The sequence below is a fragment of the Xanthocytophaga flava genome (assembly GCF_030068545.1).
GTDB lineage: Bacteria > Bacteroidota > Bacteroidia > Cytophagales > 172606-1 > Xanthocytophaga > Xanthocytophaga flava.
This window is the reverse complement of sequence record NZ_JASJOR010000018.1, coordinates 57672-115342: the sequence shown is the minus strand read 5'-3', so window position 1 is coordinate 115342 and position 57671 is coordinate 57672. Positions and strand designations below refer to the sequence as shown.

General features: G+C 39.3%; 46 protein-coding genes (2 of these 46 cut by a window edge). 19 read left to right on the top strand and 27 right to left on the bottom strand.

What is annotated here, in order from left to right:
• Positions 1-575, top strand: partial view of a phosphoenolpyruvate carboxylase gene (locus QNI15_RS24085; RefSeq protein WP_314034056.1) — the final stretch only. The gene continues 1978 nt to the left of window position 1, outside the view; only the last 575 of its 2553 coding nucleotides appear in the window; the start codon falls outside the window, past its left edge; the stop codon is at positions 573-575.
• Between the two features lie 88 nt (positions 576-663).
• Here QNI15_RS24085 and QNI15_RS24080 read toward each other — a convergent pair whose 3' ends face one another.
• The 3 genes from QNI15_RS24080 to QNI15_RS24070 are packed head-to-tail and all read right to left on the bottom strand — an operon-like array spanning position 664 to position 2244.
• Positions 664-1428: a geranylgeranylglyceryl/heptaprenylglyceryl phosphate synthase gene (locus QNI15_RS24080; protein ID WP_314004388.1), complete on the bottom strand. Its 765-nt coding sequence runs from the start codon at positions 1426-1428 to the stop codon at positions 664-666.
• The gene (locus QNI15_RS24075; protein WP_314004389.1) at positions 1409-1783 is read right to left on the bottom strand and encodes a hypothetical protein; all 375 of its coding nucleotides are present in this window, start codon (positions 1781-1783) and stop codon (positions 1409-1411) included. The genes QNI15_RS24080 and QNI15_RS24075 overlap by 20 nt, the downstream gene beginning before the upstream one ends.
• A 53-nt stretch (positions 1784-1836) precedes the next feature.
• Positions 1837-2244 (bottom strand): phage holin family protein, encoded by a 408-nt coding sequence (locus QNI15_RS24070; protein ID WP_314034054.1) that lies wholly within the window; start codon positions 2242-2244, stop codon positions 1837-1839.
• Between the two features lie 396 nt (positions 2245-2640).
• Here QNI15_RS24070 and QNI15_RS24065 point away from each other — a divergent pair, with 396 nt between their 5' ends.
• The 3 genes from QNI15_RS24065 (at position 2641) to QNI15_RS24055 (ending at position 5859) form a co-directional block, all read left to right on the top strand.
• Positions 2641-3030: a TraR/DksA family transcriptional regulator gene (locus tag QNI15_RS24065; protein WP_314004391.1), complete on the top strand. Its 390-nt coding sequence runs from the start codon at positions 2641-2643 to the stop codon at positions 3028-3030.
• Positions 3031-3159: 129 nt separating this feature from the next.
• Positions 3160-3765 (top strand): SMC-Scp complex subunit ScpB, encoded by a 606-nt coding sequence (gene scpB / locus QNI15_RS24060; protein ID WP_313984750.1) that lies wholly within the window; start codon positions 3160-3162, stop codon positions 3763-3765.
• Between the two features lie 243 nt (positions 3766-4008).
• Entirely contained in the window at positions 4009-5859 is a 1851-nt protein-coding gene (locus tag QNI15_RS24055; protein WP_314034052.1) for a pseudouridine synthase, read from the top strand.
• A gap of 70 nt (positions 5860-5929) precedes the next feature.
• On the opposite strand, the gene QNI15_RS24050 is transcribed toward QNI15_RS24055, so the two are convergent.
• Complete coding sequence (locus tag QNI15_RS24050) at positions 5930-7072, bottom strand: tetratricopeptide repeat protein (protein WP_314034049.1); 1143 nt, start codon at positions 7070-7072, stop codon at positions 5930-5932.
• 433 nt (positions 7073-7505) lie between these two features.
• On the opposite strand from QNI15_RS24050, the gene QNI15_RS24045 reads away from it, so the two are divergent.
• The 3 genes from QNI15_RS24045 to QNI15_RS24035 all read left to right on the top strand — a co-directional run bounded on the left by QNI15_RS24045 (position 7506) and on the right by QNI15_RS24035 (position 13365).
• Positions 7506-9416, top strand: a complete 1911-nt coding sequence (locus QNI15_RS24045; protein ID WP_314004399.1) for a DNA topoisomerase IV subunit B — start codon at positions 7506-7508, stop codon at positions 9414-9416.
• Positions 9417-9487: 71 nt separating this feature from the next.
• Positions 9488-10582, top strand: a complete 1095-nt coding sequence (gene pheA, locus QNI15_RS24040) for a prephenate dehydratase (protein ID WP_314034047.1) — start codon at positions 9488-9490, stop codon at positions 10580-10582.
• 53 nt (positions 10583-10635) lie between these two features.
• Positions 10636-13365 (top strand): DNA gyrase/topoisomerase IV subunit A, encoded by a 2730-nt coding sequence (locus QNI15_RS24035; protein WP_314034045.1) that lies wholly within the window; start codon positions 10636-10638, stop codon positions 13363-13365.
• A gap of 54 nt (positions 13366-13419) precedes the next feature.
• Here QNI15_RS24035 and QNI15_RS24030 read toward each other — a convergent pair whose 3' ends face one another.
• The 5 genes from QNI15_RS24030 to xylA all read right to left on the bottom strand — a co-directional run bounded on the left by QNI15_RS24030 (position 13420) and on the right by xylA (position 19766).
• Entirely contained in the window at positions 13420-14940 is a 1521-nt protein-coding gene (locus QNI15_RS24030) for a 2OG-Fe(II) oxygenase (RefSeq protein WP_314034043.1), read from the bottom strand.
• A gap of 28 nt (positions 14941-14968) precedes the next feature.
• Positions 14969-15370 (bottom strand): tellurite resistance TerB family protein, encoded by a 402-nt coding sequence (locus tag QNI15_RS24025; RefSeq protein ID WP_313984765.1) that lies wholly within the window; start codon positions 15368-15370, stop codon positions 14969-14971.
• 124 nt (positions 15371-15494) lie between these two features.
• Complete coding sequence (locus QNI15_RS24020; RefSeq protein ID WP_314034041.1) at positions 15495-17189, bottom strand: AMP-binding protein; 1695 nt, start codon at positions 17187-17189, stop codon at positions 15495-15497.
• Between the two features lie 168 nt (positions 17190-17357).
• Positions 17358-18272 (bottom strand): mechanosensitive ion channel family protein, encoded by a 915-nt coding sequence (locus QNI15_RS24015; protein ID WP_314034039.1) that lies wholly within the window; start codon positions 18270-18272, stop codon positions 17358-17360.
• Positions 18273-18431: 159 nt separating this feature from the next.
• Entirely contained in the window at positions 18432-19766 is a 1335-nt protein-coding gene (gene xylA / locus QNI15_RS24010; RefSeq protein WP_314004406.1) for a xylose isomerase, read from the bottom strand.
• A 414-nt stretch (positions 19767-20180) separates the two neighbouring features.
• On the opposite strand from xylA, the gene QNI15_RS24005 reads away from it, so the two are divergent.
• Both QNI15_RS24005 and QNI15_RS24000 read left to right on the top strand, forming a co-directional pair.
• A complete protein-coding gene (locus QNI15_RS24005; RefSeq protein ID WP_314034037.1) occupies positions 20181-22574 on the top strand; it encodes a TonB-dependent receptor in 2394 nt (797 codons plus the stop codon).
• Between the two features lie 11 nt (positions 22575-22585).
• Positions 22586-23785: a PepSY-associated TM helix domain-containing protein gene (locus QNI15_RS24000; protein ID WP_314004410.1), complete on the top strand. Its 1200-nt coding sequence runs from the start codon at positions 22586-22588 to the stop codon at positions 23783-23785.
• Between the two features lie 346 nt (positions 23786-24131).
• On the opposite strand, the gene QNI15_RS23995 is transcribed toward QNI15_RS24000, so the two are convergent.
• Positions 24132-24359 (bottom strand): hypothetical protein, encoded by a 228-nt coding sequence (locus QNI15_RS23995; RefSeq protein WP_313984778.1) that lies wholly within the window; start codon positions 24357-24359, stop codon positions 24132-24134.
• A 148-nt stretch (positions 24360-24507) separates the two neighbouring features.
• On the opposite strand from QNI15_RS23995, the gene QNI15_RS23990 reads away from it, so the two are divergent.
• Positions 24508-25782 carry a hypothetical protein gene (locus QNI15_RS23990; RefSeq protein ID WP_314034035.1) on the top strand — a complete coding sequence of 425 codons (1275 nt, stop codon included), beginning with the start codon at positions 24508-24510 and terminating at the stop codon, positions 25780-25782.
• An 83-nt stretch (positions 25783-25865) separates the two neighbouring features.
• Positions 25866-26411, top strand: a complete 546-nt coding sequence (locus QNI15_RS23985) for a hypothetical protein (RefSeq protein ID WP_314034033.1) — start codon at positions 25866-25868, stop codon at positions 26409-26411.
• Positions 26412-26498: 87 nt separating this feature from the next.
• Here QNI15_RS23985 and QNI15_RS23980 read toward each other — a convergent pair whose 3' ends face one another.
• The 5 genes from QNI15_RS23980 to QNI15_RS23960 form a co-directional block, all read right to left on the bottom strand.
• Positions 26499-26969, bottom strand: coding sequence for a gamma-glutamylcyclotransferase family protein (locus QNI15_RS23980; RefSeq protein WP_314034031.1), 471 nt, complete (start codon positions 26967-26969; stop codon positions 26499-26501).
• A gap of 81 nt (positions 26970-27050) precedes the next feature.
• The gene (locus QNI15_RS23975) at positions 27051-29150 is read right to left on the bottom strand and encodes a S9 family peptidase (protein ID WP_314034117.1); all 2100 of its coding nucleotides are present in this window, start codon (positions 29148-29150) and stop codon (positions 27051-27053) included.
• Positions 29151-29310: 160 nt separating this feature from the next.
• Complete coding sequence (locus QNI15_RS23970) at positions 29311-29811, bottom strand: hypothetical protein (protein ID WP_314004419.1); 501 nt, start codon at positions 29809-29811, stop codon at positions 29311-29313.
• On the bottom strand, positions 29789-30292 hold the full coding sequence (locus QNI15_RS23965) for a Panacea domain-containing protein (protein ID WP_314004421.1): 504 nt from the start codon (positions 30290-30292) through the stop codon (positions 29789-29791). The genes QNI15_RS23970 and QNI15_RS23965 overlap by 23 nt, the downstream gene beginning before the upstream one ends.
• A 147-nt stretch (positions 30293-30439) precedes the next feature.
• On the bottom strand, positions 30440-33172 hold the full coding sequence (locus QNI15_RS23960; protein WP_314034029.1) for a valine--tRNA ligase: 2733 nt from the start codon (positions 33170-33172) through the stop codon (positions 30440-30442).
• 458 nt (positions 33173-33630) lie between these two features.
• Here QNI15_RS23960 and QNI15_RS23955 point away from each other — a divergent pair, with 458 nt between their 5' ends.
• Complete coding sequence (locus QNI15_RS23955) at positions 33631-33972, top strand: hypothetical protein (protein ID WP_313984804.1); 342 nt, start codon at positions 33631-33633, stop codon at positions 33970-33972.
• Between the two features lie 18 nt (positions 33973-33990).
• Here QNI15_RS23955 and QNI15_RS23950 read toward each other — a convergent pair whose 3' ends face one another.
• Positions 33991-34698: an SDR family oxidoreductase gene (locus QNI15_RS23950; RefSeq protein ID WP_313984806.1), complete on the bottom strand. Its 708-nt coding sequence runs from the start codon at positions 34696-34698 to the stop codon at positions 33991-33993.
• Positions 34699-35047: 349 nt separating this feature from the next.
• Between QNI15_RS23950 and QNI15_RS23945 the strand changes: the two genes are divergently transcribed.
• On the top strand, positions 35048-36163 hold the full coding sequence (locus tag QNI15_RS23945; RefSeq protein WP_314004425.1) for an AI-2E family transporter: 1116 nt from the start codon (positions 35048-35050) through the stop codon (positions 36161-36163).
• A gap of 308 nt (positions 36164-36471) precedes the next feature.
• Positions 36472-37233, top strand: a complete 762-nt coding sequence (locus QNI15_RS23940) for a hypothetical protein (RefSeq protein WP_314034027.1) — start codon at positions 36472-36474, stop codon at positions 37231-37233.
• Positions 37234-37367: 134 nt separating this feature from the next.
• Here the strand turns inward: QNI15_RS23940 and QNI15_RS23935 are convergent, their stop codons facing one another.
• Positions 37368-38174 (bottom strand): hypothetical protein, encoded by an 807-nt coding sequence (locus tag QNI15_RS23935; RefSeq protein WP_314034025.1) that lies wholly within the window; start codon positions 38172-38174, stop codon positions 37368-37370.
• A gap of 339 nt (positions 38175-38513) precedes the next feature.
• Here QNI15_RS23935 and QNI15_RS23930 point away from each other — a divergent pair, with 339 nt between their 5' ends.
• A complete protein-coding gene (locus QNI15_RS23930; protein WP_314034023.1) occupies positions 38514-40511 on the top strand; it encodes a glycoside hydrolase family 97 protein in 1998 nt (665 codons plus the stop codon).
• A gap of 4 nt (positions 40512-40515) precedes the next feature.
• On the opposite strand, the gene QNI15_RS23925 is transcribed toward QNI15_RS23930, so the two are convergent.
• From QNI15_RS23925 to QNI15_RS23910, 4 genes are all read right to left on the bottom strand, one after another.
• Positions 40516-40776 (bottom strand): hypothetical protein, encoded by a 261-nt coding sequence (locus QNI15_RS23925; RefSeq protein ID WP_314034021.1) that lies wholly within the window; start codon positions 40774-40776, stop codon positions 40516-40518.
• 186 nt (positions 40777-40962) lie between these two features.
• Complete coding sequence (locus QNI15_RS23920) at positions 40963-41856, bottom strand: AraC family transcriptional regulator (protein ID WP_314034019.1); 894 nt, start codon at positions 41854-41856, stop codon at positions 40963-40965.
• Between the two features lie 160 nt (positions 41857-42016).
• Positions 42017-44386 (bottom strand): FtsX-like permease family protein, encoded by a 2370-nt coding sequence (locus QNI15_RS23915; RefSeq protein WP_314034017.1) that lies wholly within the window; start codon positions 44384-44386, stop codon positions 42017-42019.
• Positions 44383-45072 carry an ABC transporter ATP-binding protein gene (locus QNI15_RS23910; protein ID WP_314034015.1) on the bottom strand — a complete coding sequence of 230 codons (690 nt, stop codon included), beginning with the start codon at positions 45070-45072 and terminating at the stop codon, positions 44383-44385. The genes QNI15_RS23915 and QNI15_RS23910 overlap by 4 nt, the downstream gene beginning before the upstream one ends.
• Before the next feature lie 270 nt (positions 45073-45342).
• On the opposite strand from QNI15_RS23910, the gene QNI15_RS23905 reads away from it, so the two are divergent.
• Positions 45343-46617, top strand: coding sequence for a Na+/H+ antiporter (locus tag QNI15_RS23905; RefSeq protein ID WP_314034013.1), 1275 nt, complete (start codon positions 45343-45345; stop codon positions 46615-46617).
• 121 nt (positions 46618-46738) lie between these two features.
• Here the strand turns inward: QNI15_RS23905 and QNI15_RS23900 are convergent, their stop codons facing one another.
• The 3 genes from QNI15_RS23900 to QNI15_RS23890 form a co-directional block, all read right to left on the bottom strand.
• Positions 46739-48937: an amylo-alpha-1,6-glucosidase gene (locus QNI15_RS23900; protein WP_314034011.1), complete on the bottom strand. Its 2199-nt coding sequence runs from the start codon at positions 48935-48937 to the stop codon at positions 46739-46741.
• A gap of 26 nt (positions 48938-48963) precedes the next feature.
• A complete protein-coding gene (locus tag QNI15_RS23895) occupies positions 48964-50061 on the bottom strand; it encodes a glycosyltransferase family 4 protein (protein ID WP_314000499.1) in 1098 nt (365 codons plus the stop codon).
• A 259-nt stretch (positions 50062-50320) separates the two neighbouring features.
• Positions 50321-50767 carry a DUF2188 domain-containing protein gene (locus QNI15_RS23890; RefSeq protein WP_314000501.1) on the bottom strand — a complete coding sequence of 149 codons (447 nt, stop codon included), beginning with the start codon at positions 50765-50767 and terminating at the stop codon, positions 50321-50323.
• Positions 50768-51360: 593 nt separating this feature from the next.
• Here QNI15_RS23890 and QNI15_RS23885 point away from each other — a divergent pair.
• The 3 genes from QNI15_RS23885 (at position 51361) to QNI15_RS23875 (ending at position 55304) form a co-directional block, all read left to right on the top strand.
• Positions 51361-53136 carry a carbamoyltransferase family protein gene (locus QNI15_RS23885; RefSeq protein ID WP_314000503.1) on the top strand — a complete coding sequence of 592 codons (1776 nt, stop codon included), beginning with the start codon at positions 51361-51363 and terminating at the stop codon, positions 53134-53136.
• Positions 53137-53275: 139 nt separating this feature from the next.
• On the top strand, positions 53276-54241 hold the full coding sequence (locus QNI15_RS23880; protein ID WP_314034010.1) for a glycosyltransferase: 966 nt from the start codon (positions 53276-53278) through the stop codon (positions 54239-54241).
• A gap of 64 nt (positions 54242-54305) precedes the next feature.
• A complete protein-coding gene (locus QNI15_RS23875; protein ID WP_314034007.1) occupies positions 54306-55304 on the top strand; it encodes a glycosyltransferase family 9 protein in 999 nt (332 codons plus the stop codon).
• 63 nt (positions 55305-55367) lie between these two features.
• Here QNI15_RS23875 and QNI15_RS23870 read toward each other — a convergent pair whose 3' ends face one another.
• The 3 genes in view from QNI15_RS23870 to QNI15_RS23860 are tightly spaced (at most 53 nt apart) and all read right to left on the bottom strand, a layout consistent with a single transcriptional unit that may run on beyond the window.
• Positions 55368-56537: a glycosyltransferase family 9 protein gene (locus QNI15_RS23870; protein WP_314034005.1), complete on the bottom strand. Its 1170-nt coding sequence runs from the start codon at positions 56535-56537 to the stop codon at positions 55368-55370.
• A 53-nt stretch (positions 56538-56590) separates the two neighbouring features.
• Complete coding sequence (locus QNI15_RS23865; protein WP_314034003.1) at positions 56591-57154, bottom strand: D-glycero-alpha-D-manno-heptose-1,7-bisphosphate 7-phosphatase; 564 nt, start codon at positions 57152-57154, stop codon at positions 56591-56593.
• Between the two features lie 6 nt (positions 57155-57160).
• A protein-coding gene (locus QNI15_RS23860) for a glycosyltransferase family 4 protein (protein ID WP_314034001.1) crosses the window boundary here: on the bottom strand, positions 57161-57671 show its final stretch. 806 nt of this gene lie beyond the right edge of the window; only the last 511 of its 1317 coding nucleotides appear in the window; its start codon lies off the right edge, out of view; the stop codon is at positions 57161-57163.

Genomic DNA, 57671 nt, shown 5'->3' with positions numbered 1-57671 from the left:
GCCAAACCAATATAGGAAGTCGTCCAACCAAACGAGGTCAGGGAGATGCCTTACGTTTTGAAGATCTGAGAGCTATTCCGTTTGTAGGTTCCTGGGCACAAATGAAACAAAACGTACCAGGATTCTATGGGTTTGGAACAGCAATAGAGAAACTGAAGAAAGAAGGTAAGACAGAGGCGATGTTAAAACTCTATGAGCACTCTCTGTTTTTCAGAACGCTGATAGAAAACTCAATGCAGTCCTTGTCAAAATCTAATTATGCGGTAACTAAATACATGGCAGATGATCCTACCTATGGAGAACTCTGGCATAAGATGGAGGAAGAGTTTCAACGTACCCACAACCTGTTGTTAGAAATATCACAGTCTTCGACCTTGCTGGAAAGCAACCCCATTACCAGACAATCCATTACAGTTAGGGAACGGGTTGTATTGCCTTTGATTATTATACAACAATATGCATTACAAATGCTCAATACAGATACAACTAAAAGTACAGAACAGACAGAAGCATACAATAAGCTGATTATACGTGCAATGTTTGGTATCATTAATGCGGCCAGAAACTCAGCATAAAATAATCCATCCAAAACAAAAATGTCCTTTCTATATAGAAAGGACATTTTTGTTTCTAGTACTCAACAAAATATCTTTTAAAAACCGATTATTCAACGATGGCAGCTTGATTCAAAGCCTGCACCTGAGCAGCTATTTCAGGAAGCAAATCAGGATTTCTTTCGATACCATTGCCAACCACAATCAGATCAGCCCCTGCCTGCAAACTTTCAACAGCCTGAGCAGCAGACGTAATACCCCCTCCTACTATGATAGGTACATCCACCGAACGCCGAACTGTAGCAATCATCTGAGGGGAAGCTGTTTTTTGTGCGCCACTTCCAGAGTCAAGGTAGATTAATTTCATTCCCAGCATTTCTCCCGCCATAGCTGTGCATGCAGCCACATCCGGCTTGTCATAGGGAATAGGTGTCGTATTACTAATATAAGAGACTGTCGTTTGTTTTCCACTATCAATTAGCATATACCCGGTAGACAATATCTCCAGCTGACTTTTTTTCAGAATTGGAGCAGCAATTACATGTTGTCCAATCAGGTAATCAGGATTTCGTCCGGATATCAAAGATAGAAACAAAATAGCATCTGCTGACGGGTCAATATGTAGATTACTTCCGGGAAACAATACAACAGGAATAGAAGAATGTTCCTTTATACTTCGAATGAGTAGATTCATTCCTCCACCTACAATTAAGCTCCCCCCTATGAAGAAGAAATCCACACGATTTTCAATTGCACGCCGGATAAGACCATGGCAATGCACAGTATCTGTTTTATCCGGATCAATCAAAACTGCGAATGCTTTCTTGTTTGTCTTCCTGTTACGAATGAGTTTTTCAAGTACGCTGGGTATCATTTTTTCTTAGTTGCTCGATTACCTGAAGAAGTTTCTCTTTCGCAATCGCGATCAAAAATAGCGCAATTTGTTGTTTGATCAAACTTACAATGGCAGATTCACGTTTTACAGGTGCAGCAGGGAGATTACGTTCTTCTTTTTCAAATGATAATTTTGTAGTTTTATCCTTCCCTACAAGCATCCTTACAATCAGATAACCAGCCACTAATGTACCTCCGATAATTAAGGCATTTTTTCCTATCTTTCCTGCATTAGCCTTTAAATCACCTACCTGGTTTTCTATTGCTTTTTTATATTTTTCTGTAGCCCGATTTAAAGAAGCTTTTCGGTCAGCGATACTTGATTTTGTAGTCATAACACCCAATAATAAAAAGTTTTAAAATGGTTAATCCATTATATGTGAAAGTTCTATATCTCAGAGTTATTTCTGTATACATCATTTTCCACCATCGCTTCGGTATTTTCCTCCGTATCTATCTTTTTCTTCTGCTTATCAAACATTCCAGATACTTTTCCTTCAATCTGTTGTTTTAGTTTCTCTTCACCGGATCTGGAAAGAACAGCTAACATTAAAATCAGATAGATCCCTCCTACTAGAAAATACCCCACAAATGTACTATTTAACCAGACATTTAATGCATTTGCCACACCCCAACTAAAAAATAATAACACAAATACACCTAATATACCGATTATCAATCCCTGAATCAATCTGACTAAAGCAATTGAAACAGACTCTTCTATTTCAAGCTTAAATAACTCAAAACGAGACTCAATATATCGAAGTACGTTTTCCAGAATTTTGTCAATTGCCATCTTTAAAGCATAATAAGATTACACACGTTTTACCCTTCGCTCCAAGATATTCTTTCTATTGACGTTTACCTTATATAGAAAAAGCGTATCAATGTAAGAATTGCGCCAAAAATGCAACAATTCTTATTCAAATCCAATCCACTAATATGAAGTGTGATGGGACTATAATTGGGATTTGAAAAAAATTATACATAAAAACAGTTATTCCCCAAGCTGCCATTATAAAAATGCTTATTCAGAGTATCTGATGCGCAAAATGTATTGTGCTTGTAAGAAAAAAAACAATTTTATTTTTCAGTAAAAAAGTATAAATTCGCGCAAAATTTAGTTGGCCAGCTGCCTATTAAGTATCTAAACTACAATTATCTTCCATATAAAAAAGCAACGAGCAGCCCTATGAACAACGCCGAAGAAAAAATGCGCTACTCAGAAGACGAGTTGAGAGAATTTGAAGGTATCATTTCTCAAAAGCTGGACTTGGCTCGTAATGAGCTGAATTATATCAAAGATCAGCTTAGTAAGCGAAATGACAGCGGAACAGACAACACAACAGGAAGTTCCAAACTCCTGGAAGATGGGGCTGATTCAATGGAGAGAGAAAGCCTGAGCCAATTAGCAGCAAGACAACAAAAATTTATTCAACAACTTGAAAATGCCATGATTCGTATCAAGAATGGTACCTATGGCGTATGTGTTGATACAGGAAGACTTATTCCAAAAGAACGTCTCCGTGCTGTTCCTCATACACTTCATTCTATTGAAGCGAAACTGAGAAAATCCAACTAACCTATACGTTATTGATCTTGCAAGGCTTACTATGCTCACAATCGCTTTTGTGAACATAGTAAGCCTTGTGTTTTTCCAAAGATGCTTTGTATCTTTGTAGTATAGGTATCAAACTAAATATATTCCACTGTGAACTTTCTGCAAAACCACGTTGAAGCATTGATCTTCTGCTCGGCACAACCCATCAAGATAGTAGATATACAACAATGTTTGTCAGAAATGTTTGAGGCAGATATCCCAAAGGAAGACATCGAAAATGCCATTCAGGATCTACTTCACAAATATCAATCGGATGAATACACATTTGGTATCTATCACATTGCAGAAGGGTATCAGTTTCTTACTAAACCTGCCTACCAGGCCAGTATTGGTATATTGCTAAAACAATCTGCCAAGAAACGATTATCAACCGCAGCATTGGAGACAGTAGCTATTATTGCCTACAAACAACCTATCACCAAAACCGAGCTAGAACACATACGGGGGGTCAACTGTGACTATGCTATTCAGAAGCTACTCGACAAAGAACTTATTGAAATAATGGGAAAGGCAGAAACATTGGGACGCCCACTCTTATATGGAACAAGCAAAAAATTTATGGAATATTTTGGAATTCAAAGCATGCGGGATCTTCCTCAACCTAAAGATTTTGCCACTACCGAAAACGAAATAAATCCGGAAATTGCAGCCCAGCTCCAGACACCAGATCACACAAAAGACGACTCTGCAAAATAATAGTTGCTATTGCACCTGATTACTATGAAATATACATGGCTAGAATACACCATGTTAGTACTATTTTCGTCTTCTATCTATTTATTTTAACAGCATAAATAAACGAAAAAACATTTTATCAGAATAAAAGTCGTAACTTGCGAAAATTTTCGAATAGAAACAGGCTATTCTGTTTCTCACCATACAATAGAATACTATCAAGTACATTCATTTAGTTTAATACAGTAGTGATACTGCATGCACATGAGAAAAAAAGAGAATGCATCGGGGTCTTTTAGATCCCAGAAGAATGACAATCGCCCTTCTAAATCATTTTCCAACAGAAAGTCTACTTCCAACCGCAATTCAAATGAGGAAGGACAACAATCTTTTGGCAAAAGAACCGAGTTTTCAGACAAACGTAAATCAACAGGCGGTTCTTCCTTTAAAGACCGTCGTTCCTCAAGCAATTTTAGCAACGACAAGCCTTTCAAAAAATCTTTTCGTAAAAGTGAAGAAGGCGATGACAATCGCAAAAGCTCATTTCGTAGAGGAGAAGAGAAAAAAGAGTTTGGTAAAAAACCATCCAATTTTCGCAAACGTAACGAAGGAGAATCAGAAAGATCTTTCAACTCAGACAAGCCCTTTAACCGCGAGAAAAAATCATTCGACCGTTCAGACAAACCTTTCAACCGGGATAAGAAATCTTTTGATAGATCAGATAAGTCATTTGACCGCTCTTTCAAGTCAGATAAGCCTTTCAATCGGGAAAAAAGAGCATTTACTAAGTCAGACAAACCATTTAGCGATGAGAAAAAGTCGTTTGATCGCCCATCCAACTCTGACAGACCTTTCAATCGTGAGAAAAAATCATTCGACAAATCTGACAAACCTTTTAATCGGGAAAAAAGATCGTTTGACAAGTCAGATAAACCGTTTGACCGAGAGAGAAAATCATTTGACAGATCAGATAAGCCCTTCAAAAAGGTATATCGCTCAGATGAAAGATCTGATGACAGAAGAGATAGAAACACATTTGATAAAACAGATAAGAAACCATACGGATCTAAGAAAACAGGTGCTTTTGGGGGCTCAGACAGACGTAAATCCTTCAATAAAGATATTTCTTCCGAAGAGATAAAGTCTGAACGTCAAAAAAGAGATAATTTTTCTGATAAATCTGAACAGAAGCCATTCCGTAAGACCAATAAAACAGATAATCGGAATGAACGATTTACAGGACAGAAATATCGTGCACCTAAAGAAGATCAAGAGGATACAGGAGCCTATGCATTTGAAGGGAAAAAACAAACTCCTCCAGAATATGATTTAAAGGGATTCGATAAAAGAAATAAAGGACGCGGAAAAAGCAAGAGCAAAACCAAACAGGATTCAATACCTGATGAGGCTGACATTCGGTTAAACCGCTATATCGCCAATGCTGGAATTTGTTCACGTCGTGAAGCTGATGTGTTGATTGAATCCGGAGAAATCAAAGTTAATGGAAATGTAGTAAACGAGCTTGGCTATAAAATAAAACCAGGAGATGTTGTAAAATATGGCAATCGTACATTGAGCCGTGAGAAAATGGTATATGTACTCCTGAACAAACCCAAAGACTATATTACGACAACCGAAGATCCTGAAGAACGCAAAACGGTAATGGAGCTGGTTAGTAATGCATGCCAGGAACGCATTTATCCGGTAGGACGACTCGATAGAAATACTACAGGCCTCCTGGTACTTACCAATGATGGAGAACTGGCTGAAAAACTATCTCATCCATCCAATGAGATTCAGAAACTATATGAGGTAGAAATTGACCGTCCTATTACACCTGAAGATTATCAGGCAATCATTGATGGTGTTGAGTTAGAAGATGGTGTAGCCAAAGTAGATGACTTAGCCATTGTTTCTCCAGACAGGAAATTTATAGGAATTGCACTTCATCTGGGACGTAACCGTATTGTTCGTCGTATTTTTGAACATCTGGGTTATAAAGTTGTAAAACTGGATAGAACGACGTATGCAGGATTGACGAAAAAGGATCTTCCTCGTGGTCACTGGCGCTATCTGTCCGAGAAAGAAGTAATTCGTTTAAAATATTTTGTTTGATTAAAGAAAAAGCCATCTGATTTACAGATGGCTTTTTCTTTATGCAGTAATTTGAACAAATTACATATTATTACCTTCTCCGTATTTCAACAGGCGCAATATTAATAATCTGTTGCTTTTTCGTTGCCAGTGAATCCATAACCATCTGCCGGCGCTTATAAGTAATCCTCCGATTGAGTGCTTCATACAAGAGGATCGTTTTCTTATCTGTACTATCTACAGCTAATACAGCCTGTAATGACTCCATCTTACCACGCTCCTGACCAGTAAGATCATAGCAAACAGCCAACAATTCCGGTACATCCGGATATTTGGCAAATTGTGTAGTTAGCTTCTCAAAATAAGGAGTAGCAGTCCAGTAGTTTTTCTTGTCAAAGAATATTCTGCCCAATTCATAATTGAGATTATGTTGTGAGGTATCACGCTTCAAAGAGCGTTGAAAACAATAAACAGCACTATCTGTTTGCTTGGATAGCCGATAAATTGATCCCAGATTGTTATTGATCAGAACATTGTTTGAATCTATTTTTAATCCTGCATACGCATATTGCTTGGCAGTTACGAAATCCCTTTGTTTTGCATAGATCTCAGTCAATCGATTATATGCCTGGATATAATCTTTGCGGGTCTGTAAAGTTGTATGAAATAGTGAGATAGCCTGTGCTGTATCCCCTAATCCTGCAGAAGCATTAGCTTCCCAATAATATACCTGAGGATCAAAAGGCGTCATCTGTTTTGCTTCTTTTAATGCATTCATTGCATTTGTATACTTTCCTTTGATGGCATACATTTGACCTCGAAGTAAATAAGCTGCTGCTGACTGGGCACCAAGCTTTTCAGATTGTACTGCATCCGCATAAGCCTGGTCTATCTTGTTTTGCAACAGATAAATACGTCCACGCAATACATAATAACGTCCATAGGCTTCATTGGTGCTTCGGTATTCAATAGCCTTGTTAATATCCTGCAGTGACTCACCATACCGATGTGCCTGTTCATATAAAGCTGCTCGCCTGAAATAATAACTGCCATTACGAGGCTCATCTTCTATCGCATCTGTCAAGGCAGCCAGACTGGTTTGTATAACAGCCTGTTCTCCATTAGGCAATGGAGGTATCTTCAGCTCTTTCTGCTCTGCCGGACGACAGGCACTCAGTAAGATAATATATCCAAGCCATCTTCCGATCTTCCCAGATGTAGACATTTCTTTCATTTTTTGGATAATAGCACTACTAGTAATGATTAATATATTTTCCTTGACAAAGTTGGGAAAAAGAATGGGTGTAAACAACCTTACATTAACAGGATTTCACAAACAAAATGTTTGCAAAACAAACAAAACACTTCAAATCTATTGAAAACACTTTGGCAAATCACACGAACACATACCACAAAGCACTCACAAACAGCAATTTAACACAGAAAGAACAGACAATAAATCAGTATAATTCAATAGAGTACTTATATTTTTGTTCGTCACTAAAAAGAATAAGAGGAAAAGTTTTATAGAGGTAAACGAAATTTTTATTTAATTTTGCAAATAGAAGGCAGGTTCAAGATTCTCTCAAATGGCATATTCCCCAAAAAAGAACCTGCTTATACTAGTAATCAGCCTATTAATCTTAACTATACAATAAGCAACCTATATGGCAACCCAACCACAGGCGTATACAGAAGACAGTATTAAATCACTTGACTGGCGCGAACATATTCGTTTGCGTCCAGGGATGTATATTGGCAAATTAGGAGATGGAGCTTCGCCTGATGATGGCATTTATGTTCTGGTTAAAGAAGTAGTAGATAATTCCATTGATGAGCACACAATGGGTTTTGGAAAAACAATCGAAATCGATGTTACAGAGAAGCGGGTCACTGTGCGTGATTATGGCCGTGGGATACCTCTGGGTAAAGTAGTAGATGTGGTTTCCAAAATTAATACAGGTGGTAAATATGATTCATCTGTTTTTCAGAAATCAGTTGGTTTGAATGGTGTAGGTACAAAAGCAGTGAACGCCCTATCTACCTATTTTAAAGTACAGGCATTCCGGGATGGAAAAACCCGCTCAGCAGAGTTTGAGCGAGGTATTCTAAAAGTAGATGCCCCTGAAAGTGATACCAAAGAAAAAAATGGAACACTGGTATATTTTGAACCAGACGATACCATTTTTAAACACTACCACTTTATTCCTCAGTTTCTGGAAGAACAGATCTGGAACTATGCTTACCTGAATGCAGGCTTAACTGTTATCTTTAACAATCAGAAATACCATTCACCAAAAGGATTGTATGATCTTCTGTCCAGAAAAATTGATGAAGAAAGCAGACGCTATCCAATTATTCATCTAAAAGGGGAAGACATTGAACTTGCATTGACTCATGGAAGTTCGTATGGTGAAGAATATTATTCATTTGTCAATGGTCAATACACCACACAGGGAGGTACTCATCTTCAGGCATTCAGAGAGTCATTTGCAGTTACAATACGCGATTTCTTTCAATCCAATAAGAAGAATTTTGAATTATCAGATATCCGGGCATCTGTTGTAGCAGCTATTTCTGTTCGTGTTCAGGAACCTGTATTCGAATCTCAAACAAAGACTAAGCTGGGTTCGCTAAATATTGCTCCGGATGGAATGACCATGAAGAAGTTCGTGGACGATTTCATTAAGAAGAATCTGAATGATTACCTCCACAGAAACAAAGAAACTACAGCTGCTCTGGAAAAACGTATCCAGCAATCCAAGAAGGAACGTGAGGAACTGGCAGGTATACGTAAAATAGCTAATGAGCGGGCAAAAAAGGCCAATCTGCATAATCGTAAGCTTCGTGACTGTCGTGTCCATCTTTCTGATGAAAAGAATGATAAACGTTTTGATACAACTTTATTCATCACAGAGGGTGACTCTGCCAGTGGATCTATCACTCAGGCACGGAATGTAGACTATCAGGCAGTATTCAGCTTGCGGGGAAAACCTCTTAACTGTTATGGTCTAACCAAACGTGTTGTATACGAAAACGAGGAGTTTAACCTTCTTCAACACGCACTGGATATTGAAGATAGCTTGGATTCATTGCGTTATAATCAGGTAGTTATAGCCACAGATGCAGACGTAGATGGAATGCATATTCGTTTGTTGTTGTTAACTTTCTTTCTGCAATTCTTTCCGGATCTGGTTAAGAAGGGACACATTTACATTCTGGATACTCCCCTATTCCGGGTACGGAATAAAAAAGAGACCATTTATTGTTATTCAGAAGAAGAAAAACAGGCTGCTATTCGGAAACTGGGCAATAAACCTGAAATTACACGGTTCAAAGGTCTTGGAGAGATTTCGCCAAGTGAGTTTGCCAGATTTATTGGGGAAGATATTCGTCTGGACCCTGTTATTCTTGAGAAGGAAAGCTCAATACATAAGCTTTTGAGTTACTATATGGGCAAAAACACACCAGATCGTCAACGATTTATTATTGACAATCTTCGCATTGAAAAAGATTTCACAGAAGACGCACCCGAAACAGAAGAAATAAAGGAAGAGGAAGATACGCTGGTGTCGTAGTTTTTCTGATGTCTCAACAAACTTAGCATGTAGGAATTTAATCATCTTGCTCACTCAATACTTAAGTACCCTTGCAAACTGATTCTGTAGAAACCGAATTACTCAAACTACGTTATACAATTGACAGTCTGGATGAACAGATCCTTCATTTGCTTAACCAACGGCTGGACGTTGTAAAAAAAGTAGGAGAACTAAAGCGTGCCAATAATTCCATTATTTATCGTCCGGAACGTGAAAAATCCATTGTAGATCGTCTCACCCAACTAAATAGTGGTTTACTCACACGTCCTGCCATTGAAGCTATCTTTCAGGAGATATTTGCCGTTGCGCGGAATATTGAACTTCCTGAACGGATAGCCTATCTGGGTCCGGAAGGAAGCTTTACCCATCAGGCAGCTGAGAGTCGGTTTGGAGCGATCAGTGAATACATGGCAATGGGAAGTATCCGTTCTGTATTTGAGTCAGTTGAAACAGAAAGGGCAAGATTTGGTATCGTCCCAATTGAGAATAATCAGGAAGGTAGTGTAATTGAAACGATTGATTTGCTATCAGAGAAGGATGTAAAAATTGTAGCGGAGATTCTGATGCCTATTCACTTTACCTTCGCCAGTAAATGTGATAAGCTAACAGATATTCGTCGTATTTATTCAAAGGATATTGCGTTCCGGCAGTGTCAGAAGTTCCTCACGGATTACTTTGAAGGAATATCCGTAGAATACATTCCGGTTGAAAGCACGTCAAAAGCGGCACGAAAGATCAGTGAAGAGCCTAACTCTGCTGCTATTTGTTCCCATATAGCAGCCAAGCTTTACAATATACCTATCTTGTTCAATAACATTGAAGATAGTCAAAGCAATGCCACCCGCTTCTTTATCATTGGGAAGAACTTTGTCAATCAGCGAAGTGGCAACGACAAAACTACGTTTGTAGTAAATCTTCCGGATAGTGATAAGCCAGGTAGCTTATTTCATTTTCTGGAAGAATTTAATAAACGAAATATAAATATCACCAAAATTGATAGTCGCCCGGTTCGCAATAAAGGGAAGTTTCAGTCATGGTTTTATCTTGACTTTGATGGGCATATTGATGATCAGTCTGTTCATGATATTTATACCCTACACCGTCAGCATATAAAATGGGTAGGGAGTTATGTTAAACTGGGCTGATAGATAATACTTACATATCAACCAGTTACATCTTAAAGAGAAAAAAAGCACTAATGGATACGAACGATAACCACAAAGATACCGACCCGAAAGACACGGAACAGCAAGGAACTGAACAACAGGAAGCTACTGACTCCCAGGAAGTAACGGAGCAGCAGGAAACTACTGAACCTGAACAGGCTGAATCTGATAAACCCAACGTAGAGGATCTGTTACACGACAGTGAGGCTATTGAAGGTATGTACCAGAACTGGTTTCTGGATTATGCCTCCTATGTAATTCTTGAACGGGCAGTCCCCTCTATTGAAGATGGTCTAAAACCTGTACAACGTCGTATTCTTCATGCCATGAAAGAAATGGACGATGGAAGATACAATAAGGTAGCCAACGTTATTGGACAAACCATGCAGTATCACCCACATGGAGATGCATCAATCAGTGATGCTATCGTAAATATGGGTCAAAAAGATTTACTTATTGATACACAGGGTAACTGGGGTGATGTTCGTACAGGAGACAATGCAGCGGCCTCTCGTTATATTGAAGCTCGTCTGAGCAAATTTGGTCTGGATGTTTTATTTAATGCAGATCTTACAGAATGGCAGCTTTCGTATGATGGACGAAAAAGAGAGCCTGTTACATTACCAGTAAAGTTTCCATTGCTTCTGGCACAGGGTGTAGAAGGTATTGCAGTGGGTTTGGCTACCAAAATTCTTCCACACAATTTCTGTGAACTGATTGAAGCCTCGATAGAAATACTTCGTGGACATACTCCTACTCTATATCCTGATTTTATTACAGGTGGTATGATTGACGTGTCGAACTACAATGATGGCATGAGAGGTGGAAAGGTTCGGGTTCGGTGCCATATTGAAGAGAAAGACAAAAAGACATTGTTGATTAAGGATGTTCCGTTTGGTGTTACAACTGCACAGCTTTGTGACTCTATTGTAAAGGCTAACGATTCCGGAAAGATCAAGATCAAAAAAGTAACTGATAACACAGCAAAGGATGTAGAAATTGAGGTTCAGTTACAACCAGGTACATCACCTGATATTACCATTGATGCCTTGTATGCCTTTACAGATTGTGAGGTATCCATTTCGCCTAATACCTGTGTTATTTTTAATGAGAAACCTGTATTCCTGGGTACAGGCGAGTTGCTCAGAATCTCTACAGAGAATACCCGGGAACTGCTTCGCCAGGAATTGGTAATCCGTAAAAGTGAATTACAGGAAAAGATCTTATTCTCATCTCTGGAGAAGATCTTTATTGAAAATCGTATCTATCGTAAGATTGAAGAATGCGAAACTTTCGAGGCTGTCATAGCAACCGTAGATAAAGGATTAAAACCACATAAGAAGAATTTTTACAGGGCAATTACAGAAGAAGATATCCTGCGTTTGCTTGAAATCCGCATTAAACGAATCTCCAAATATGATGGATTTAAGGCAGATGAGTTAATGCGGAGACTGGAGGAAGAATTAGCAGAAGTAGAAGATCATCTTAACAATCTGACACGTTATGCTATCAGCTACTTTAAAGAGTTGTTGAAAAAATATGGGAAAGGAAAAGAACGTAAAACAGAAATCAAGAGTTTTGAAGCCATTAAGGCTACAGTAGTTGCAGCAGCAAACCAGAAACTCTATCTGAATGCAAAGGATGGTTTTATTGGATATGGCCTGAAGAAAGATGAAAATGCTGTTGAAGTAAGTGAATGTTCAGACATTGATGAGATCATTGTGTTTCGTCGTGATGGCAAATGCCTGGTAACTAAGATCCAGGACAAAGCGTTTGTAGGAAAAGATATTCTTCATGCTGCCGTTTTCAAAAAAGGAGACGAACGAATGGTTTATAACCTGGCCTATACCAATAGCCAATCTGGTATTACCTATGTGAAGCGCTTTCAGGTAATAGCTGTTACCCGCGACCGGGAATATGACCTGACCAAAGGTGGAGGAAAGATTGTATATCTTACAGCTAACCCTAATGCAGAAGCAGAAATCGTCTCCGTTAAATTAACGGCCAATTCTTCTGCCCGACTTAAAGTTTTTGATTATAACTTTGCCGACCTGGAAATAAAAGGCCGTGATATTCAAGGCAATATACTCACAAAGTACCCTGTTAAAGAAGTTAAGCTAAAAATTGCAGGAACTTCTACACTGGGAGGACTGGATATTTGGTATGACAGTACGATTGGACGCCTCAACACAGACGGAAGAGGCAAACATCTGGGTTCGTTTGAAGGAGAAGATCGTATTCTGGCTATCTATAATGATGGTACTTATGAACTAACCAATTATGAACTTGTCAATCGGTATGACAATCTTTCATTCATTGGTAAGTTTGATCCGGAACGTATCATAACGGCAGTGCACTCAGATGGGAAGGACTTTTACGTCAAACGTTTCAAAATCGAAACAAGTACCATTGACAAGAAATTCTCTTTCATTACAGATAATAAAGGAGCCAAACTTATGGTCGTCACACTTGATCGCCAGCCACAAGTAGAGGTAATTGTCAAGAAAGAAAAAAACAAAGAGGAAACGGTAACCTACGATCTGGATGTAATCGGTGAACTTAAAGGATGGAGAGCGATCGGAAATAAACTAACCGCTCAGAAAGTTGTATCTATTAAACTTCTTGCCTCCAAATCTTCATACGACGTGGAAAAGAAGAATGTTGGCCTGGAAATTACTAATCCCGATAAAATAGAGCCTAAATCTGATGACGCAGATAAAAATGAAGATGGCCCAGGAAATGGTCAACTAGGAATGTTTTAATACTATTATTTTATACTAAAAGCCCTTTATGCATTAAGTAAAGGGCTTTTTTAGTTATGATTCTTTCTGTATCCATTCAGGTAACTTCCATACATGGATTTTACCATCATAGGAAGCACTTATCAGTTCGTCACTGTTATTCAAAACCAGAGACTGAACAAAGTTTTGATGGGTAAAGGTAAGAACGGACTTTCTTTCAGATAAATCCCAGATTAGTACTTTATTATCCTCTCCCCCACTAGCCAGATAACGATTATTTATCCATACTATAGTTCGAATAATTCCCTGATGAGCATGGAATGTATAAGTAAGATGCCAATCGAATGAGTTGTTAGTATTCTGACTCCAGATATGGATTTCTCCTGTGTAATTACCGCTGAGTAGTTGGCAGGTGGCTTTATTATATGCCAAACAATGCACAGGTGCATTATCCTGTAAAGTAACCAAACAAGTAGCTGTCTGATAGTCCCAGATTTTAGTCGTTTTGTCTTCTGAACAAGATGCTAACCAGTTTTTTTCTATCCACAAAAGATTCCATACCCAGTCTGTATGTCCCGTCAATGTTTGCAGAATCTGTCCTGAGATAGTACCTATTCGAATCAAATTATCCCCACCACTACTGGCAACTATCTGATGGTCTATTATACAAAGGGAAAGCACCAGCGCATTGTGCCAATAATACATTGCGTCCTGTACAAACCTACCATCTTCATGCAACTTCCACACTCGAATACTTCTATCTCTTGAACCAGAGACAAAACATCTTTCATCTATCTGAGACAAACACAATACAGAATTTGCATGTCCGGCCAAACGTTGTGTGCAATGTCCATTTACATCCCAGACTTTAATAAAAGTATCTCTCCCTCCACTGATCAGAAGGCCATTCGTGAACCACAATAGTTTCCATATATATCCCAGATGCCCCTCACTATAAGGCAATTCTAGAGAGGTTAGCTCTACTGCAGAAATCCGTTCGTACAAAATGTCACTTCGGAGTACAAACTTCTCTCCTGCAATCAAAGCTTCACCTTCATGCCAAAGATTATGATCAAATACAATCAGATCGCCTTGCTGAGGGATATAGGAAGCCCAGACTTCAGCTGTATCCTTAGATGTATAAAAAAGAGTTCTTCCACCTTCAAACTCACTGGCATCATTGAGATAAACCATGAAGGTGAGTTTAGATTGAACATTCTCACTACGATAATGAACCCCATCCAAATGACGGTTAAAGTACTGCCCCTGCTGATATCGGCAATAGCGTAATCTATGATTTAGCTCTTTTAGTTGCCAGCTACCAGCCTCTGCATTTTCCGAGTCAACAAAAATAGTTTCTGGCAAATAAGGTCTTACTTTCTCAAATAATTGACTAGCTAGTACAGCATCGTCCATTACCAAACGGTCATTGTTACGATAGGATGTTGGATAATGCGTGTTGGCTTTCTGAAAAGAATTCTTTACCTGGTCAGAAAGCAGGATCTGGCATTCTTCCCATGAAAAAAGCTGCCTGATAACAAAACATGTATAGGATTGTTCAGGCAGCAGTTCCACAATTTTGTTTAATACAGACATACAGTAGCCTTACTTAAACAATGCATACCTATTTACCAAGTGCGGTTCCAAGCCGTTCCAGAAGCCGTTCTTCCAGTTTGTTTGTACCATGAAAGGAGTCTGCAATGGAAGTTGAGGTATCTAAAATCCGCTGCTTTAACTTACGGGTAAGAAAATCCGGATGCTCTTCTACAAAATGCTCAAACTTTTCGAGGGCTTTTTCTGCTGAGGGCTTTTGTTCTACCAGCCAGTCAAAAGCAATTTCAATCTGAAAAGCAGCATCTGAGCCAAATTCGTCTTCTGTTGTTTCCAAAGATACCCATTCTTTTCTCACAATTTCACGCACTCGGGCAATCTCTTCCGGAACAATCTTTTCATCGGCTTTAGCAATAGCATAATACAAATAGGCCAGGCGTTGGTAAAACGTTTTCCAGGTTTGCTTCGTTGCCATAACTTTTACTTACGTTAATAAAGTGAAAATTTATACTGATCATGCAATCAAGAAAAAATAATACCTTCTTACAAAAAAACCTGACATTTTGTGTCAGGCCCTTCTATAGAATCAGCTTTATACACTAACTTTTAGCGACTTCAGTATCACGCAACATCCGACGAATGATCTTGCCTACATTGGATTTTGGCAATTCAGTCCGAAACTCTACATGTCTTGGACATTTGTATGCAGTCAGGTTTTCCCGACAATAGGCCTGAAGTTCTTCCACCGTCAGACTTGGATCTTTTTTTACTACAAAAATCTTTACAGACTCTGTTGTTTTTGCATCAGGGACTCCAATAGCTGCAACCTCCAATACTTTAGGGTGTGATGCTACAACGTCCTCTATTTCATTTGGATAAACATTAAAACCAGAAACCAGAATCATGTCTTTCTTCCGGTCTACAATTTTAAAATAGCCTTCTTCATCCATAATACCAATGTCTCCTGTCTTAAACCAGCCATCTTCCATTACCTTTTCTGTTTCATCCGGTCTATTCCAGTAGCCTGGCATTACCTGTGGCCCTTTTGCCCATATCTCTCCTCTTTCTCCAATTACAGCATCTGTCCCATCCTCTTTGACAGTTTTCATTTCTGTACTTGGGAATGGCAATCCAATAGTTCCTGCTTTAATGGTGCCATTCACACAATTGGAACTTAATACAGGTGACGTTTCAGATAAGCCATATCCTTCTGCAATTACAGTACCTGTCACCGACTTCCATTTATCCAGAACGGCATTTTGTAAAGCCATTCCTCCAGCAGAAGCAATTTTCAGGTGACTAAAATTAACTTTGCTGAAGTCTGCATGGTTTAGCATACCATTGTACAAAGTATTTACCCCTGTAATCATTGTAAATGGATATTTCGAGATCTCTTTGAGGTATCCTTTCATATCCCTGGGATTGGTAATCAACAGATTCATCATACCTGTTTTAAGTCCCAGATTGGCATTTACAGTAAGAGAATAGATATGATAAAGTGGCAGAGCTGTCACAATAATATTGCAGGCTTTCAGGTCCATTCCAGAACCCATCCAATGGTAGGTTTGCTCAAGGTTGGCTATCATATTGCGGTGAGTCAACATAGCGCCTTTGGATATCCCTGTTGTCCCACCTGTATACTGAATATAGGCGAGATCCGAATTCTTAATCTCTACACGTTTAAACGTGTTCTGACTCCCTTTTGCCAATGCATCAGAAAATGAAACAGCCTCTGGTAAATGATAGGCGGGAACCATCTTCTTTATGCTTTTTACAACAAAATTGACGATTTGCTTTTTGGGGAAGCCAAGCATATCACCAATGTTGGTAATAATCACATGTTTGATGGCTGTGTTTTTTATGATTTTCTCCAGATTGTATACAAAGTTGGCCACAATCACAATAGCCTTTGCACCTGAGTCTTTGAACTGATGTTCCATCTCCCTTGGGGTATACAAAGGATTGGTGTTCACAACAATCAGTCCTGCCCGTAAAGCACCATACATGGCAATCGGATATTGTAACAAATTTGGCATTTGAATAGCCACTCTATCTCCTTTTTGCAAGCCTATACTTTGCAGGTAGGCAGCAAACTGTTGTGTTAATGTGTCCAGTTCATGAAATGTAATCTGCTTGCCCATACATGTAAAGGCAGGACGATCTGAATATTTCTGAAAGGCCTCCTCCATTAATTCGGCCAATGAGGTATATGCGTCAGGATTTATCTGATGTGGTACGCCTATCGGATAGTTTTTCAACCAGGGATATTTTGCTATTTCAACATTTGCTTCCATAGAACCCTAAAAAGATTTTGTTGTATTTTATCTAGTGAATAGAACAAAGATAAAAGAAAATTGGATGATCCAAAAAGAAACTAGGACAAATTAACTATTCCAGAATACGTATTCTGAGAATCTTTATTCCAAATAAACAAAAATCATTGATTCATAAGCTTTTGGCTTTTAGGCACTGGAATTAGATTTATTCAGGTCATTCTTGTAAGCATTTGTTTTTTCCAGGAGACTCAGTACAGATTCGTTTTTCCATTCTACTGTCCGTACAGACAGTGGAACACTGACGCCATGTTCATCAAAAATCCTTTTAATTCCCTTAACAGCTTCGCTCATAGCCATAGGCGGCCCCACTTTGGACTGGTCTATCCAGAACCAGATCAAAAAAGTAACGCCATTATCTCCAAAATTCTGATAATGAAACTCAACATTTTTACCCTCCTGCAGAAAGGGTAAAGCAGTCATAAACTGTAAGGCAAGATCCTGCACCTTTTGCAGATCTTCTTTATAGGAGATCCAGCCATTCAATTGCAGTCGCCGTTCATTGCTCTTACTGAAATTAACAATAGGCTTCTGAAGAATATCCTTGCTGGGAATTTCTATTTCCTGTCCGGCAAAATTGTCAATAATCGTAGAACGCAAATTAATCTCTTTGACTTTTCCAAAATAACCGTTCGTTTCTACAACATCTCCAACCCGAATAGGCTGACGTATGGTAATAAATGTTCCGGACAAAAAATTAGTAGTCAGATCCTGAAAGGCAAGACCTAATGCGAGGCCAATAATGCCTGCGCCAGCCAAGAGAGAAGTGACAGCTTTGTCTAATCCAAGAATGCTCAATGCAACAAACATACCCGTCAGAATAATGGCCATACGAAAGACCTGGCTTAACAAGGCGACTAAAGAAGAATTGTCTGTAGTTCGTCCAATCAATCGGGATGCTAGCTTTTCAAGATAGCGTGAAAGAAAAATGAACAAGAGTAAAACAATCAGTGCTACCACCAGATTAGGAGATAGTGCAACAATATGTTTTAACCAGATAGTTATTTTCTCTTGTATCAGACGAATTGCTTCCCGTATTTCCATAGTGATTCAATCAGATTAGGTCTCTATAATTGTACGATTCTATTTGATGAAGTACAAAATTTTTCATCTGAAAAATAGTTACAAGCTATAGATTAAAAACAAAACCCTCTGTCAAAGATATCTGACAGAGGGTTGTATATACATCAATAAAGAACACTATTAACGGATGTACTGATTAATCAGATTTTCGTATAGTTCTTGTTTTCCACTACGAAGCTCCGGTTCACCATGCTTAAAAGCAATCTCACGCAATGCGTCAAGTGTCAGTTTGCCTTCTTCGTATGCTTTGCCATCGCCACTATCAAAAGAAGCATAACGCTGTTGACGCCATTTCCGGTAAGGAGATTTTTCAAGTATATCCTGAGCAATCAACAATGCACGAGCAAAAATATCCATTCCGCCAATATGCGCAATAAACAGATCTTCAAGGTCTGTTGAATTACGACGTGTTTTGGCATCGAAGTTCACACCACCCGTAGCAAAACCTCCTGCTTCCAGAATAACCAGCATGGTTTCAGCCAGTTCATTCAGATCATTCGGGAACTGATCAGTATCCCAGCCATTCTGGTAATCACCACGGTTAGCATCAATACTTCCCAGCATGCCCGCATCAGCAGCTACTTGTAATTCATGTGTGAAAGTGTGTCCTGCTAATGTTGCGTGGTTTACTTCCAGATTTAGTTTGAAATCATTTTCCAGTCCGAAATGACGTAGGAAGCCTATTACAGTTGCTGCATCATAATCATACTGATGTTTGGTAGGCTCACAAGGCTTAGGCTCAATATAAAATGTTCCTGTAAATCCGGCTTTACGAGCATAATCACGAGAGGTCTGCAGGAAGCGCCCCAAATGTTCTGTCTCACGTTTCATATTTGTATTTAACAGAGACATATAGCCTTCACGGCCACCCCAAAATACATATCCTTTGCCACCCAATGCGATTGTCGCATCAATAGCATTCTTTACCTGAGTAGCAGCATGTACCAATACCTGAAAATCAGGATTGGTAGAAGCACCATTCATATATCGTGGATGAGAGAACAAATTTGCCGTTCCCCACAACAATTCTACACCTGAAGCCTGTTGTTTTGCTTTCAGATAGTCTACTGTTGTTGCCAGGTCTTTTTCTAATTGAGCAAAAGTTACTTCATCTACAACATCTACATCATGAAAGCAATAGAAAGGAGCACCCAGTTTAGTGATAAACTCAAATGCTGCATCTGCTTTGTCTTTTGCACGACCAACAGGATCACTTTTGGCATTCCATGGAAAGTCTTTGGTACCAGGTCCAAAAGGATCTCCACCGGTACCACAGAATGAATGCCAGTATGCTACTGCAAATCGCAGGTGGTCTTTCATCGTTTTGCCACCTACCACTTGACTTTCATTATAAAATTTAAATGCTAGTGGGTTGTCTGAGTCTCTTCCTTCGAACTTAATCTGGGAAATTCCCGGAAAGTATTCTTTGTCTCCGAGCGTAACTTTAATAGACATAATACTGTGATCGTTTGTAAAGTGAAAAATAAACTATCCTGAATCCAAAATCTGCGGCTAGTTTACAAGCTTTTCGGCAGTTATGCAAATTATTAAGTGTTAAATAAACAATTAATTTTTAATATACTATAGAAGAGGCTTTTATAATTCTTTTGGCCCTATAAGTCAAACACGGAGACAAAACGTTTAGAAGTCTCTATTCTATCTATCAGGAAGCGAACATCCCTTGTCAAAAAATTATTAACTCTCCTTTCACTAAATAATCTTATTTGGAAAAAATCTAAATAAAGATTGCATGATATAAATTTATACTCCATTTTTGCCCAATATTTAGAAACAGTCTAATTAAGTTTCCTTCTCAAACGAAGTATGGAAGAAAACGAAGCAATCAACCATCATAACATTTATTGTTTAATGAAAAAAACACAACTATTATTTTTATTTCTGATCAGTACGTTAACAGCCATTGCCCAATCCGGAAATATCAAAGGAAAAGTACAAACCAGTGACGGACAAGCCGCTCCCTCTGTAACTGTTAGTTTAAAGGGTTTGACTAAAGGAGCTACTACAGATGCATCTGGGAACTATGAACTAAAAAAGGTTACACCGGGAGACTATACTCTGGTCGTATCTTTTATAGGTCTTGAATCAAAAGAAGTATCTGTTACAGTTCAGGCGAATGAAACTACCAATCTTCCAGCCATTATTCTGAAAGAAGATAGCAAGCAGCTGGATGAAGTAGTGGTTGTTGGATCAAAAAAAACGTATAAAGTTGATCAGCCTTCCCAATCACTGCGTCTTCAGACACCATTGATTGAAACACCTCAGAATATCCAGGTAATCACAGAAAAAGTTCTGGCAGATCAACAGGTGATAAGCATGAGTGATGGAGTAATCCGGAATGTAAGTGGAGCTACTCGTCTGGAACACTGGGGAGATATGTATACTCTTATCAATGTACGTGGAGGAAGAGCATCTGCATTCCGCAATGGAATGAATGTAACTTCTAACTGGGGACCGCTTACAGAAGATATGAGTTTTGTAGATCATATTGAATTTGTAAAAGGTCCGGCAGGCTTTATGATGTCTAATGGCAATCCCAACGGTATTTATAATGTAGTAACTAAAAAACCAACTGGACGTGATTTCAATGGAGCTGCATCATTAACATTAGGTAGTTTTGATTTATATCGTGGTACATTGGATCTGGATGGAAAACTGGAAAAAACAGGAAAACTGTTATTCCGCTTGAATCTGATGGGACAGACCAAAAATTCTTTTCGTTTGTATGAATTCAATGATCGTTTCAGCATTGCACCAGTTATCAGTTATAAAATTGATGACAATACAACCTTAACGGCTGAATATACATTACAACATGTATCCATGTCAAATATTGGTTCTGCCTATATATTTGGTACAGGTGGCTATACAGAAACACCTGTTGAACTTACTCTAAACGATCCAAGAATTGATCCTACTAAAATCAATGACCATACCTTCATTTTAAATCTTCAACATAAAATTAATGATAACTGGAAGTTGACTGCTCAGGGAGCTTATTTTAATTACCAACAAGTAGGGAGTTCTTTGTGGTTGCCCTTTTTAGCTGATCCTACCGCAACAATAAAACCAAACGGGGATTTACTTCGTGAGATAAGTATTGCAGATGCATCCAATATAGCCAGATTCGGGCAGGTATTTGTGAATGGAGATGTTACCACAGGAATCATTCGCCATCGTATTTTAGGTGGTTTAGATTTAGGGACTAAAGAATACCTGGGAGACTGGAATCAGAAACATATATTAGATTCAGCGGTAACAGGAAAATATTTTAATATTTATGCACCTGCTTATGGTTCTCCAGCAAACGGCTATCCAACTTTTGATCGTAGCAAAAGTTTACGAGAAAGAGCAGGAACAGGCGGTATGGTTTCACAAAGATACACAGGTTTATATCTACAAGATGAGTTAGGATTTCTGGATAATAAAATTCGCCTAACATTAGCAGGTCGATATACATATGTAAAAGACATCAGCTATGGAACAGGTGTGGATGGAGAGAAATTTACTCCACGTTTAGGTCTCAGTGCCACTATTAATCCAGAGACATCTGTTTATGGACTATATGATCAATCTTTTATACCACAAACAGGTATACTTCAAGGTGCTATTAAACCTAAACCTATCACAGGAAACAATATAGAAGTTGGTATTAAAAGAGATTGGTTTAACGGAAAGTGGAATACAACATTATCAGCTTATCAAATCACAAAAAACAACGAAATTACAGCAATTCCAGGTAACACACAATTTTCTGCACAGGTGGGTAAATCACAAGCTAAAGGAATTGAACTTGATGTAAGAGGCGAACTTGCTCCAAGCTTAAACCTTGTTGCTAATTACTCTTATATTGATTCCAAGATCACCAAAACTACTGATACCACACTAGGCTTGAGAGAAGGAGATTTGGTTCCTGGTTTTGCCAAACACAATGCCAATGCATGGTTGTCTTATAAAGTACCTACAGGAGCATTAAAGGGCTTAGGATTCTCAGGTGGTTTCTCTTATCAGGCAAATCGTACTACATGGTCATGGGGCGGTCCAGGAGAAAAATCATTACCTGACTATTTTCGTCTGGATGGCGGTATGTTCTGGGAAAAAGATAGAGTTCGTTTGACTGCTAATGTTTTTAATATACTGAACACATATCTTTACAGTGGATCTTACTATGCTTATGGTGGTTACTACTACTGGCAAACAGAAGCCCCTCGCAATTTAAGAGTTAGCCTCAATTATACATTTTAAACATTAACTACATGACCCTAAAAAAGATAATTGGTCAAGTACACCTTTGGCTCGGACTTTCGTCCGGGCTAATTGTTTTATTTCTGGGTATCACCGGTTGTATCCTGGCATTTCAACGAGAAATAGAAAATGCAACGCGACCGTATCTTTTTTCAGAGGTCCAGAATAAGCCCCTGCTCCCCCCGTCTGAACTGAGAAAGATTGCAGATGCTCAGTTGCCAGGTAAGAAAGCCCATGGTATCCAGTACGAACCAGGAAAATCTGCACATGTATCCTATTACAATGCAGATCCGGAGTATTACTATATTGTATTTATTGATCCCTATACAGGAAAAGTCCTGAAAACTAAAAATATGAATGAGGATTTTTTCCGGGTAGTGATCATGGGGCATTTTTATTTGTGGTTACCTCCACACATCGGACAACCCATTGTAGCCTCAGCAACGCTCATTTTTGTAGTACTGCTCATTACAGGTCTGGTATTGTGGTGGCCAAAAAATAAAGCTGCAGCTAAACAACGTTTCTGGTTCAACTGGAAAGAAAATCTCAAATGGAAACGCAAAAACTATGATCTACACAATGTATTAGGGTTTTATGTGAGTTGGGTAATCATTTTTATTGCGCTTACAGGACTGGTATGGGGGTTTCAATGGTTTGCCAAATCTCTTTACTGGACTACTTCCGGCGGAAAACAAATGGTTCAGTTTTATGAAGCGCTTTCAGATACTACTCAGATAGCCAATGCTACTGCTACTCCGGCAATGGATCAGTTGTGGAGAAAAGTAAAACAGGATAACCCATCTTATACAGGCAGTATTGAGGTGCATGTTCCTACAGAACGAAACTCTTCTATTGAAGTAGCAATGAATCCGGACCCTAGCACATTCTGGCAGGCTGACTACCGCTACTTTGACCAATATACACTAAAGGAAATTCCTGTTACTCACGTATACGGACGATTACAAAATGCATCTGTTGCAGATAAAATCATGCGTATGAACTATGATATCCATGTGGGCGCAGTACTGGGATTACCAGGAAAGATACTAGCATTTATTGCCAGTTTGATCAGTGCTAGCTTACCTGTAACAGGCTTTTACATCTGGTATGGCCGCAGAAAGAAAAATGGTAAAGGGAAGAAAAAGTCAGAGAATAAGCCACACAAAAAGAATACACAGGCTAAACCAGCCTTTGCAAAAGTCAATCAATAAAACAAAAGCGGCAACTTTGGTTGCCGCTTTTGTTTTTTATATGAGAAAGTATCTATTCAGATTTGCCATACTATTCGTAGATATATCACAGCAAGTACAGAAAAAATAGTAGTATATAATTGCTATTCTGCTATTTGGAAGAAAGTAACTTTGTAATAAGATAAACAGAAAGTAAGATTGAGCAATTTCCACAATCAAAGTATTCTGTGTTGCAGCTATCAAGAAAAAATGTACAGCACCTTACATGTCTGTACACTTCAAAAAGAAATTTTTCCGCTTCATTATAGATCAATAAATTATTAGCCCTCTAACCTGTAATCATTTATGATTGATTGGTTTGCACCAACTATCCTCCTACTGGCTTGCGCGTCACAACAACAATACGGTCTTTTACCTCCTGCCGTTCGTCACGCAACTGGCGAAGGCGTGCATTAACAGCTCCTGTTTTCCAATCCGGCTCCTGAATGATTCCGTCTGTTACATTTTCTATATACAATTCATCTTCTACAATCTGCCGTTCTATTCGGATAAGAAGCTTGCGTAGCTGGTCTAATGACATTCGATCTAAATTCATATTTACTCTGGTAGTTTTTATGCAAAGTTAAGAACTGATATAGTAATTTGTATGTATTTCCTACATGAAATAATTATACCTGTTTTTGGATTTTTCGCTGGCTGGTCTGTGTGTAATTTTAATTTTGAAAGCACACTCCTGTCAGGCAATGAAACTCTTAGGCTATCTACCATTCTTCTTTTTTATTACTGCACTCACTGTTATTCAGGCACAACAAGCTCCACTTGACTCCATTGCAGAGCCTGTAAATGAAAAAGCGGAGATCAAAGATGCCCCTCGCGTTTATATTGATTGCAAAAGTTGTGACATGTCTTTTATTCGTCAGGAAATTTCCTTTGTAAGCCATGTCAGAGATAGACAATTGGCTGAAGTACAAGTATTTATCACAGACCAGGTAAATGGTAGCGGAGGTCGTACATATGTACTGGCCTTTACAGGAAAAGGGGTATATGAAGGAATCAATAACAAACTTACCTTTCATACTATTCAATCTCAGACAGGTAATGAAATACGCACAGGACTCAAACGTATCATCCAGTTGGGATTGGCCTCCTATGCAGCACACACAGCATTAGCAGACCAAATCAATCTGTCATTTAAGCCAGATACTACTATGCAACGTAAAGTTCCTGTAGACAGATGGAACAACTGGGTAATGGAAGTGTATGGAGGAGGGAGTTTTAATAAAGAATCGCAGCAAAGTTCACTGAATGTCTACTATGGCTTACGTGCTGACAGAGTAACGGAAGAGTGGAGAATTCGAAATAGCTTAAGCTTTAGTATTAATAATCGCCGTTTCTTAAGCGATAGTACATGGATTCATAGTGAGATGCATCGCAATACATATAGTGGATCTATTGTCAAAAGTATAAATGACCACTGGTCCGGGGGTGTATTTGTAGGGGTGACATCTTCCACATACGACAACATCGCACTTAATTGTGGCATAGCTCCGGCAATCGAATATAGCTTTCTTCCTTATAGAGAAGCTATGCGCAAAGAAATTACATTGGTTTATCGCATAGGTTATTCTCATAGAAATTACTTTGAAACTACACTCTATGAGAAAAACAAGGAGACAGTATACTCTCAGGTTTTGGAAGCAGCAGTAAGGATCATGCAACCCTGGGGCTCTGTGTCAGTACAAGTCATGGGCACCAACTTCTTGCATGACTTCAAGAAAAACAGATTAACGTTTGATGGCGGAATCTCTATGCGTGTAGTGAAAGGGCTCTCAGTAAGCTTCAATGGCCGCCTCAATATTGTCCACGACCAGATTAACCTTCCTAAAGGCGATGCATCCCTGGAAGATATTCTGTTGCAACAACGAACATTGGCAACTTCTTTTCAATTGTATAACTCCATTGGTGTAAGCTACACATTTGGATCTATTTACAATAATGTAGTTAACTTACGTCTATAAAACAAACAAACTCCCTGATTATCAACTAAGAAATGAATTAAAATGATAGTTTTTTTCGTTATAGAATTATAACTTAATAAACTATGCACTTTAGTATTTCTCTTGCTTCAGCTTTATTGCTTTGTCTACAACTAATTGCCCAGTCACCCAATCACAAAAGTCAATTACAAACAGTTGCTAAACAGGAAGGCGAGATATTTATTGCACTGGAGTATATGCATCCTGAGCGAAATAAGCCTTGCAGAATGGAAGATCTGTTTACCAATACCATAACATTTAACAGAGATACGCTGGTAGTAGACTTTGATAATTATACCGAATCGTTTTGTGAAGCAACAAATCTGGAAACCCAACTGACCTATCACATAAAACTTCGGGACATTGACCCATCCAAAATTATTCTCATGCAACGAAAGTACAATCTGAAGAATAATAAGCTGCTGGAAGGCCCTCTGTCCTGGTATGAATTGCAAATCAACACCAAAAGCGAACTACCTCTAGTCAAGGAACAGAGCCATAAGGAGAGCCAGTTACGCAGGATCAATCAGTTTCGGATTATCTTCAAGACTCAGGAAGGAGCAAAAAAAGCATTGGCAGCTCTAAGAGAATTAACCAAGACGAGTAGCTAATTAAATTCGAATTTATTTTCTCCTGCTTTTCACAATTCATTAAATACGTCAGAGAGTCTTATAGTAGTATGCATTTACTACTATAAGTCATCCGATCTTATTCTGAAAAGAGATTAGATATTCCTGATAGGAAAAAGGAAACTCGTTTGCCTTTGCAGCGTCTAACAACAGATTCACATAATCTATAGTTGGTTGGGCATACGATTTCTGTTTATCCTGCATCACATAGGTCCAGACATTCTCAACTGTTTTATATCCTGCTCCTTCACGAAGCTGAATGGTAACAGAAATCCGGTCATAAATCTCCGGATAAAATTTATTGGCATCCATGACAGCCAGCTCTATATCATTGATTTTGTACAGTAATCCCCACACTTCTTCACCTGCAGCAGGCACTACATCTGCTCCTCCCCGACTACGTTGTTCCAGATGGGTAGTAAATACAAGCTGATAGCTCTCAAGATAACCTGCTCCCAATAGTTTGGCATTGGGGCAAAGCTTTTGCATCTTTTCAAGACTAATGTTGGAGCCGTATGAAAAATAAAGGTTTTGTAGCATACTCTTTTCAATATAATACAATAGAAAAGCCACTGACTGAATATGAAATGGTATCCAATCAGTGGCTCTCAGAAAATACAATTAGTCTTTTATACCTTCCAGTTTAAAGATAAAGGCATATTTAAATGCTGTCTCTTTGATTGCTTTAAAACGTCCTGAAGCGCCACCATGACCTGCTTCCATATTGGTTTTCAATAACAATACATGATTATCTGTCTTCAACGTACGTAGTTTGGCTACCCACTTGGCAGGTTCCCAATACTGTACCTGAGAATCATGCAAGCCTGTTGTTACCAACATATTGGGATATGCTTTCTTCTCTACATTATCGTACGGAGAATACGAAAGCATGTAATCATAGTATTCTTTCTCATTGGGATTACCCCATTCTTCATATTCTCCGGTAGTCAATGGAATGGACTCATCCAACATGGTAGTTACCACATCTACAAAAGGCACATCAGCAATGATGGCATTGTACTTGTCTGGAGCCATATTGGCAACAGCACCCATCAACAAACCACCAGCACTACCCCCATTGGCATATAAGTGAGATGCTGATGTATATTTTTCTTTGATCAGAAACTCGGAACAGTCGATAAAGTCAGTAAAGGTATTTTTCTTTTTCAGCATTTTGCCGTTGTCATACCACTGACGTCCCATTTCCTGTCCACCCCGGATGTGACAGATAGCAAACGCAAATCCTCTGTTTAATAAACTCAGACGAGCGACACTGAATGTAGGGTCAGTAGAATAGCCATAGGAGCCATAGGAATACTGATACAATGGAGCCTGTCCATTTTTCTCAAAACCTTTCTTGTATACAATAGAAATAGGAATTTTTACTCCATCACGGGCTGTTGCATACACACGTTCAGTCACATACTCTTCTTTGTTATATCCTCCTACTACTTCCTGCTGTTTCATCAGTTTCGCTTCTTTGGTATCCATGTTGTAATCAAACGTAGATGGAGGTGTAGTCATGGAAGTATAGCCATACCGCAGTACATCAGTATTGAAATCCGGATTGGTACTGGTATAAGCAGTATAAGCAGGCTCTCCAAAGTTGATATAATGCTCTGCTTTGCTTTTTTGATTGATGACCCGAATATTAATCAATCCTTCTTTGCGTTCCTGTAACACCAGATGGTTCACAAATACTTCCAGTCCATCCAGATAAACATCTGCACGATGAGGAATAACTTCTTTCCAGGCTGATTTATCAGCCGTTTTGCCTTCAGGAACTTCCATTAAACGGAAGTTTTCTGCCTGCCAGTTGGTGCGAACATAAAACTTGTCCTTATAATGTTCAATGTTGTATTCATGGCCATGTTCGCGAGTCAAAAATACGGTAAACTCGCCTGTAGGCTTACTGGCATCCAGCAAACGGTATTCCGTAGACACCCCATTGTGATCACAGGCAATGGCAATATACTTCTTGGATTTCATACGATACAGTCCCATATAAAACTGATCGTCTTTCTCTTCATATACCTTTACATCCGTTTTAGGGTCAGTCCCTAATACATGTCGCCATACCTGATACCCAAGCAATGTCTGCTGATGACGAATGATATAAAACAACGTTTTGTTATCAGCCGCCCATGCATAGCTTCCTCCTTCTGTATTGGGAATAGCATCCGGATAAATCTCACCTGTTTTCAGGTTCTTTACTCTCAATATATAATTCCGGCGACTGACAGTATCTTCTCCAAAAGCAACTAACTCCTCATTGTCAGACACTTCCAACCCACCCAAACTATAATAGTTATGCCCATGACCTCGTTCGTTGGCATTGATGATCACCTCTTCAGGTGCAGACAGAGATCCTTTCTTTCTGCAATAAATAGGATATTCGCCACCCTTCTCAAAGCGTGTATAATAGTAATAGTTTCCATCCTTGTACGGTACAGACTCATCATCTTCTTTAATCCGGCCTTTGATCTCTTCAAAAAGTTTATCCTGTAAAACTTTGGTATCAGCCATCATGGTGTCTGTATAGGCATTTTCCGCTTCCAGGTATTTGATCACATTGGGATCTTCCCGTTTATTTAACCAGTAATAGTTGTCTGTACGGGATGCGCCATGTTTAGCTTTGACTTCAAAAGCCTTCACCTCTGCAATAGGAGGTTTTACATCGGGAAAATGGGGTGCAGATGTTTCAGTTTCTTTTTCTTTCATAGAGTTACATGCCATCAGGAGTAAAAGTGGCACTGCAAAAGTAGTTTTTTTCATTTGAGTTTTTAGTTGGTTATGATCAATGTGGTTTTACAAATAGTGAAAGATACTACCAAGGCAGAAACAAACTATGATTTTTTTATAAATGGTATTTCGTAGATGGCTATTTATTATTTCCTTTTTCTGGAAATAAATATTTGACCACAGCAAAGAAGAAACCAGCTACATTAGCGGTCATAGAACCAATCAAGGCTAATACAATAGCATCACTGAGATGGAAATCCCAGGCTTTTGAGCCACTGGTTACAATGGCAGCTAATACAATCACAAGCCAGCTACATAACATCCAGAAAATACGTTGAGCATATTTTTTCCGCTCCTGCGTATCCTGTTTCTGATCTTCGTTAGCCAGGTTACGGGTATTATTTTCCAGAATAAGTCGTTGCTGCTCCAGAATATGAATTTCACGCTGAATATTCAGTTTCAGACGCAGATCTTCATTCTCAATGCGCAGCCGTTCGATATTTACTTCTCTTTGTGCTTTTTCGTAGGAAGCTATTTCTTCTTCTGAGAGGGAATTGGCATCAGCCAAAGACTTGGATTGCTCTTCCTGTTTGAGTTTGTCCTGTAAGGCCAGCAGATCAATGGGCTTCTTTGTTTCCAAGCGAATTCAGTTTTTGAACGAAATATTCTTTGATGTACTCTTCGTTGATGTCTTTATTGCTGGGGATATTTTTTACACTGCCATATTGCTCATAGATCTTATACCAGGGAGTGCCTTTCTCATGTGTCAGATTAGAAAGAGCAATAGCAGACAGATCAGAGTAGACATACCAAACCACATCCAGAATCTGTTGGGCAGTTTCGTCATTTATACCTGATTTAGCTACAGGCGTATTAAAATCAGGCATCGGCTCTGTAATGTTACTATTGCCAAAGTGTCGGAATGCCTCATATACCGAAGGAATAACCGGCCCATACCGCCAGGCTTCAATCATCTCATTAAAAAGTCGCTGATTAGTTGTAGCCAGATACCAGCCATAGGCAAAGTACATGAGTTTTTGCAGCTTCATAGGAGAAAGGGGTTTATTGTCGGCTTTTCCTTTCGCTAAAAAATAATTTGCTATAGCTGCAGATGAATACATAGGTATAAATTGGTTTACAGTAAAGTTACAGCATGGCTTTAACTTTATCAAGCCCAATAACATCCCTTATCATGTGTAATGATTAGATATAGAAAACAAAAAAGCCCTGTTTGATACAGGGCTTCCTTATTAGTATAATTAAAAGGCTTACTTCATCTTCCGCAAGCTATCCAGTCTCTCTTCTAATGCTTTGATTTTCGCTTCCGCATCAGCCAACTTTTTGCGTTCGGTTTCAACAACTTCCGGTTTGGCATTAGCAACAAAACGTTCATTGCTAAGTTTGACTGAGCTTGAATTTTGGTTTCGTTGTTGCTCTGCTAATTCTTTCTCTGCTTTTGCAATTTCTGCATCAACATCTATCTTCTCTTCCAAAGTCACAAAACATTCATCTGTCTTTACAATGAAGCTCAAAGCGTCATCAACTTTAGTATCTGTGAAGGTTAGTTCTGAAACATTGGCTAACTTCTGAATCAGCTTTCCGAACCGGGTATATACACCTTGATTTTGTGTACGTATACTAAGAGGCAGTGCTGTTTTTGGAGACATACCTCTGTTATTCCGAATATTACGAATCTGAGAAATAACTTCCTGTGCAATAATAGCGTCTTCTATAAGTTGACTATCAAAACTTGCGGTTTTAGGATAAGCAGCAATACAAATACTATCACCCTCTTTCTGATTAACCAGCATCTGCCAGATTTCTTCTGTAATAAATGGCATGAATGGATGCACAACCCGAAGCAACTGATCAAAAATCGCAACCGTCTCCTTAAATACAGCACCACTGATTTTTTCTCCAAATTCCGGCTTTACCATTTCCAGATACCAGGAACAGAAATCTGTCCAGGCAAGATCATATACTGCCAACAATGCATCGGAGATACGATAATCAGCAAAATATCCTTCAATTTCAGCTAACTTCTGATTGAAGCGAGCTTTAAACCATTGAATAGCAATCAGATCTTCAGCAGTAGGAGCTAAAGAGTTATCTATAACGGAATCCAACTCCCACCCTTTTACCAATCGGAAAGCATTCCAGATTTTATTATTGAATCTACTACCCTGATCACAAAGCTTAGAAGCAAGAACATCATTACTCTTATCTGCCAAAAACGCAGCGATCACTTCCGGATCGTTGGACTTTGGTACTGGTGTATCAAAGATCAGGTCATTTCCAGCAGGTGAACTAAACAACAAACCCGTACGCACTCCATCTGCCCCATAACGCTCCATCAAAGCGATTGGGTCAGGTGAATTACCTAACTGTTTCGCCATCTTACGACCATACTGATCACGGATAATCCCTGTAAAGTATACATTCTTAAAGGGTGCCTCATGACGATATTCATAACCAGAAACAATCATCCGGGCTACCCAGAAGAAAATAATATCCGGACCTGTTACCAGATCATTGGTTGGATAGAAATACTGAATATCTTCGTTATTGGGATCTTTCAATCCGTCAAATACAGAGATTGGCCATAACCAAGATGAAAACCAGGTATCCAGTACATCCTCATCCTGAGAGAGTTCTTCTACAGCTAAACCAGGATATTGAGTCTTATATAATTTAAGCGCCTCTTCGTGATTTTTGGCTACTACAAAGTTACCCTGTTTATCATACCAGGCCGGAATGCGCTGCCCCCACCATAGCTGACGCGAAATACACCAGTCCTGAATGTTCTCCATCCAGTTGCGATAGGTATTTTTAAAACGGGCAGGATGAAATTGAATGGTATCATTCAACACGTTTTCCAGCGCAGGTTTTGCCAGTTCATCCATCTTCAGCCACCACTGCAAGGATACTTTGGGCTCTACCACCGTATCAGGATTGCGCTCCGAATATCCTACATTACTCTTATATTCCTCTATTTTTTCCAGATAACCAGCCGCTTCCAAGTCTTTGGCAATCTGCTTACGAATCGTAAAACGGTCCTTGCCCACATATTCTGCAATGCCAGATCTTTCATTCAATGTTCCATCATCATTCAGAATGTCAATCACTGGCAAATCATATTTCTTACCCAGTTCGTAGTCATTCAGGTCATGAGCAGGTGTTACCTTTAAGGCACCTGTACCAAAATCCATTGTCACATACTCATCTGCTATTACTGGGATCTCCCGATTAACAAATGGTACAATCACCTTCTTACCATGTAAATGAACATACCGTTCATCGTTCGGATTTACACAAATGGCAGTATCAGCCAGAATCGTTTCCGGACGAGTGGTCGCAATGGTAACAAAGTCTGATGCAGAACCAGCAATCGGGTATTTTATGTAATACAGCTTTGACTGGCTTTCCTTGTGAATAACTTCCTCATCTGAAAGAGCAGTCTTTCCTTTAGGGTCCCAGTTTACCATGCGATAGGCACGATAAATCTTTCCTTTATTGTACAGGTCTACAAAAACATCAATAACCGCCTCTGACAAAGAAGGTTCCATCGTGAAACGAGTCCGATCCCAGTCGCAGGAGGCACCTAGTTTCTTCAACTGTTCCAGAATGATTCCTCCATATGTCTCTTTCCATTCCCAGGCATATTTCAGAAACTCATCACGGGTAATACTTTTTTTGTCAATCCCCTTTTCACGTAACATTCCTACGACTTTGGCTTCTGTAGCAATAGAGGCATGATCTGTACCTGGCACCCAGCAAGCTTCTTTCCCCTGCATACGTGCTCTACGCACCAAAATATCCTGAATGGTGTTATTCAACATATGTCCCATATGTAATTTCCCTGTCACATTAGGGGGAGGAATCACAATACAGTAGGGCTCTTTTTCAGGATTAGGTTTGGCAGCAAAAAATTTATGCTCTAACCAATACTGGTACCACTTGTCTTCAACATTCTTAGGATCGTAGTTCTTTGCTATTTCCATGATAGTATTTAATAATCAATGTACTGTGCTTTACGTTCTACATATGGTGCATCTGTGCCATTGAAGAATTCAGAAAGCAAAACGTGAATTGGGGTGCAAAATTAGTGACTGTTAGCCGGTATTCAATAGCGGGCATTATTTTTTCGGAAATTTTCCGGGAAATTAGTTGAAAACCCGTAACTTAATAGCTTTAAAAATCTTTTCTTTCATTTTTTGGATCGAAAGAGAGTACTTATTCAGAGGTGGTTTAGACTAATTTATGAAAGCTACGAAGGCATCTTTTGTGCTGCGTCTTCATCTATTTTTCGGCTCATAGCCTAAATAGACTCGCTACAAAGTCTGCTCTTTTCGCTTCTTTAAAATTAGTTCAGACCACCTCTAACACTGGAAAACTATACAGCGGAGTATATCCGTATGGACTTGTAACCAATAACCACTTGTAACTCTTCACTTTCGTAATGCTTTTATCATCCCGACAGACCCGTTTTTTCTTTCTGATGTACATCTTGTTACCTTTTGTTACCGGCCTGGGCCACATATGGCAGGGAGCTACATTTCTTGGAGGAGCCTACCTGTTTGTGACCATCCCTTATAGTATAGCTTACCTGACACTGAGACACCTTTCCCGCATCAGCATTCTATTGTTACAGGCACTGGGAGCATTGATGATGATTGTCATTGCTGCAGACCTGTATCAGCAAGGCAACCAATGGATTCCCTACCTGCTTGTGCTTACTGCCATTCTGAATGTCTATGTCTTCTGGTCTGGCAACAGAAAGAAGGTTGGCAGTGGTCAATAAATATTTGCTATTCAAGTATTATGATTGAGGATTAGTAGCCCAAACCGTAGCCTCTGTTACAAACCCTCTATCGTTCATCTGCAGCATGCTTACAATGGTATGCGCAATCTCAATCGCCTCCAACTTGGACGGACTATGAGGACGCACTTCCATGCCTGAGTTACTAACAAAGTTCGTTTGTACCTCACTGGGGTTTACCAGCATAACCCTAATGTTGTTCTTCCGAAGCTCCTGTCTCCAGCACTCTGTCATCCCTTTCAGTGCAAACTTGGTTGCAACATAAGCTGTTCCACCTGCAAATCCATTTAACCCGGCTGTGGATGAGATATTGACGATATTGCCATAATTTTTTGAGACAAAGTGTTTAACACTTTCCCGGCCAGCGATCATCGCTCCTACTACATTGGTAGCAAGCAACTCCTGAAATTTTTCTGTAGATAAGTCTGCCAGCTTCGAAAAATAACCATAAGCAGCATTGTTAATTAATACATTGTAATCTCCAAATTCACGTATCACTGTTTCAACAATCCGTTTTACATCCTCTTCCTTGCTAACGTCGCCTTGAATGGGGAATGCGCCGGATTCTTTGGCAGCTTCATGTAAACGGGTATCATTCCGTCCACAAATAGCTACCTGAGCCCCTAGTGATACCAATTGTTTGGCAGTTTCCAGTCCAATACCTGAACTACCACCTGTAATCAATACTTTAGCCTGTTGTAAGTTCATACATCAAAAAGATAGTGTGTACAAATCAAAAAAGTTATGGTAAGAATTTTCTCAATGTCAGTATACAACTCAGTTAGGCATTCAACAGTTCACAGGTATCATTTTTTTACTTATTCTGTGCCTATTCTACACAAGGAAAATATAGTATGCATACCACTTTTATTAAAACCATAGCCTGTATTAAAAACATAATCCTGCCTGCCAGTTTTACAACGTTTTCAAAATCTATAACCTGTCATTATCAATATAAATCCATTAAATATCTCAGTCTGTTCCGATAAATTTCTGTATTTATTGCATATTTGACCAACAAGCCTCTAAAGTATTTTTTTCATTTCAACCTTTATTTATGCCCAGTCCCTATACCCGAAAGCAACGCAAAGGAGCCATGCTGGTTCTGATTATCCTATTGTTTTGTTTTCTTGCTTATGCCCTACGTGGTTTTATTACTTCCTTTTTTGGAGCATTAATCATTTACACATTGTTTCGTTCCTGGCATCAGAAACTGGTAGAGCAGCGCAAATGGAAACCAGCCTTAAGTACTACCATGATTCTGATTGTCTCCTTTCTGCTTATTATTCTACCTGTTGGGATTGTAGTATATCAGGTTGCTAATCAGGTTGTGCAGCTTGTGAAAGATCCGACAGTGGTTACAGGTATTATAGCCAAAATCCAGCATTATCCACTTTACCAGAAGTACGTAGATCCCCAGCTGTTACAGGATCAACTGAGTCGTATAGGCCAGGTAGCTGTGAATATTTTCGGCACAACCCTCAATGGTTTGGCCAATAGTATAGCTACGATTAGTGTTATGTATCTGATCCTCTACTTTATGTTTGCTCATTACAAAGCAATGGAAACCTGGCTTATGCAGTACCTGCCCTTCAGTCCGAGAAACTCTTATCAGTATGCGGATGAATTACGAAATATCACTTACAGCAATGTGATTGGCTCAGGCATTATTGCTGTTATTCAGGGTGCTTTGGTAGGCCTGGGCTTCTGGCTCTTTGGTATTCCTCAGCCTTTCTTTTATGGAACTATTGCTGTATTTGCCTCTTTTATTCCAGTAATAGGGTCTGCACTTATTTTTATACCCGGTAGCCTGTTTGCTCTTGCCAGTGGCGAAACAGGTCACGGTATCGGATTATTGTTATGGGGATTCATTCTGGTAGCCAATATTGATAATGTACTACGGATGGTCCTGAACAAGAAAATAGGTGACACTCATCCACTCATTACGTTTCTGGGCATTATTGTTGGCCTTCCGATTTTTGGCCTAACCGGATTGGTGATTGGCCCCTTACTACTCTCCTTCTTTGTTTTGTCTGTACAAATGTATACCCGCAACTATCTTTCAAAACCTGCATCCGAAAAAGAATTAGAGATCAAGATAGTCAAAGAAGAATCAACAGATAGCACTCAGAATCCATCTGACCGCAAAGAAGATACAGACACAAATAAATAATTGGCAGAAAGATTACCCCGACTTGCCGATGGCTTTTTGGCTGAATATGTTGTCAGACTAATTTTAGCAAAACAACATGTTCAGTCAATTACAACGAATCGATTGTATTAACGGATAAAACCACAAACAAGAAAAATTAAAACAGAAAAACAACAACTTAAATACAATTATAAACACACACATATCATACACTCCAGACACAAAGACAGAATATCACATATAATACTTTAAAAATTACAATACTTAATACATCATTTTTTAGTACCTTTAAAGAAAAACAAGAAATCATCAACTAACATTTTTCTTTAATGGCAAGACATACTACCACCTCTGCAATACGTAAACACAAATCAGAATACTACCGTCTAATGGTAGAAGAAGCACATCTCAATGAGCAGCTTCATCATATGCTCAAACGAATCCGAAAAATTGCACAAGATGAAAAGCAATCTCTTGCCAACCACATTCATTTAACAAACTTACTGGCCCAGGCAACTCAGCAGAAAGTAGAACTGGAAACTCAACCTGCCTCCAAAGAACGAAATAAGCAGTTGAAGAAAGCTGAATCGGTATGGAAGGATCTCACTATTCAACACAAACGTAATGATCTTCGTCTGGCTGTATTGGACAAGAAAAAAGATAAGGACAATGCAGCTAAATATATTCTCAAAGAACTGAAACGCGATGAAGTACGCATTCGCGCAAAGGCTGCCTATACTATATGGAAAAAACTTGAGCAGGAAGAACAATACGAGTTTATGGACTTTGAAATGTTCAAGGCTCTCCATTTTGTCAAAACCCAGAAACAAATAGCCTCAAATCATTCTCATTCTACCAGATCCACTAGAGATGGAGACTCTTCTATCAGTCCCAAGACTCAGCCATCTGTTGAAGTAACACACTCTGCAATAACTGTGTATTCACGTGGTGAAAGACAACTAACTTCACATGTGTCTGCTTCTCCACGTATATATTCTCCTTGTATTCTTAGTAAGCGAGAAGTCTACTCTGTTGCTGCACCGTTTGTTCGAGGGAGCAAGAGTGAGTCAGTATCAGACTTGTGTCTCTGATAAGAGTTAAAATTTTATTCTATTTTCCGTCACAGATTTGCAATCTACTGCCAATCTGCAAGTACTTTATTGTCCTTATTATCATTCAGTCCCAAATAAGTGATCAGTTTGGCTTATTACTTAGTAACACTTTTCTAAGGTTTTGGTAACTTTTCTATAAAGACACCAGATTTGTTAACAACACGAAAATGCCTTATAGATGGAAAATAATGCCATAGATTATAAGATTCATTTGTTAATTCACCAATTTTCCAAAAATCTACAAATTCTAAGTTTGAGGCATACTTAATATTTAAAATATCAATCAGGTGTTTTGCACTATAGACTCGAAGATCGGATAAACTTTGATGGTTTACAGTAATTCCTTGTAATGACTCTAGCTTTTTAGCCCCATCAATTATGATTTTATCAATACGCACACTGTTCTCAATACCTTTTAAATCTTGAATTAATGTATTATGTAGGTATATTTCATTTAGATTCAGCCATTTTTCAAAAAGCGTCAGATTTCTTGCAGTATAATTCTCAATCATTATAATACGCATTTTTTTACAATCTTCTAATGATTTAATATTACTACTCCAGTAAATATTTGCATCCGTTAGGTGAGGGAAATTAGAAAAGTCAACTTCTTGCTTGTGTTTAAATCGGATACCTATCCTTTTAAGATTGTTACAGGTATTGATAGCTGAAATATCAATATCATCCTTACGAGGGCTAACAATAGTGACACCTTCTATGTACAAATTATTTCTCAGGAATTCTAAATCAGGAATAATAGCCCCTTCACAATCGTTAATTTCCACATTTTTTATATTCTTTCTGTATAGAAAATCTAAGGAAGCTTTCAAATTTGTTTTGAGTCTAAGACTCTTTCCCCAGTCTGGTGTCGATATATTATTGATAATAGTAAAGCCTTCTTCCTGCTCAAAGTGAAACATATAATTTAGTTTTTTGTACCTAGTATTTTGATTGATTACATATTCTGTTCGTATTCTTTATTTTTAGTAAAGCTATGAGATACCATAATACATATTACCTTCCTGAATGATTTTATTCTTATTTTTTAATACTATCTAATACTTTTTTAACACTATCTATTCCTCAAACCAAGCCTTCTCAAAATATTTCATAGATTTATCCCCAGTCTGCTCCAAGTATAGCAGGGATGATTTTTTATAATTTATTTACTACATCACACTGTGTATCCGGAAACGGATTCCACTGTATGGGATTATCAATACTATCCTTTTTTATAAACCGTTTACACTTACTTTTCTATGAAAAAAACAAACCTGGCTCTGCTTTCGCTATTTGGCCTGGGACTTTGTTACCCTTTTACTTTGTACGCGCAAAAGAATAAAACCTTTCAGCTTTTATCCCCCAATAGCACCATTCAGCTTACGGTTGAGGCAGGAAAAAAAATGCAATGGAGCGTAAAGCATGGTTCCGAGTCAATTATTGAACCATCGCCTCTATCATTAAAGCTGGCAGGTGGAGAGGTTTTGGGAGATGCAGCAAAAATCACATCATCTAAAACAACCAAAATTAATCAGCAGATCAATGCACTTAACTACAAAAAAGATATAGTTCCAGATCAGTATAATCAACTGGTCCTAAACTGTAAGGGAGGTTTTGGAATCATTTTCAGAGCGTATAACGATGGAGTTGCCTATCGCTTTTTTACCACACGGAAGGATTCGCTAACCATTGAAAACGAAGAAGCGGGGTTTCATTTCAGAGAGGATTATCAGGCATATATTCCGTATGTAAATGAACCCCATAACAACGATGTATTTGAAACTTCTTTTGAAAATAATTACCAGCACATTGCTCTTTCAAAAGTAAAAAAAGACACACTAGCTTTTGCCCCTATTCTGGTTGAATTGCCCAATAATAAGAAGGCTGTTATTACAGAAGCAGATCTGGAAGAATATCCGGGTATGTTTCTGCAAGCAAGTCGGCAAGGGTATGCTCTACAAGGGAAGTTTGCTCCTTATCCTCTGGAAGAAAAGAAAGCCGGACATAACAACCTGCAGGCCTATGTTATGAAACGGGCTAATTATATTGCCAAAACTGCCGGTTCCCGTAGCTTTCCCTGGCGTACTGTGATTATTAGCACCACAGATGCAGAATTGCTTAACAATGATATGGTCTACAAACTGGCATCTCCATCCCGTATAAAAGATCCCTCATGGATTAAACCAGGCAAAGTAGCTTGGGACTGGTGGAATGACTGGAACATTACCAATGTTAATTTTCAGGCAGGCATCAACACAGCTACCTATAAGTATTACATAGACTTTGCGGCTAAGCATAAAATCGAAAATATTCTGTTGGATGAAGGCTGGGCAGATAGTCAGGATATTATGAAAATTGTTCCTGAAATCAATCTTCAGGAGATTGTGGATTATGGCAAAAGCAAAAATGTAGGGGTATGGTTATGGGGAGGCTGGCTGCCTTTGGATCAGAAAATGGATCTGGCGCTAAGTACCTATTCCAAAATGGGGATCAAAGGCTTCAAAATTGATTTCATGGATCGGGATGATCAGAAGATGGTAAACTTTTTTTATCGTTTTGCTCAGAAAGCAGCAGAATACAAAATCATGTTAGACTATCATGGGGCCTACAAACCTACCGGACTGCAGCGTACCTATCCTAACGTAGTGAATTTTGAAGGAGTACGGGGCTTGGAAAATGTGAAATGGTCCAACACGGATTTTCCTTTGTATGACTGCACTATTCCATTTATCCGTATGATAGCAGGACCAATGGACTACACTCCCGGTGCAATGATCAATGCTAACAAAGGCAGTTTCAGGGCGATTAATTCCAGTCCGATGAGTCAGGGAACACGCTGTCACCAACTGGCAATGTACGTAATCTTTGAAGCTCCATTTGAAATGCTTTGTGATAATCCAACCAACTATATGCGGGAAGAGGAAAGTACACGATTCATTGCTTCGATCCCTACCACCTTTGATCAGACCGTAGCCCTGGATGGGAAAGTATCTGAGTATTGTGCCATTGCCCGCAAAAAGAAAGATACCTGGTATGTAGGCACAATGACCAACTGGACGCCTCGTGATATCTTACTGGATCTTTCGTTTCTGGGAGCAGGAAACTTTGAGGCTGAAATCTTTAAAGATGGAGTTAATGCAGACCGAAATGGTATAGACTATAAACGGGAAGTGATTAAAGTATCTTCAAAAGATAAACTCAAGATACATATGGCAGGTGGTGGTGGCTGGGCAGCGCGGATTTATCAAGCGAAATAAGCATTCATCTTTTATTAGAAACCTGAGTCATCCCGAGTTTTAGATGAGAGTACAACCCAAGTCTATGTTTTTGAAAATATGGGCTTGGGTTTATTTCTAAGAGACATTTCTTCCCTCGTTTCTTTATTGTTCCTTTTATTATTCTATTTGCATCCTCTTCATTTTTGCTTGTCTTTTCCTGATTTTTTTTTATTGTTCCAAACATCATTCTTCCTGTGGCTCCTTCATTTTTTGCTTGCCCAAAAAACGAAGCAAAAAAGGGCAAAAAATTCCAAAGCTTCGCCCCACAAGGCCAACGCTAGGCCCGCGGAATTTTTATCCTTACGCACCTACACTACCTTTCACGATTGAAGTTAACTTTGCTCTCTTTGTAACCTTTGTTTTTATGTTCTTAATAACATCCTTTACTCGGGACGATTCATGTTTGCATTCAGGATATTCCAAATACCTTTTACACAGGCTCAAGAGGAATGTAGACTTCTTTTACTAGCCTGGAATATACCACTAGGGCAGGATTAGACATAAAAACCTCAAATCCAAATAATTCCGCAATTTTATATCCACTATCAGGTAACCATTGATCATGAAAAATCTGTAAAGCGCGAAAAGTATCCCTCACCCCTCCTCTGACTTTAAAAACAGCATATTTCCCTCTGGAGATAGTTATTGTCTCTGTATTTTTTGGTATAGCCTGTTCTTTTGAAATACTGATGCAGGTGCCATATCTATCCTGATGAGGATAAATCAGCCCCAGCATTCGGGTATCAGAAGTGAGCATATCATGTGCATCGGCAAAGCGTAAAATGTCCTTAAACGATTGCTGAATCATGGTTTCATCCTGTAACGGTGCATTGATAAAAATGCCTCTCATCTCTACAATCTTTTTGATTTCTACTTTCAATGTCTTTTTGCTGCCACCTTCTGCATACACTATTTTTTTTGAATCTATCAGTCCTTTTAGATGGAAAGATTCCTTACGGATAATTACCTGTTGCTGGTGTTGTACTTGTCGCATTTTTTCAGCAGAGATGCCGAAATAGCTCTTAAAAGCTCTGGCAAAAACAGCAGGAGAAGAAAATCCACATTCATAGGCAACTTCTGTAATAGATTTCTGTCCATACACAATCAGGTAATGTGCCGCAGTTTCGAGACGCATACGGATTATATACTGCTTGGGTGATTCACCCATTGCCTGTTTAAATAATTTCTGCAGGTGAAAGGGGGAATAGTTTGCTTTCTCAGCCAATACCTCCAATGATATATCATTGTTCAGATTCTTAAGAATGTAATTGATTACAGTCTCTAACCGCTGTTTGTGTTCTTTGGAAATATCTTTTGGTAACATAACGTATTGGCTATGATGCAGGCAGTATACTCCTGCAATCTTCAATGTAGAAAAATTTACTATATCAGACACCAGACAATACTTCGATTTAAAGAAGTTCTTTACCAAAGAAGGAGCCAACTGAAGCTATACAAGCTAGTTATATCCAAACAGTTCTGCGTTATTCATAGACAAGAGCTTGCCGGGTCGAAATCGCAATAACAGAACGAGCAGGAATACGGCTTGCCAGCCATCCAAATAGCAGTGTTACCACAAGTGTGATTACAAATCCGGGAATGCTAAAGGCATAGGCAAGAATAGAGTTTTGTCCCAGCATCAGATTTCCAAAAAATAAAGCTGCCAGTTGACTCAATGGATAAGCTATAATCAACCCCAATAAAACACTCATGATACTAATCAAAAATCCTTCTCTGACAAACAAACTATAAATCTGTGCAGAGGTCGCTCCGATAGCTCTCATAACTCCAATTTCACGGGTACGTTCCCAGATATTGATACCAGTAGCAGAGGCCATGCCTACAGCACTTACTACCAATACTAGAAAGGAGAGTATAAGAATGGTCGTAAGAATAATATTTAAATGAGCATAAATGATTCTTACCCGTTCAGCCTGAGACATTACATACACTACATTGAGATCAGAAGAACTGATAGCACTTTCAATTTCTCTTTTTAGGGCCATTACCTGATCGTATCTGTTTTCTTTTGCCACAAATACCAATGTATTAATCAGATGGGAAGGATTTACCAAATTATCATAGTGTGCAATGTCCAGATAAATTTTAGGTTTCTCAAATTGTTCAGCGATACCAACCAGAGTTACATGACAAATTTTGTTTCCAATAGTTAGATCAAAAGAAGAGCCTATTTCCGGATGGTTGTATAACGCCCATGCCTGCTGATTAATTACTACTTCTACTTTTTTGCTTACCTGCAGCCATCTTCCCTGAAGTATTTTCATATGTAATCGCTGTGTTTTGGCAGGCAACGCTACGATACCAACACCTTTAGTTGTCGCAACTACTTTTGATTGAATCTCTCCTCTGCCTCCTACCCACATCTCAATGGTTTTTACATTAGTGAGCTTTTGAAATGGCTGTAAAGCTTTCTGACGGGAAACTGGCTTATCCAGCACAACCTGTACATCATACCGTAATTCATCCTTTTGCCCTTCCAGCAGATTCCATAATGATTGTCGGACATTAAACCCTGTACTAAAAATTGCAACACCCAGTGCCATTGTCAATACAGTTACCACTAATCTCCGCTTACTTCGTTGTGCATTGCGTATAGCCATTATCCATGCTTCGGATAATTTTAACCGTCTTAGTAGAGGATAGTTACTCCATTTTGTTTGTTGGACAATTCCATAATCGCTTAATGCTATCCGGATTGCTATCTTTGTACCCCGGACAATGACTCCTAACGAAAGAAGTACAGGTAAAAACAAGCTGAGCAGTAGTAGATACAAGTAAACCTGTACAGGAACTGTCTTTGTCAGAATATCAAAATTAAGCTTGCCAGCTACAAATCCTGCAAATGCCTGGCCTGATACAGAAGCCAAAGGAATGGCAATCCCACCAGCCATAGCACCTATCACCAAAAGGACAAAGATATACATTCGAAAAATCTGAAAACGTGAAGCGCCTATAGCTTTCAAAATTCCGATTTGTCGGACGTGGCTGACCAACATAGAACGGACCAACTGTGATACCAACACTGCTCCCATCAGAAACGCTAATAATCCGATGGCTCCAATAAGAAACAACAATGTGTTTAACTGCCATTGATGTGGATGTTCATTGAATCTGGGAATGTCAATAGATTGAACTGTTACACCTGATCTTTGTAATACATCTGTTAGCAAATGTACTTTCTGTTCAACCTCTTCTGCAGAATGCACATTTCTGAAACGCACAATGATTCGCCGATGTGTAAGTAAACCTGTTATCTGCTGATACGTTTGGGGATCAGTATAAGCATAAATGAAAGCATCCTGAGTAGCCGGTGCCTGTCCTGGATCAAAACATATCCCACTAACCTTGACTGTCTTCACTGAACTACCGATTCGCACATTCACTATTGATCCATTTCGAATGACAGATACATTTTTGCCATCCCTTTCTATCAAAACGGATCCCTTTTCAGGAGTTGCAGCTCCTTCCTGATGAAAAATTCTGGCAAGTTTTATATCTGAAAAATCATCTACACTGTACAACCATAATGGTATCCATACATCAGGCCGAACTTCAATACGGTGTAGGGAAAAATCACGAAATTCGGCACTTTCTATTTCTGGTAAACTAAGTAAACGGGGTGTATCCTGTTTATCAAAATCAGAAGAAGTGAATACAGCATGTGCAGGTAGTGTCCGCAGGTAGTTTTCCTGCAAATCATGCGTCAAAATAACATAGGCTATCCCTACCGTTCCTATACCCCATATACCCAGTAGTAACGCAAATACAACAGTCAATGAGCGTTTTGGACTATAAGTCAAATCACGGACTGCTTTTCTAAGTTGTGTATTCATGCTATAATTTCGTTGACAGGAGGTGTGACAATTTCTCCATCTGCTAACCAGATAGTACGCTGATACTTCAAGGATGTATCTTTTTCGTGTGTTACAACGATTACCGTTTTGCCATTTTGAGCTAACTCCTGAAAAATCTGATGAACAGAGGCCGCTGTTTTGCTATCAAGATTTCCTGTAGGTTCGTCCGCAAGAATCACAGGTGGATCGTTCGCCAATGCTCGGGCAATGGCTGCACGCTGCTGTTGTCCTCCGGATAAAGAAGCAGGCATTTTATCTGCCTGATCTGCAATCCCAACCTGTGTTAAAAGTGTAATAGCCCTTGTTTCTCGCTGAGATCGGGGAATTACATTGACAAACTCCATAGCAAGCAGCAGATTTTCACGAATGGTAAGAGTGGGAATCAACTGAAAGAATTGAAACACGATTCCTATATTCTTTCCACGCCATCGTGCCAGTTGATCTTCATTCAGCTCATTGAGTTGCGTATCATTGATCCTGATGATCCCTTCTGTGGGATGATCTATCCCTGCAATCATATTGAGCAAAGTTGACTTCCCACTACCCGATTTACCTACAATAGCCAGATATTCTGCCGACTGAATAATCAGAGAAATAGTTTTCAATGCTGTATAAGATCGTTCCGAAGAATGAAATGTTTTGGTGACACCTTCCAGATATATCATTGTCTATTGTTGTTTGTATTGCACAAACATAGATAGCACGACTACCAAACTCTTTGCATTTCCTGGCAATCACTTTGCATTTCTTGTGATTGATTTTCGACTCTGCAACCCAGACAATAGACAGAATCTCTCAATATGATTTTCAGCATTTAGTTACTTTTCCGCATCATCTCCTATATATTGCAAACCATACCATACTACCACATAAAGCAACCTACATTTACAATCAGGTAGAAGATCACAAAACAGATTAAATGTAGATAGTATCATATGGAAAATTACAGTGTAGTCCTGTTCATTCTGGCACTCATGATTGGGCTTTCTGCCATAGCAGATAAAATAAAACTCCCCTATCCTATTTTATTAATTGTAGCAGGAATTGCTATTGGCTTCATTCCCACCCTACCCGAAATAGAGTTGGACCCTGAGATTATTTTCCTGTTGTTTCTGCCTCCATTGCTATATGATGCTGCCTTTAACATCCATTTTTCGGAGTTTAAGACACATCTGAATACCATCAGCACTTTAGCTATCTCACTGGTATTTCTGACAGCGTCAGGTATTGCGGTTGTTGCCTATTACCTCATTCCGGACATGACCTGGTCACTGGCTTTTGTATTGGGTGCTATTCTGTCCGCAACAGATGCCGTAGCTGCTATCAGTATTACCAAAGGCTTGGGGCTGTCATCCAAGACCAACACCATTCTGGAAGGGGAAAGCCTGGTCAATGATGCCTCTGCGCTTGTTGCCTATCGTTTTGCTGTAGCCTCTGTAACCGGAGCTACCTTTGTTTTCTGGAAAGCTTCACTGGAATTTTTTATCTTAATGGCAGGTGGATTACTGGTAGGTTTTGTCATGGGAAAACTATTAGCGTTTATTTTAAAACGGGTACATGAAAATATGCTGGTAACAATCAGCTTTATGTTGCTTATGCCCTTTGTGACCTACCTTATTGCAGAAGAAGTACATGTCTCAGGAGTGATTGCAGTGGTAATTCTGGGGTTGGGTATATCCCGGTTTAGTAACAAGGTATTTCCTCAAGACCTAAAACAACAGTCCAAGAATATCTGGGATATCATTATCTTTTTGCTCAATGGACTTATCTTTATACTTATTGGCTTACAGTTTCCATATGTAATTAAAAGTATAGAAAAGAGCCAGATATGGATTTATATAGGCTATTCGTTTGTGATTACTATTATCACACTACTCTTACGAATGGCGAGAGTGTTTATGCAGCAACGACACCTGAGTAAAGCTTTTCTCTACAAAAAACGAAGAATTACTGAACAAGCATTGCTTGATTTCAGTACCAGTCTTATCATTAGCTGGTCAGGAATGCGAGGAATCGTTTCATTGGCAATTGCCATTGGATTGCCTTTAACGCTTCAGGACGGGAGTCCGTTTCCATTACGCAATCCTATTATCTTTATTTCTGTGGGAGTGGTGTTGTTTACACTTATCGGACAGGGACTTACTTTGCCTTGGCTTGTGAAGTGGGTATTACGAAAAGACTCTACCAAAGCAGAAAAAACTATCAGTTAAGATTCTAACCAGAATGTTCCATAAACAATTCTACCCTTTTACTATCACTATCCATTTTACTAGTTAGCAAAAGAGTAGAATCATATGTCCTTTCAGAAAATGTAAACTAACTTAATCCCTATTATTTCACAACAATCAGTCTCCACTCCTTGTTCGTATTATTCCAGTTGACGCCTATCATGTTGTCTGCCCCATGTCTGGTTATCTCCAGATCAACAAAGCTGTCACCTATACGTAACTTTTTAATTTCGATAGATTGCAGGTATTCTGGTAAAATAGGTTTATGAAAGGATACTTCTTTGCGAAGAGGAGAAATCTTAATCTGTAGAATAGATTTTAAAAACATATACACGGCACCTACAGACCAGGCTTGAGGTGAACAAGCAACCGGATAAGCTGTAGGTCCTTCTCCAGTTCTGCGATCCATACCGCAGAACAACTCAGGAAGACGTTGCAGATTGATATACAGAGAGGCATCAAAGAGTCCCGACATGAGCTGCAGAGCTTCCGCTTCAAAACCATATTTTGCCATACCATTGGCAATCAGAGCCACATCATGAGGCCATATAGAACCGTTGTGGTAGGACATTGGATTGTAACGAAATTCCTGTGTAGACAGAGTACGTATTCCCCATCCGCTGAACATATCCGGAGCCATCAGGGTTTCTACCAGTTTTTTTGCTTTGGAACGATCGGCAATGCCCGTAAACAACACTTGTCCCGCATTGGAAGTTTTCACCTTACAAGGCCTTTTCTGTCCATCCAGTGCCAGTACATAACAATTGAGGTCTTTATCCCAAAACACTTCATTAAATTTCTCTTTCAGCGCTTTCGCCTCGTTTTTCCAGGTTTCAGCCTGCTTAGGTTGATCCAGTATCCTGGCCAGATTGGAAGCATGTAATTTCGCTCCATATACATAGGCTTGTACTTCACACAAGGCAATGGGCGGATCTGCCAATTGCCCATTGCTATGAAAAACAGAATCAAAACTATCTTTCCATCCCTGATTTGTCAACCCATTTTTTGCCTTGTGTTGGTACTCCACAAATCCATCATCATCAATATCTCCATACTGATTGATCCAGTTAATGGCATTTACAATATTGGACCATATTTTTTGTATGGTTTCCAGATCACCTGTTCTGTCATAGTATTCTCCAGCCAGGATAACAAAAAGAGGTGTTGCATCTATGGTACCATAATATTGTTTAAAAGGAACTTCATTCAATGCTACCATCTCTCCGTCACGAGTTTCATGCAATATTTTTCCAGGCTCTGCATCTGTACTTTCATTCAATGTATTTGCCTGATTGGCAGCCAAAAAGAAGAGTACATCCCTGGCCAGGTCCGGAGCAGCCCATAATACTTCCAATGCAGTTATAATTCCATCCCGTCCAAAAGCTGTATTATACCAGGGAACCCCTGCATAAGGATATTTGCCATAAGGAGTCTGTGACATCAGTGAAACCAGGTCTGCTTTAGAACGACTGATCCAGTGAGTAAACTGCCCATTAGATGTCTTGATAACCGGAAAGTATGCTTTGGTCTTTATTAGATCTGGCTCTACCTGTTTGAGTGCTTCATTAAAATCTTTCTTCTCTGTATGTTCGTTTCCAGCCTCAAATGTTATGGAGTAATGCAGGCTAACTTTCTTTTTAGGATGCAACAAAAACTGAAAAGTCACCTCTCCTTTTTCAAAACCTGAAATTTTATCATAGGCATCACTAAAAGCAATGTCTACCCGTCTCAATATATCATCCAATCCCTGATAGGACATACGCAAACTGCGGTTGTCAGGATATTCATAGCCATATAATAAACCGCGTTCCTGACGTCTTAGTCCTCTTACCTCAAAGATATCTTTAAAGTCACTCCCTAGCTCTATTGACAAATCTATTCGGCAAGCCTGTGCATTGTAATTTTCTATTTCTATCTTCTCATAAAATACCCCGTACCGGATCAACTGGCTTCTGCCAATATGAATAGTTCCATGGTGCATGGTATCTCCATCTATCGATACCATCTCCGGATTGGTCAGATCGACAGAAAGAATTTCGTTTTCTTCTTTTACATTAGAGCTAAGAACAATGGGTTTCAGATTATTTATTTTTAAACCCAGACGGTTTATATACCGGGTATCCCGATGATAAATACCCTGAACAGCGTCGCCCTGACCAACAATATCACCTGACCGATTAAAGATGCCAAATGTTTCACAATGATTGAGTACCTGCGTACGGTCATCCAGATTGACACTCTCTGCCGTAATATAATATTTGTCTTCGTCAGATGATTGAGTCTGATTTTTGTCTGTAATCATAGGTAACTACATCTAGTTAGTGAATATTAACTGGCTTGTTTTGTTTTATAAGCATTTAGTATCTTTTCCATTTCAGTAGACATATAGATACGTCTTCTCTTTGTAGGTATCATCCTTTCAAATAAGTGAAGATAACTTTCTGCCATTATTCCTGCACTAAACCGATTCTCGAATGTTTTACGTACCAACTTACGATCCAGCAGGTCTATTTTATTTAATGCCTTTACAGCCTGTCCAATTGTGTTTACAACAAAACCGCTCTCTCCATGATCAATAATTTCGGGAACTGATCCATTGTTGAATGCAATTACAGGAGTACCACAAGCCATGGCTTCAATCATAACCATCCCAAAAGGTTCAGGCCAGTCTATAGGGAACAATAAGGCTTTAGCGTTTCCCAGAAATTCACCCTTTTGTGCTTCACCAATTTCTCCAATAAACTCAACATGAGGCTGGTCCATCAGCTTTCGGATATGTTTTTGATAGTAAGGCTGGTCAGCTTTATCAATTTTAGCAGCCATCTTTATTTTTATGCCAGCTTTTCTGGCAATTTCAATAGCACGATCGGGTCTCTTTTCTGGCGAGATCCTTCCAATAAAAGCCACATAATCCCCTTTACCTTCTCCTTTGTCATATAGATCTAAAGGTAATCCATGGTAAACTGTCCCAGCCCAGCAAACATCCTTCAGTGGTTTTCGCTGTGAATCTGAGATAGATACCAGTGGCCGATCCTTAAATTTATTATATACATATTGCAGATCAGGTAGATCCAATCTGCCATGTAGTGTGGTAATGCATGGCTTACCTAATGTAGCCGAAAAAGGAAAATGCAGATAGTCGTTGTGAAAATGCAGGATATCAAACTCCTCCGCTCTTTCCATAACGTCCTGCATCTGTATGATATGGTGCGCAATGGGATCTTGTATTCCAGGGTTTAACCGCAATGCTTCATCAATATGACTTACTAGCCTGGCAGATGTGTTTGAATCGCCTGTTGCAAATAGAGTAACCTCATGTCCCTGTTTGATTAATTCTTCTGTTAAATATGAAACAACTCGTTCTGTTCCTCCATATAGTTTAGGGGGCACCGACTCATATAAAGGAGCTATTTGTGCAATTTTCATAGTGTGAAAATAGGTTTAAGTAAAGAGTATTATTTAGCTACCCACCTAACCAGTTACTCTTCAGGTAAAGCCTGTACAGGTATATATCAAACCGAGGCAAAACTAGATATTAACTATAGAAAGGACTGGTTTTTAGCTAGCTATCCATACTAGTATCTACGCACTAAATGATTCCTTTATTTGTCCTTACTTTTTTTTACTGGCAAGTTGATTCCGGATAGCTTCTATACAATTTTTGCTTGCCTATCCTGACATCAGCTTATGCCTGAGAACTCTGGTTATTGGGATTATAGGATATTCTTTTTTGTACCTTACCATTTTTACCCTGAATAGTAAGTGATGCATTATTTTTACGGGCTTCTTCTTTGCCTATCTGTATAGCTTCCTGCTTAGTAGTTACGACCTGTTCCACTTTATCTTCTCCTTCTTTTTTAACAGCCCATTTATTGTTTTCATAGGGAATTACATATCGATCTTCTCCATGTTTCTTGACATCGGTAATTTTGGAATCCTTTGCTTTACTTTTGATATCAATGTCGTGATTTACAGCCCAATCTTTTGCGCGACTAATAGCTGTTGCAATAGCAATTCCTTCTTCCATATGTCTGTCTTCCAGCAAGGCATTCGCAATTTCCACTGCTTTGTTCCTTACTTTGACTGGTAGGTTCTTCATCGAAACCGGATAATTAGTTTTTGACCATGGCATAGCTTTCTCTCATTAAGGATTATCGTTTCAACCATTTTATTGTTACACAAACCACAAGTGTGGAGAAGTTTTTTTTCCCACTTCTATTCTCTGTGTATCAAACTTTTACAAAGACTTTTAAAATTACATGCCATTGAGGCTATACATGTCTTTTTCATGTATAGAATACACTTGTGTATACACATGCCAAAAACAGGGTTGTTAGTTTTTTTGATCAACTAACCACCCAACAGAGTAAACCCTTACTCTCTTTGGGAAATTAATTACCCAATAACAAACTAAAATCATCTATTGATCAGACTCAAAAACACTATTTTCTACTCATATACAGTCAGTTATCGACTAGTGTGGAAGGTTGTTAGTTCGTAGAAACAGAAGTGAAAAAGCAAGGAAAATCTATGCTGACAGCAGATCTAAAGTCATGTTTATTTTTCAGAGACAATGGAAGGTCTATACTTCTCAAAATCAGTATTTATTGTAATGAAAAAGCTATTCTTCTATCCACTACTTGCAGGCACATTATCTTAAAGACACTTCTCTGATTTACTCCATGCTATGGAATACTTTTTTCTTCTACTTCCAAATTTTTTCTCATGTATACTTTAGGTATTAATGCAACTTTTCATGATTCGGCAGCCTGTCTAATCAAGGATGGCCAATTATTGGCTGCCGCAGAAGAAGAACGCTTCACACATATCAAACATGGAAAAAGACCAATTCCTTTTTCTACCTATGAACTACCCTTTCATGCTATTGACTATTGTCTCAAGGTAGCGGATATTCATTTGAATGATGTGGATCATTTTGCCTATTCATTTGATCCTTATGAGCTGTTGCCGGAACAATATAGGAATGCGTCTGTTATTCCGATCCCCCTCCATACTCATTTGGACAAGCCTTCCAATGAGTGGGAATCCGAATGGGACCCTTTGTTTTTATCTCTAATCATTAATGCACCAGAACAATTACGAGACGGATATCCCCATCATTTACAAAAACGTTTCCAGGGTGCCCTGATAGACAGAAGCAAATGGCATTATGTAGAGCATCATATTGCCCATGCAGCCAGCGCATTTCATGTATCTCCCTATCAGAGTGCAGCAGTCATGACGTTGGATGGACGTGGAGAAAAAGCTACTACAACCTATAATCACGGTATAGGAAACGAGTTGACTCGCATAGGCCAGGTAAATATGCCCCACTCACTGGGTTTACTCTACGAACGTCTGACAACTTATCTGGGATTTCTGCACTCTTCTGATGAATACAAAGTGATGGCACTGGCTTCCTATGGAAAACCTGTCTTTGTGAAAGACTTTGAAGAGATCATTCAACTGGAAGGAAATGGACAGTATCAGATTGTCAATGAGAACTTTACAGAACGTTTTGGTCCTGCCCGCTTACGACACGAACCTTTCACCGAACATCATTTTAATCTGGCACATTCCTTACAGAAGGTATTGGAAAACACAGTCGTAAATCTGGCAGACTGGCTATATGAAAAAACTCAGGAAGAGAATCTTTGTATGGCAGGTGGTGTAGCACTAAACTGTGTGATGAATGCCCGAATTCGGGATAATAGTAAATTTAAGCGAATATGGGTTCAGCCGGCTTCCGGAGATGCAGGAACTGCGTTAGGAGCAGCCATATGGGTAGATAGCCAGCAACGTAAGGCAACAGAACGTACATTTGTCATGGATCACGCCTATTGGGGTCCTGATTTCTCAGATGATGAAATAGAGAAATTTCTACAGTGGACAAAAACTCCCTATCGGAAGTTGCATAATGTGGCCGAAGAAGTAGCCGACATGCTGGCAGAGGATAAGATCATTGGATGGTATCAGGGTAGAATGGAGTTTGGTCCCAGAGCATTGGGAAGTCGCTCTATCCTCGCCTCACCTATTAATGCATCCATGCAAACCCGGCTCAACGAAGTAAAAGATCGGGAGGATTTTCGTCCTGTAGCGCCTGTAGTATTGGAAGAAGATGCTCCTGACTGGTTTGTAAATGCTTATTACTCACCTTATATGCTTTTCATTTATGATGTACAACCTGATAAAGCAGACAAAATTCCGGCAGTTCGGCATGTAGATGGGACCGCACGCATTCAGACTATCAATCAGCATCAGCATCCTTTGTATTATGAACTGCTGCAAGCCTTTAAAAAACGCACAGGCGTTCCAGTATTAGTGAATACATCTTTCAATACACTAGGCAAGCCCATTGTGTGTACCCCACGCGATGCAGTTGAATGTTTTTGGGGCTCTCCTTTTGATGCATTGGTGATGGGATCGTTCTTACTTGAGAAGAATCCTCAATCCATCTATGATCAGACAGAAGAATTATCCAGTGTGTCAATAGGTGTTTAAGAGGTTGTTGGGAAATATTTTATAAAGATTGCAAAGACAGCAATTTGGGTACAAGATTTTTTCTGCTTTTAAAGACCAGCTATTTTAGCTTCTGCTATAACTGAAATAGCTGGTATAATCTGCAAAACCAGTTTACACTATGAAGATCTCCGTTGTTATCCCTACTTACCAACGTCCCAATTTACTTAACACCTGCCTGGAAGCATTATTACGGCAGACTTTTTCCAGCGAATCTTATGAAATCATTGTTGTCAGTGATGGACCTGATGAATCTACAGCACAAGTTGTTCAAACCTGGCAGAAAAATTCGGCAGTAACTATTCATTTTTTATCCTTAACCTATAAAAGAGGGCCTGCAGCTGCACGCAATCTAGGTTGGCGAAAATCGCATGGAGAGTTGATTGCATTTACTGACGATGATTGCATTCCGGATACCAATTGGCTAACTACTATATGGAACGCCTATCAGGGAGAGGAAATAATAGCCTATTCAGGCCGGGTGATTGTTCCTGTATCACAAGATCCTACAGATTATGAACTCAATACAGCAGGATTAGAAACAGCAGAATTTGTGACTGCCAATTGCATTTGTAGTAGAATGGCGTTGGTAAAAGTAGGTGGTTTTGACTCTCAGTTTTCTACTGCATGGAGAGAAGACAGCGATCTGGAATTTAAGCTACTCGAAAACCATATTCCAATAAAGCAATTACCTCAGGCTATTATTGTCCATCCGGTTCGTAAAGCACCCTGGGGAGTAAGCTTAAAAGAACAAAGGAAGAGCATGTTTAATGCATTGTTATACAAAAAGTTTCCTCGCTTGTATAGACAAAAGATACAACCAAGTCCTGTCTGGCACTACTACCTGATCATTTTCTGCTTTCTGGGATTCTTTTGTGGAATGTTGACACATACTACAGAACTAGCGTTATTGTTTCTGGTTGGATGGGTAGGCTGTACAGGATGGTTTGCCTGGAAAAGGCTGTCCCACACTTCCAAATCTTTTCGGCATGTAAGCGAAATGATTGTAACATCTGCACTGATACCTTTTCTTTCTATTTACTGGACTTTGTATGGAGCCTGGCGTTATCGGGTCCTGTTTTTTTAGTTTTGATATATAAGCCTCAACTCTACAGTTATATTACTACATGTTATCAGTACTTGATTAACCTATGAAAGTTCCACAACAAGAAGTTCAGAAAATAATCATTTTCCGGGCCTTACAACTAGGTGATCTCCTTTGTTTCATACCAGCTATCCGGGCTTTACGACAGGCTTATCCTCAGGCTTCTGTTACATTGGCAGGACTTCCCTGGGCTAAAGCATTTGTAGAACGGTTTTCAGATTATTTTGATAACTTCATCCCCTTCCCCGGATATCCCGGTCTTCCGGAGCAAGCTGTTCAACCAGCAGCATTTACCTCTTTCCTGGCAGAGGTTCAAGCCGAGAAATTTGACCTGGCATTACAAATGCAGGGAAATGGCACGCTTGTTAATCCAATGATCGAACTATTTGGAGCTCGTTATACAGCCGGATTTTGCGTCAGCCATGACTATTGCCCTAATAAAGATCTATTTCTGGAATATCCTAATTATGGACACGAGATAGAACGCCATATACGGCTTATGAACCATCTTGGCATAGAAGAACAGGGCTTACAGCTAGAGTTTCCGTTGTCAGGTAAAGATTATGAAGAATTTGCAGAACTGAATCTCCCTGTCGATCCAATGCATTATATATGTATTCATCCCGGATCACGGGGTGCATGGCGCCAATGGCCACCCAAATACTTTGCGGAATTAGCAGATTATTGCAAGAAACAAGGGTTTGAGGTAGTCATAACAGGAACCAAAGATGAATTACCTATAGTAGAAGAAGTTATGAGCCATATGCAAACCCAGGCTATTAATGTAGCAGGTAAAACCAGTTTGGGTAGTATCGGCGTATTGATCAAAAATGCCTTTGCTTTGATTTCCAATTGTACAGGAGTTTCACATATAGCCTCCGCCTTCCAGACAAAAAGTGTGGTAATCAGTATGGATGGAGAGCCTGAACGCTGGGGTCCACTGGACAAAAATATCCATCACACGATTGACTGGACAAAAACCTTTGACTTCGGGATTGCACGTGTTGCTACCATCAGTTTGTTCGAAGAAGTAACATTTGAATAATAATCACGTAGTTGCCGTTACAAGATTGTGTATTGTTAAAGCTTTGACCCAAGATAGACGTATTTAAAACCCATTCTGGTAGGATCTTTCATAAAACAAAGAACCTACCAGAATAGGCTCTGAAAGAGCAGGACTTGCAAAAGAGGGTTCCAAAGTTGGAACCGCTATAAGCGATCTGATATGCTTTATCACCTCTTCAGGCTCTGGCATTGGTACCACATTATCATATATCAGCTGGTGTACATATTGAAGCACCTCATTCTTACTTCGTAAATCTTCAGGAACCTCAAAAGGCAATACCCTGTGAGGAACTTTCCAGGGTGTATGTTGTGGATTGGTCTGAGCATATAAAACTACCACAGGTGTGCCTACTGCTGCTGCAATATGTATAGTTCCAGTATTAACAGATACCACAACAGGTGCCATTTTGATAAGAGAAATAAACTCTTTTAGCGATAGCAAACCCGCCAGAGAAAAAGCATTTGAGCCTATTCCTTTTGCCAATTGATCAGTCAGTTCTTTTTCAGCCAGTGTACCTGTCAACAAAATCTGATACTCCAATTCTTTTTGTATTCGTCTTCCTGTATCGATCCAGCGTTGCTGTGGGTATTGGCGTTTCAGTTCACTCACTCCGGCATGCAAAATCAACCAGGGTTTAGTAAGATCAACTCCAGTATCAGTCAATTTCTCTATAGCACTTAAACGATTGTCATCAGAAACAACAAGTGACAATTGATCATTAACAGTTGTGAGGCCAACAGATGCCACGAGTTCTAGATCCCGCTTTACCTGATGACGGATGAAGGAATAAGGTTCTTTTTCTGGTATCCAATCGCTTAACAGATGATAAGGATTCTCGCGACAATAGGCTAACCGTAAAGGGATACCCGCTAAATAAGCCAGCATGGCTGCAGGCAAGGGATTCTGGCTAAATACAGTAAAGAGTATAGCCCCATCAAATTTTCTTTTCTTTAATTCAGCAATCACTTCAAAAAATTGATTGGAGTCCGGAACGCGTTCATTCTTAACCCAAGGCAGATCATACATAAGTACTTCATCTATTTCTGGAAGTAAACCAGCCACTCCGGCAGCCATAGAAGAAGTAAGTATTGTAATTTTACAATTCAATGTCTCTTTCACAGCCCGGATAGCAGGAGCAGACATTATAAGATCGCCCAGATTATCAGGTCGAATAATCAACACATTCCGGCACTCCAACCAATTATTTTTCATTTTATCAATTGCTATATAAAGGACAAGGTTTGCTAAAACAGTTACATACGAGATTAAGTTTGGCGCGTTAAAATATACGAAACCGCTTCTCTGAAGTCCTTTGCAGTAAATTCAGGTGTACGTTCTGGTGTGAGCACCCATTCCGTTTCATTTCCGTTATCAATCAGGATAGTATGACAGCCAGCAGCCTTTCCAGCCTCTACATCATGTAGAATATCCCCAATCATCCAGGATTCTGATAGGTCTATATTAAAATCCTTTGCAGCCTCAAGCAACATACCAGGCCTGGGCTTACGGCATTCACATAGAATAGCATAAGGGCTTACTGCTCCGGCAGGATGATGAGGACAAAAATAAAATCCATGTACTGTCACGTCTTCCGGACTTAGCAGATGGTTAATCTTTGTCTTCACATCCTCTAATGATTCGATAGTAAAATGTCCATGAGCCACTCCTGCCTGATTGGATATGACAATTAGTAAAAACCCTTTAGCTGCCAGTTCCCGCAATCCTTCCCGAACACCATCCAGCAAGGAAATTTTAGAGGGATCTACATTATAAGGGATATCCTGAATCAATGTTCCATCCTTATCCAGAAAAATGGCTCTGTGCTGCATTTTATTTTATTCACCTATTATTAAATCTGCATCCAGTAACTGTTCGGCTCGTTCTGTCAGTACCGTCTGCGGCCTTCCGGCAGCTTCATATGTTGTATAGATGACTTTGTTATATAAATCAGATACTTCTTCTGCCACCTTCTCCCAGGTAAATAAAGTATTAACCCGTTCAATAGCATTTTTCTTCATTTGTTGTAAAAGTTCCGGATCGCAAATCAACTGGCTCATCTTTTCTGCCAATGCATCCGGATCATTTGGAGGAACCAGAAAACCTGTTTCTCCATCTGCTACACTATACTTGATTCCACCCACCTGTGATCCGATCACAGGTGTACCACATGCCATTGCTTCCAGAGGAGTAATGCCAAAAGGTTCATACCAGGGTGTAGAAATGAATACATCTGCTGCCGAATAATAATGTTTTAACATATCTCGGTTTTTACGCCCGGTGAAGGTAACCTGTAACGAAACACCTTCTTCCTTTGCAATTTGTTGCAATCGACTGATTTCAGGGCAT

What these genes read in the sequence shown, in the direction of transcription:
- QNI15_RS24020 (WP_314034041.1), bottom strand. Translation starts at nt 17,189, where the DNA reads ATGGAAGCAAATGTTGAAATAGCAAAATATCCCTGGTTGAAAAACTAT.
- QNI15_RS23950 (WP_313984806.1), bottom strand. Translation starts at nt 34,698, where the DNA reads ATGAACTTACAACAGGCTAAAGTATTGATTACAGGTGGTAGTTCAGGT.
- QNI15_RS24070 (WP_314034054.1), bottom strand. Translation starts at nt 2,244, where the DNA reads ATGGCAATTGACAAAATTCTGGAAAACGTACTTCGATATATTGAGTCT.
- QNI15_RS24015 (WP_314034039.1), bottom strand. Translation starts at nt 18,272, where the DNA reads ATGGAAATACGGGAAGCAATTCGTCTGATACAAGAGAAAATAACTATC.
- QNI15_RS23870 (WP_314034005.1), bottom strand. Translation starts at nt 56,537, where the DNA reads ATGAAAAATAATTGGTTGGAGTGCCGGAATGTGTTGATTATTCGACCT.
- QNI15_RS24075 (WP_314004389.1), bottom strand. Translation starts at nt 1,783, where the DNA reads ATGACTACAAAATCAAGTATCGCTGACCGAAAAGCTTCTTTAAATCGG.
- QNI15_RS23900 (WP_314034011.1), bottom strand. Translation starts at nt 48,937, where the DNA reads ATGATTACAGACAAAAATCAGACTCAATCATCTGACGAAGACAAATAT.
- QNI15_RS23915 (WP_314034017.1), bottom strand. Translation starts at nt 44,386, where the DNA reads ATGAATACACAACTTAGAAAAGCAGTCCGTGATTTGACTTATAGTCCA.
- QNI15_RS23895 (WP_314000499.1), bottom strand. Translation starts at nt 50,061, where the DNA reads ATGAAAATTGCACAAATAGCTCCTTTATATGAGTCGGTGCCCCCTAAA.
- QNI15_RS23905 (WP_314034013.1), top strand. Translation starts at nt 45,343, where the DNA reads ATGGAAAATTACAGTGTAGTCCTGTTCATTCTGGCACTCATGATTGGG.
- QNI15_RS24055 (WP_314034052.1), top strand. Translation starts at nt 4,009, where the DNA reads ATGAGAAAAAAAGAGAATGCATCGGGGTCTTTTAGATCCCAGAAGAAT.
- QNI15_RS23910 (WP_314034015.1), bottom strand. Translation starts at nt 45,072, where the DNA reads ATGATATATCTGGAAGGTGTCACCAAAACATTTCATTCTTCGGAACGA.
- QNI15_RS23930 (WP_314034023.1), top strand. Translation starts at nt 38,514, where the DNA reads ATGAAAAAAACAAACCTGGCTCTGCTTTCGCTATTTGGCCTGGGACTT.
- QNI15_RS23975 (WP_314034117.1), bottom strand. Translation starts at nt 29,150, where the DNA reads ATGAAAGAAAAAGAAACTGAAACATCTGCACCCCATTTTCCCGATGTA.
- QNI15_RS24050 (WP_314034049.1), bottom strand. Translation starts at nt 7,072, where the DNA reads ATGAAAGAAATGTCTACATCTGGGAAGATCGGAAGATGGCTTGGATAT.
- QNI15_RS23945 (WP_314004425.1), top strand. Translation starts at nt 35,048, where the DNA reads ATGCCCAGTCCCTATACCCGAAAGCAACGCAAAGGAGCCATGCTGGTT.
- QNI15_RS23875 (WP_314034007.1), top strand. Translation starts at nt 54,306, where the DNA reads ATGAAAGTTCCACAACAAGAAGTTCAGAAAATAATCATTTTCCGGGCC.
- QNI15_RS23885 (WP_314000503.1), top strand. Translation starts at nt 51,361, where the DNA reads ATGTATACTTTAGGTATTAATGCAACTTTTCATGATTCGGCAGCCTGT.
- QNI15_RS23985 (WP_314034033.1), top strand. Translation starts at nt 25,866, where the DNA reads ATGCACTTTAGTATTTCTCTTGCTTCAGCTTTATTGCTTTGTCTACAA.
- QNI15_RS23865 (WP_314034003.1), bottom strand. Translation starts at nt 57,154, where the DNA reads ATGCAGCACAGAGCCATTTTTCTGGATAAGGATGGAACATTGATTCAG.
- QNI15_RS23880 (WP_314034010.1), top strand. Translation starts at nt 53,276, where the DNA reads ATGAAGATCTCCGTTGTTATCCCTACTTACCAACGTCCCAATTTACTT.
- QNI15_RS23960 (WP_314034029.1), bottom strand. Translation starts at nt 33,172, where the DNA reads ATGGAAATAGCAAAGAACTACGATCCTAAGAATGTTGAAGACAAGTGG.
- QNI15_RS23955 (WP_313984804.1), top strand. Translation starts at nt 33,631, where the DNA reads ATGCTTTTATCATCCCGACAGACCCGTTTTTTCTTTCTGATGTACATC.
- QNI15_RS24005 (WP_314034037.1), top strand. Translation starts at nt 20,181, where the DNA reads ATGAAAAAAACACAACTATTATTTTTATTTCTGATCAGTACGTTAACA.
- QNI15_RS23965 (WP_314004421.1), bottom strand. Translation starts at nt 30,292, where the DNA reads ATGTATTCATCTGCAGCTATAGCAAATTATTTTTTAGCGAAAGGAAAA.
- QNI15_RS24035 (WP_314034045.1), top strand. Translation starts at nt 10,636, where the DNA reads ATGGATACGAACGATAACCACAAAGATACCGACCCGAAAGACACGGAA.
- xylA (WP_314004406.1), bottom strand. Translation starts at nt 19,766, where the DNA reads ATGTCTATTAAAGTTACGCTCGGAGACAAAGAATACTTTCCGGGAATT.
- QNI15_RS24030 (WP_314034043.1), bottom strand. Translation starts at nt 14,940, where the DNA reads ATGTCTGTATTAAACAAAATTGTGGAACTGCTGCCTGAACAATCCTAT.
- QNI15_RS23935 (WP_314034025.1), bottom strand. Translation starts at nt 38,174, where the DNA reads ATGTTTCACTTTGAGCAGGAAGAAGGCTTTACTATTATCAATAATATA.
- QNI15_RS23890 (WP_314000501.1), bottom strand. Translation starts at nt 50,767, where the DNA reads ATGCCATGGTCAAAAACTAATTATCCGGTTTCGATGAAGAACCTACCA.
- QNI15_RS24000 (WP_314004410.1), top strand. Translation starts at nt 22,586, where the DNA reads ATGACCCTAAAAAAGATAATTGGTCAAGTACACCTTTGGCTCGGACTT.
- QNI15_RS23990 (WP_314034035.1), top strand. Translation starts at nt 24,508, where the DNA reads ATGAAACTCTTAGGCTATCTACCATTCTTCTTTTTTATTACTGCACTC.
- QNI15_RS23920 (WP_314034019.1), bottom strand. Translation starts at nt 41,856, where the DNA reads ATGTTACCAAAAGATATTTCCAAAGAACACAAACAGCGGTTAGAGACT.
- QNI15_RS23940 (WP_314034027.1), top strand. Translation starts at nt 36,472, where the DNA reads ATGGCAAGACATACTACCACCTCTGCAATACGTAAACACAAATCAGAA.
- QNI15_RS24025 (WP_313984765.1), bottom strand. Translation starts at nt 15,370, where the DNA reads ATGGCAACGAAGCAAACCTGGAAAACGTTTTACCAACGCCTGGCCTAT.
- QNI15_RS24065 (WP_314004391.1), top strand. Translation starts at nt 2,641, where the DNA reads ATGAACAACGCCGAAGAAAAAATGCGCTACTCAGAAGACGAGTTGAGA.
- QNI15_RS24080 (WP_314004388.1), bottom strand. Translation starts at nt 1,428, where the DNA reads ATGATACCCAGCGTACTTGAAAAACTCATTCGTAACAGGAAGACAAAC.
- QNI15_RS24045 (WP_314004399.1), top strand. Translation starts at nt 7,506, where the DNA reads ATGGCAACCCAACCACAGGCGTATACAGAAGACAGTATTAAATCACTT.
- QNI15_RS23980 (WP_314034031.1), bottom strand. Translation starts at nt 26,969, where the DNA reads ATGCTACAAAACCTTTATTTTTCATACGGCTCCAACATTAGTCTTGAA.
- QNI15_RS23995 (WP_313984778.1), bottom strand. Translation starts at nt 24,359, where the DNA reads ATGAATTTAGATCGAATGTCATTAGACCAGCTACGCAAGCTTCTTATC.